Consider the following 57,671-nt stretch of genomic DNA (forward strand, 5'->3'; position numbering starts at 1 on the left):
AGATTTTATCTATCTGTTTATTAAAGTTAATGCAGCAGATGGAGCTTTTTGCCTAAGTTAAAAATCACGTTTGACTCCTAATTGGTTTTCTCATATTTAGGTATTCCACAAACTAACGATCTGTTTAAATTTATTTTCATTTGCCAGATGGAACTCCCAAATAAATCCAATCAATGCCTTGTGTGCAAATTAATTAAATTTACATGGTCGTTTCATGTTTTTTATCGTTTATCAAGCTTTATAACTTGTTTCTTACACGTTACTTACGCCTGCATCTTCAAAACTACTCATCTCATTCATAAAAGCCACAGCTGATTGTACAAGCGGGTAGGCAACTGCTGAGCCTGTGCCTTCGCCAAGTCGCATACCTAAATTTAATATGGCATCTGCTTTTAGGTGTTTTAACATCAATTGATGACCTTGTTCGTCAGACTGATGAGCAAATAAACAATAATCGGTTACATGGGGGGCAATGGCGTGGGCAGCAATAAGTGCCGAGGTAGCAATAAAGCCATCGGATAAAATTGTCATTTTTAGTTCGGCAGCTTTTAAAATGGCACCACAAATGGTTGCAATCTCGTAACCACCAAAAGTAGCCAGTATGTCCAGTGGATCTTTAATGGTTTGATGTTTTTCAAGCGCTTGGTTAATAACATTGGCTTTGTGTTCAATACCTTTTGAATCAAGTCCTGTACCTGCACCTGATGCTTCCTGCGCTGTGTACCCGGCATATTTACAAAGTAAAGCGGTTGCTGAGGTGGTGTTGCCGATGCCCATTTCACCAAATCCCACAATGTTACTTCCCTTGGCATGTAGTTCTGTAATAATTTTAGCACCGTTTTTAATCGCCTGCTGACATTCAGCACTGGTCATGGCTGGTTCAATGGCAAAGTTGCGTGTGCCTTTTCTAATTTTATAGTCCAGTAAATTGTTGGATGACTCAAAATCGTAGTTAACACCCGTGTCGGCCACCAAAAGCTCGATGTTATGTTGTCGACAAAAGACATTGATTGCAGCTCCGCCTCCTAAAAAGTTCATGACCATTTGAAAGGTAACCTCTTGTGGAAACGGACTTACCTTTTCTTCCGTTATGCCATGGTCACCTGCACAAACTAAAATGGCTGGTTTTGAAAGACTTGGTGTTAAGGTGTTTTGAATTTGAGAGATTTTAAAAGCTATTTTTTCCAGAGTACCCAAAGATCCCAAAGGTTTGGTTTTTAGGTCGATTTTACGTTTGATTTGCTCATTCAAATCATTGTTAATAGCATTAATTGTAAACTCCTGCATACTTAAATTATTAAAAGATAAATAATTCTTCAGGAGGATAGATGAAAGCCATAGCCTAAAGCTATTCGTTTTCACTTTACCCCGAAGTATAATGTTAAGGCAGGTCTTCTGGCTCACCTCAGCTTTGATTCCTTCCCATTCGCCTGGCAAATAGTGGATTGTAACAAAGCTTAATTAACAGAGGTTTACAGCTACGGGGATAGCTCCGGAATTTATATTGCTATAGCACCGGATTCCCATTTTAAGCATAAGCACCTTAACGCCTGCAAAAGTAGAAATATTACTTGAGTATGTTTAATTGTGGAAATAAAAATTACTTTTGTGTGCAAATAACTCAAAAACAAAGTGCCGGAAATCCAACCCATACGTTTTTAACGGCTTGGGAGAGAATGATCTAATTACATAAAACCAACGTTTGTACAGCCTTGTGCAAAGCATATTGGTTACAATTTATCTTAAGTTATTATAATTTGAGGCATGTTGTTGTAATTTGATTATACAAACAATACTTCTTACGGCTATTCCAAAATAATCATTATTTCATAGTGCCTCGTGATCATTTAATTCGTCACGAAAATGTTAGTTAATAAAATAAACAGAGAAGAATTATACGACCTTTTTCAGGTTGTTAAATTACAATCTCGTAATGCCTTTATTTCAAAGGATAATGAGGTTAAAATAGAACAAATTATCGCCTATTTAGAGATTATTCACTCTGAACTTAGGAGAGTATCAAAGAAACGTCCGCTTGTGTTAATTGATAGTGGAGCGGGTAATTGTTACCTCAGCTATTTAGTTTACTATTTCTATCGTCATATTGAAAATAGGCCAATTCAGATCTTTTGCATTGATAACAATGAACGCTTAATGCAGTTAAACCGTGATTTGGCAAAACGGATGAACTTCGAGGGTATGAGTTTTTATGCGAGTGACATTGAGGATTTTGCAATGGACGGCCCTGTAGATGTAGTTTATTCGCTTCATGCTTGCGACACAGCTACCGACAAAAGCATATATCTTGGTTTGCGTACTAAAGCTAAAGTGATACTGTCAGTATCCTGTTGTCAACACTCCTTAAGTTTAAAGTCACAAAAATTAAAAGCCGTTATTCGTCATAAAGCTTTTCGCGATAAGGCATTGATGATGATTTCTGATTCCTTGCGTGCTTTATTGCTAGAGCAAATGGGTTATAAGGTTGGAATTTTTGATTTTGTGTCGTCCCGATATACAGAGAAGAATACAATGATTAGGGCTAAACGTACAGAGTTTAAGAAGCAGATTGATTTTGAACAAGAGTATCGCCAATTGAGCGACGAATTTGGTATGCAACCCTTTTTGGAGACTTTAATTGCTGAAAAAAAAAACCATTTGAAATAGGGGTAAAGGGGCAGGATGACTGTCCCTTTAGTAGACGGCAATCGCATTTATAAGTTGAATCCCTTTAGGATTCAATAATTGATAATTTTAATTTGCCCCAGATTTTATCTGGGGTTATTTTTATTCAACCACGCTGTGGTTGTTGGTGATAAATCCTGAAAAGATTTAATATTAATAACCCTGCATGGAATGCAGGGGGTATGATATATACCTTTTTTAGAACAACCACAAAGTGGTTGAATTTTAAATCCGATTGACGTGCCTTTAGTACTTTAACTTTGTGTAATATAAATGAGATAATGTATTCTTAAAAATGAGTTTTACATTGTTCCATTATCTTAATACCTAAATTAAACTATGAAAACCACATTTTCTGTATTGCTATTTTTGAGCGTGATGAATGTTATTAATGTACAAGCGGATTGTCATTGGACATTCAAAGCTGATTCGTCCATTTACTCTTCTCCTTTGGTGCTTGATGATGTACTTTTTACAGGTGATTTAGCATCGAACTTTTACGCCATTAATAAGTTCAATGGAGATGTTTTGTGGAAAAGAAAACTGGCTGGCTCAGTACGTTCAAAGCCTACGCATTATCAGCAATTAATTATTGTAAATGATGGCAGTGGAAAAGTACATGCCTTAAATCGTGTAACAGGTAAAATAGTTTGGCAGTATGCTATGGCGCACGAAAAACAAGTTGATATGTGGGATTATTACTTATCATCTCCACTTGTTGATAATGCCTTTGTTTATGTTGGTGGTGGTGATGGGCATGTTTATGCCTTAAATGCAGATACTGGCTTGCTCAAGTGGAAATTTGAAACTAAAGGTGTTGTGCATGCGTCGCCTGTGATAAAAGATGAGCGATTATTGATTGGTAGTTTTGATGGTTGTTTTTATGCTATTAATAAACATACAGGTGAGAAGCTTTGGCAATTTAAAACAGTTGGCGACCAATATTTTCCAATAGGTGGCATACAAAAGGGAGCTTGTGTAGGCGATGGTAAGGTGTTTTTTGGAAGCCGTGATTTTAATATTTATGCCCTGGATATCAATACTGGTCGTGGATGTTGGAATTACAAAGAGCGGGGGAGTTGGGTAATTGCAACTCCAATTGTTTATAATAACCAATTACTGTTTGGTACTTCCGATACTCATCGCTTTTTATCTATGAATGCATCCAATGGTGAGATAAATTGGACTCTTCCGTTGAATATGCGTGTTTATGCTTCGGCGGTGGTGTATGAAAATGATGTGTATTTTGGATGTTTTAATGGTAAGGTTTACAGAGCTAATGCCCATACTGGCGAATCTGAACTTGTTTTTCAAACATCGGCAAGTAAACAGAATTATATGAATCTATTTAGGTCAGAAACTGAGTTCGTGGATGGCATAGAACTTTATGGAAATAATTCAAAGCAAATAGAGCGTCGGATTCTGGACTTGGGTGCAATTTTGTCTACTCCTGTAGTTGAAGATAGAGTGATGTATTTTGGTGATGCCAATGGGTATTTGTATGCTTTACCGCTTAATTAGTCTCTGCAAGAAAACTCCATTTTTTTCGTTATGCTCGTTCTTAAAATGGTCATTTACACTAGTAAACTCACATTTTTCGAACTTCACGAGCCTCAAAAATGAAGCTTTCTTATCAAAGACGGGGTTCTCTTGCAGGTACTAATTAATAATGCCTTACTTAACCATTTGTACCAGTGAGAACCATTGTTTTTGATCGGTGAAGATATTTTTGATGTTTAAGCGAATGCTATCAGCCAGTTCTTCAATCATTGGAATGGTATATTTATGTGAGTTTTCAGTATGAATGGTTTCACCTTTTTGAATCATTATCTGTCCATTCAGGTATGGAGATTTAACAAATAGATCGGATAGGGCTTTCAAGTGCATTTCTATTCTACTTTTTTCATGGTTGAAAAAAGCAAGGTGTTCAAACGCTGGCGGATGAAAGTTTGAATGTAATATATTATTGCACGAGCGTAATATGTTTTTGTTAAAGGCTTCCGTTATGCGCTGACTGTCGTTGTAGGCGCTTTCTAGTGTTTCAGTGTCTTTAACCAAATCTAAGCCAATTATCAGTTGATCGCCTGTATTCATTATATCGGCAATTTGTTGCAGTAGTAATTGGCTTTCGTGCAAGTCAAAATTACCTATGGTACTGCCAAGGAAACAGATAACACGCGGTTGCCCATTGGGCAAAGCTTGCAGTTTAGTAAAATCAGCAACCAGTGGTTCAACTTTTAACTCAGGAAGCACCTTTAGTAATTGTAATTGCGATTGATCAAGTGCTGATTGGCTAAAGTCTATCGGTCGATAAATAATCGTTTCTCTTTGTTTGCTTGGAATGGCAGATAGTATTAACGAAATCTTAGAGCAATCGCCACTACCTAGCTCAACAAGGTCAATATGTGATAGGTGCCCAAATAGTTGTTGTCCGTACTGTTTTAGTATTGATTTCTCAGTTCTTGTCGGATAGTACTCAGGTAATTTGGTAATCCACTCAAACAGCTTTGATCCATTGGTGTCGTAAAAGAATTTACTCGACATCTTCATCTGTTCCATCATAAGCCCCTCAAGTAGTTCGTGCCTTAAAAACTCTTTTTTGCGTTCGGCTCTTGTACTTGGTTTAATTAAGCGGCTAGTCCACTCTTGCTTCCGAATGGTTTTATGACTGGATAATGATGTTGGCATATTTTCTTTTTCCTATTGAAGTATTTTGAGAATACAAATACGGAGAAAAAATATCCAAAGTCAATATGCATAAATTATTCAGCAATAAGTATGTGTTCTTTTTTAGCATTGCTTTTATCTAACACAGAGATGTGCAAGTGTTTGTTTGGTAAGCTTCTTTTTAGTTGCTTTTGTATCATTTTAAATGGCATGGCATCGGTAGAAAAATCATTTAAATAATGATAAACAGCCCTGATGTAAAGCGAGTCGTTGCTGGTATTAACAATGTAATAGTCAACAATAGATCCTCTATTAAAGTGGATGTTATCAATGGCTCTTTCTACAGCATTTTGCACATGTGTTTCTTCATTTTGTTTAATCAATAGGGTATTCTTTCGAGGCGTTATGTGTTGGATGTGTTTACTTGCCTCGTAGTCACTGAACTGTTCGATGTAGGCATTGTATTCTACCATAAAACCATCTTTTGCATCGTAGTTGATGGTTTTTGAATCATCCCTATAAACCTTGTGTACCATGTGTTTTTGTGGGTAGGGTTTTAATACCCTAACCTTTATGGAGTCGCCTAGTTGTAAATCCTGAGCCATGACGTAATCTATTTTGTCAAAATAATAAACGTCTTTATGCTGGTAGAAATATTTAAGCGTGTAAATCTCGTAGCGACCGCCATTAAAGGTGCTTTCTCCATATACCTTTCCTGTTTCGATGCTGTTAAAAACGAGTACATAGTAATACAGGTAGATGCCAACAACATTAAGTATTAAAAGCGATGAGATAATAATGGTTCGTTTGATGAACCACATACGCTCATTGCGTGTGTTTTCGTTATTAGTCATGGGTTTAGGTTTGGAATGTATTTATTTGTGCTGTTGAAAAAGAGGGTGTTTACTTAATTCATTCTCGTCGATTGGCTCTCCGTTGTTGTGGGCAATTAGCAAGCCTTCTTCCATTAGGTATTCGTTATTCACTAGTTGAGCTTTACCAATGCCTTCAGTAAAACCTTCATTCATCATTTGTCCAGCTCTTAGGGGAAACTCAAGTAAGGCGGGGTAGTTCTCTTTGTTATCTGGTTGCTCATAATACTTTTTACAACTCGCTTCCGACATGGATAAATAAATTCGGCAAGCCATAGGGCGAGCGGCATAGGCACTGCACGATCCATCTTTTAACAAAGGACATGGTAATTTACTTTTCTCTAGTTCATTTTGCGAGAGGCGGCCTCGTTTTTGGTAATTATCAAATGCACGCTGTAGTATGGCTTTGCGTTCCTCTTCGCTCATGTTAAGCTTTATAAATTGCCATAAATAATAAAACTCATGTGCTACACCAAAAATAGCTTGATTACAACACCAGTTACAACCTTTTTTGCAATCAATTTTCACATTGTGACGTTGTGCTTCGGCAGAAAGTGCCTCAATTAACCCTTCCATGGCATCTTGTTCCTGACGTGTTACTTGCCATAGTGTTCTGTTGCTTAATTTGTTTTTGATGGCATCTTCGGCTAATCGCAATCCATCGGCAAAAAAAGCTTTATCGGTATCTGAAAGTTCCTGCTTATTCATGGTAAGAAAATGTATGGAGAGTAAAAGTAAGAAAATAATAAAAAGCAAAAAGGGTGATTATTTTTTTATCAAATAACCACCCTTATATTATAGTTGTTGTCGTTTACTTTTTCGGAGCTAGAGGATAAGTGCTAAACATATTCTTAATCAACTTATCAATGGCTTCAGCTTTGTTCTTCTTTTTGTTTTTAATGGCACCCGATGCGCGTCCTTGCCAAATTAGCTGTTTCTTCTCTCTGTCAATTATGTCAATAATAACAGTTCCTTCGGTATGTGTGTCGTAATTAACCTTGCTAACACCCGTGTTAACGCCCCAGCCATATGGGTAATAGGTGCTTCCCCAGTAGAAATTGTCATTACGCTGTAATGATGTTGTTTCTTTTGTTTCTGCTTTAATCATCACTTTAACCAAAAGATCAGGACTTTTATTTTCGCTATAACCTCGCTGTGTCATTTGCTTATTAATAGAAGAGTGAAGTGATTTAAGCGTACTTTCTTTTAATGGTACAGATTTCATGTGCTGCAAAACCATAAAGTTACTGTAGCTATCAAACTTGGCACTAGGGTCAAAGTCAGAGTAGATATCAGTTGATTTGCAGGCTGATAATGAAATGATTAATATGATTAAAAATGATAAGCTTTTAAAATTCATGTGTTTGAGTTTATGGTTTAAATCAAATAATGATGATCAATATGGTTGTTAGTCTCTCCAATTATCGTGTAAAAGTAACATTATTATACAAAAAATGGCAGTACTTAAACAAGCACTGCCAATATATGTTTTGTTGCAATTTTCTAATTCCTACATATTAAAGAATGTTTCAAATACCTTGGTGATGTATGTGTGATCAATTGTTCCGCCAAGCTCTCTAACAGAGTGCATACCTAACATTGGGTTGCCAATATCTACCGTGCGAATATCAATTTTACCAGTTGAAACATTGCCAAGTGTTGATCCACCAACCATATCGGAGCGATTAACGAACTTTTGAACTGGTACATCGGCCTGTTTACAAATCGATGCAAAGATAGCTCCACTTTCCCCATCCGTGGTGTATTTCTGATTGGCATGAATTTTAATAACAGGACCGCCATTCATAACTGGGTGCAGTATTGGGTCATGTTTCTCAGGATGATTCGGGTGCACTGAATGAGCCATGTCGGCCGAAATCATAAATGATTTGTATATGGTTCTCTGGTAGTCTTCTTTTGACTTGCCCAGTTTCTCCATTATGCGTTCAATAATATTACGTAACACAGGAGATCCGGCTCCTTGTTTAGTAACACTACCTACTTCTTCGTTATCAAAAACACACAAAATATTGGTGTTGTTGGTATTGTTGCTGGCAATCAAAGATTTTAAACCAGCATGCACCATGGCTAAGTCATCTAATTTAGGCGATGAAATAAATTCTTGCTGAGGCCCAACTAAGCAACCTTTCTCATATTCATATACGAATAAATCAAAATCTAAAATTTCAGAACTGTCAATTTTTAATTCGGTGGCAATCAGCTTTAGTAGATAATTGTCTTTTTCTAAAGTGTCATTAACAGTAGTCATAAGCGGCAACATATCAACCTGCTTGTTGAGCTCAATTCCGTCGTTTACACTTCTGTTCAAATGGATGGCCACACTTGGGATAATCAATAGAGGTTTTCTAAAATCAACAAGTGTATGCTTTGGTGTTAAGGCATTATCGCCTTTAAGTAAAACTCTACCAGCTAAAGATAAAGGGCGATCTAGCCACGACATTAATATTGGACCACCATAGACTTCAGTATTTAGTTTAAGGTATTTACCATCGACAAGCATCTCTGGCTGAGGCTTAATTTTAAAACCCGGTGAGTCGCTATGTGCACTTACTAGTTTTAGTCCGTTGATATCTGGCTCATCGGTTCCCAACTGAAAGGCGAATAAGGCTGATCCGCTTTTTGTCGTATAATATTTGCCTCCTTTTTCAATATCCCAAGGTTTTGTAATGTCAAGATATTGGTAGCCATTTGATTCAAGTTCGGCAGCAGTGTTTTCAACCACATGAAAAGCGGTTGGACTTTGATGAATAAAATCGATTAATTCTTCTGCCAGCTTTATCTCTTTTGTCATTATTGTATAATTTGTGATTTATCAAAAATGCCAAGATAAGTAAAAAGGCAGGGATAGCATGTGATCAATGATAATGTTGTATAACATGCAAAAAAAAAGCTGTCTCGAGAGAAACAGCCTTTAATAATGTCTTCAAATATAAATCTAAACTATGCTAGTTTTACATTTATTGCGTTTAAACCCTTACGGCCTTCCTGAAGCTCGTAAGTTACTTCATCGTTTTCTTTGATTTCGTCGATAAGACCTGTAACGTGTACAAAATACTCTTTGCTTGTTTCGTCGTCTTTGATGAATCCATAACCTTTAGAGTCATTAAAGAACTTTACTGTACCTTTATTCATTGTAAAAAAATTAATTAAAGACTGATATTAGGAATTATCAGCCCATGTCTAAAATAAATTGTTCGTAACAAATGTAAAAACATTTTTGAAAAATGTTAATCTTTTTTGATGTTTTGCACAATAATTTGGACAAAACCACAAAAACCTGATATTAGTTAGCTTTTTGTGATGATAAATGAAAGTTTTTCTATTGGCTTTCAATCGTTTAATGGTGTTTGTTGAAAACTCTTCTGCATGTTAAAAATGAAATTATTTGTGGAAATAGTATATTCGCTATCAATTCTTTTAAAAACGATACTTAATGATAGTTTGTATTGCCGAGAAACCCAGTGTAGCTAAAGAAATAGCATTAATTGTAGGTGCTAAATCTAAACGTGATGGATATTTTGAGGGCAATAATTACCAAGTGACCTGGACCTTTGGTCATTTGTGCACCCTTAAAGAGCCTCATGAATATCTGCCTGAGTGGAAACGGTGGAGTATGGGATGGTTGCCCATGATACCGTCTCGCTTTGGTATAAAGTTAATTGGCGATGGAGGAATTGAAAAGCAATTTAAAACCATTGAAAAATTAGTTCAAGGAGCCGAGGAGGTAGTGAACTGTGGTGATGCCGGGCAAGAGGGAGAATTGATTCAGCGCTGGGTTCTACATAAGGCTGGTACTAAGTGTCCCGTAAAACGACTTTGGATTTCTTCTCTAACAGAGGAAGCTATTCGTGAGGGTTTTGAAAAATTAAGGGCGGCTGAAGAGTTTAATAATTTGTATGCTGCAGGAAGTTCACGCGCTATTGGTGATTGGTTATTGGGCATTAATGCCACCCGTTTATATACTCTTAAGTACGGGCAGCAAGGACAGGTCTTATCCATTGGTAGAGTACAAACGCCCACCCTGGCATTGATTGTAGAACGTCAAAAGGCCATTGATAACTTTGTGACAGAACCATTTTGGGAATTAAAAACAAAGTATCGCGATGTTGTGTTTGCTGCAACTAAAGGGCGCTTTACAAAAAAAGAAGAGGGAGATGCTTACCTGGAAACGATTAAAACCAGTGAGTTTGTAATCAAGGATTTTTCCAAAAAGAAAGGGAAAGAAGCTCCTCCGCGTTTGTTTGACTTGACTTCCTTACAAGTGGAGTGTAATAAAAAGTTTGGTTTCTCTGCTGAAGAGACACTAAAAACGATACAATCACTTTATGAGAAAAAGTTAACCACCTATCCACGTGTGGATACCACTTTTTTGAGTAACGATATATATCCTAAAGTACCTGGTATTTTAAAGGGGATGAAGGATCATCAGCATCTTACAGAACCTTTGTTAAAGGCGAAGTTGAAGAAGTCAAAAAAAGTATTTGACGATAAGAAAGTGACCGATCACCACGCAATAATTCCAACAGGTGTTTATGCTAATAACATGGGGCGCGATGAGAAATTAGTTTATGAGTTGGTTGCTCGCCGATTTATCGCGGCATTTTATCCCGATGCCACTATTTCTAATACCCAGGTTTTAGGCGATGTAAATGGTGTGGAGTTTAAGGCTACCGGAAAACAGTTGTTAGAGCCTGGTTGGCGTACCGTTTTTATGGACGGTAAGGAGACTGAGAAAAAGCAAGACGATATAATGCCCGAATTTACAGTGGGTGAGAAAGGTGCACATGAACCATTGTTGATTGAAAAAGAAACACAGCCACCTAAACCATATACTGAAGCGACGCTTTTAAGGGCGATGGAGACAGCAGGCAAACACGTTGACGATGAGGAGTTGCGTGATGCCATGAAAGAAAATGGAATCGGTCGTCCGTCTACCCGAGCAGCTATTATTGAAACCATTACCCGGCGCAAGTACATTGCCAAGGTTCGGAAAAATTTGCACCCTACCGTTACAGGTATGCAGCTAATAGATACCATTACCAACGAGTTACTTAAGTCGGCTGAGCTAACTGGTATTTGGGAAAAGAAGTTGCGCGAAATAGAGAAAGGACAATATGATGCTGGAGAATTCATGGATGAATTGAAGCAGATGGTATCGGATATTGTTTTTCATGTGAAGCACGACCGAAGTGATAAAAAGATTGAAATAGTTTCAGAGGAAGAAAAGCTAAGCAAACCAGCGAAAAAAGAAAAACCAGTTAAAAAGGTAGAGTTGTTATGTCCGCAATGTAAAAAGGGAAGCATGTTAAAGGGTAAAACGGCTTGGGGATGTTCGGCCTATAAAGATGGATGCAAAACACTGCTGCCTTTTGATTTTCTGAATAAAAAGCTGAGTGATAAACAGATTGAGCAGCTGATATTAAAAGGTAAAACAAGCAAGATAAAAGGTTTTGTTGATGGAGGAGAAAAGGTAGATGGCGTCATTCTATTGGATGGGACTTCGAAAATGGTATTTGAAAAAGTGGAAGCTGAAGCATGGCACTGCCCTGTTTGTAAGGTGGGAACAGTTGTTAAAGGCAAAACAGCATATGGTTGTAATAATTTTAAAAATGGTTGTCGCTTAAGGTTGCCTTTTGAGTTTATGGGTAAAAAATTAACTGAGAAGCAGATTGAAGCTTTGGTTTTTAAGCAAAAAACGCCTCAGATAAAGGGTTTGAAGAATCCTGAAACACAGGAGCTAATAAATGGGCGCATCATTTTGGATGCCAACGGTGGATTGAGTGTTGAGTAATCTACAATAACCTAAAATAACACTCGGCTTTTGCAAAGGGGAGCAATGAGTGAATTAAAATACAGATGTGCTATTAATTGCGGTGTTACCATTGTTTGGTGTCACCGCTTTTTTTGTACTTTTGGGCTTTTATAAGAAATGTCAGATTTAGTTTGGTGTTACAACTTGATATTTACTTGTTAAACAGACTAGTTATGAGAATGAAACATTATACAATTGTCTTTTTAAGCTCTTTTTTGCTTTTGATGTTGGTTCATATAAACCTGCATGCACAAAGTAGTATTCCCGAAGGAACAGAAAAGATAATTATTGAAGGTAAGGAGTATTATTTGCACAAAGTAAGGAAGAGTGAAGGACTTTTCAGAATCAGTGTATCGTATGGTGTTTCGCAAAAAGAAATATTGGAAGTAAACCCTGAAGCTGCCAGTGGTTTGTTGTTGGGACAGATAATTAAAGTGCCAGTAATAAAAGGCCGTAACAGCACCGAGGAACAGCTTAATAAAGAAAAATATATTTATCACACCGTAGAAACTGGACAAACGGCTTTTTATATAGCTAAGCGTTACCATGTAGACCTGCAGGATGTTTATGACAACAATCCAGGGAGTGAAGAGAAATTGTTGCTTGGTGCAATTATTAAAGTGCCTAAAAAAGAAGTTCGACCAACAGATTATAAAATTAGTGATGATGGGTATTATGTGCATAAGGTTGAACCGAAGGAAACAGTGTTTGGAATTGCTAAGCGCTACCGAATCGAAATAAGCGATATATTAGAATCTAATGAAGGCTTGGAATCAGGGATTTTGGCTACGGGTTCATATATCCGTATTCCTGTTGAAGTAATAAACAACCGAGAAAAGCGAGCAAAAGAAGAGTTAGATGGAACGGAAGATGCACTTTATATTTATCACAAAATAAAAGAAGGAGAGACTTTATTTAGCATTGCTGAAGCATTTAATGCTAAGCCAGTTGAAGTTCAGGATGCCAATAGTTCTGTTAATGCCAATGATCTTGAAGTAGGTTACCTTGTTCGTATTCCTAAATCGAGTATTAAAAAACCAAAGCAAAAAGATTTATTTGAAACAGCCGAACTGAAAAATCATAAGATTAAGCGCCGCGAACAGTTGGTAGATGTTGCTGATAAGTATGATGTGCCAGCCGATATTATTGAAAAGGCAAATGCTGCGGCCAATATTGATTTACGAAAATGGGAAAAGGGCATGATTATTAAAGTGCCAAACAAGCGTTGGGTTGAAGAGTATTATGAATCTAAATTAGATGTTGATTTGGGTGATGTAGCAGTTGATCCGAAAACCCTTATTCCTTTTGAAAAGATAGAGTGCGATGTGTATGATTATAGCCTGACAAAACCATCGATTAAAGTTGCCCTCTTGTTACCATTTAATGTGGAGGCTACAAAGGCTTTAAACTATAAAAAGGAGTTGGTCGATGGTCAGGAGATTGAAATTGCTAATGCCAAGCGACGTTTATCCATGCGTTCAAAGGTGTTTGTGGAGTTTTATCAAGGTGCCTTATTAGCATTGGAAGAGCTGAAGAAAGAAGGTGTTAATGTTGATTTGTTTGTATATGATACGGCACCCGATAGTCTTAAGGTGAAAGAAATTTTGAGGAAGCCTGAAATGGAATATGCCGATTTAATCATCGGGCCAGCTTATTCGTCTAATCTGAAAATAGTGTCGGAGTTCTCAAAGCAATTTGATATACCTATGGTTTATCCATTATCAACCATCAATAATCAAATGGATAAAAACCCATTATTATTTCAGGCGAACCCAACGGATTCGTTGATGTTTGACGTAATGGTGAAACGGGTAATTGAAAGTTCGAAAGGGAATCGCTTAGTCATGATTCGAACCGAAAATAAAGATAATAAATTTGAGCAGCGCCTGAGTCAGATGATACGTGATAAAGTGTATTGGGAGAGCTTTAAGAATGGTGAAGTGCCTGATTTTGTTGAGTATTACTTTAAGCAAGACGACCTGGCTAGTCTGGAGCGTATGTTCGATAGAAATAAGGAAAATACAGTTGTAATTCCATCGATGGAAGAATCGCAGGTAAGTCGTATTGTTACTACTGTAAAAGGTGCCAAGCTTAAAGCCAAGGCTAATGTAACTTTATGGGGATTTCCTGATTGGACACGCTTTAATACCATTAATCCAGAAACAGTTCACATCCTTAATGGACGTATATTTAGTTATTATGCCGTTAATTATAGTAATGAAATTAATGATGAGCGGATAAGAGCCTATCGCCAATGGTTCAAAACTGAACCTATCGCCATTTCGCCTTTATTTCAGGCAGCATCTATACAGGCCAATATGAGTCGTTACAGTTTATGGGGACACGATATTACCTATTTCTTTATTACGGCTCTAAGGGATTATGGAACAGATTTTCCACACTGTATTCATCACCACCGACCACACACCATTCAGTCCGAGTTAAAGTTTTCGCGTGTGTCAAATTGGGGTGGATTTTATAATCACGGCTTTTTTGTATTGAAGTTTAGTCCTGATTTTGAATTTGAAATAGAAGAAGTACAGTAGTAGTTTATAACAACATTTGTAGTAAGCTGATGGCTCAAGCTATCAGCTTTTTTATGCTATCTTTGCACAAATTTTAATGCATGGTTTCAATTAATCAGTTAACAGTAGATTTCGGTGGCTTTAAGCTTTTCGAAGAGATTTCTTTTTTGATCAACAATAAAGATCGAATTGGATTGATTGGTAAAAATGGAGCTGGAAAATCTACTCTTTTAAAAATAATCGCTGGTTATCAAGAGCCAACCAGTGGAATGGTTACCATGCCCAAGGGTGTTAAGGTGGGGTATTTGCCTCAGCACATGAAATATAACGATACCCGCAGTGTTGTTGAAGAAGTAGAGTTGGCATTTTCAGAGCTGAAAGGTCTTGAGCAACAAATAGCTGATATTAATGTTGAAATTGCCGAACGTAGCGACTACGAGTCGGAATCGTATATGGCTTTGCTCGATAAGCTGAATGAAAAGAACGATCGTTTTAATTTGTTGGGAGGCGCTAACCACGAGGCTTTAATTGAAACCACCTTAAAAGGGTTGGGTTTCGAAAGAAGTGACTTTACGCGCAATACAGGCGAGTTTAGTGGAGGATGGCGCATGCGTATTGAGTTGGCTAAGATATTGCTGGAGCAGCCCGATATATTTCTACTGGATGAGCCAACTAATCACTTAGATATTGATTCGATTCAATGGTTGGAGGATTTTTTAAAGACCTACAGCGGTGCCGTGGTATTAATTTCTCACGATAAAGCGTTTTTAGATAATATAACCAAGCGTAGTGTTGAGATATCCTTAGGAAGGATATATGATTATAAAGCCAGCTATTCGAAGTTTATTGAGCTGCGTCAGGAGCGAAGGGAACAGCAATTAAATGCTTTTACCAACCAAAAGAAAAAGATAGAAGATACCGAGAAGTTCATCGAACGCTTTCGTTATAAAGCCACCAAATCGGTTCAGGTTCAATCGCGCATAAAGCAATTGGAGAAGCTGGATCGTATTGAAGTTGACGAGTTTGATAATTCGGCCTTGAATATAAAATTCCCCCCAGCACCAAGGTCGGGAACCGTTGTTGTTAAGGGCGATGGAGTAAGCAAAGCCTATGGCGATTTACTGGTGCTTGATGAGGTGGATATTACCATTGAACGAGGAGAGAAGATAGCTTTTGTTGGGCGTAATGGTGAAGGAAAAACCACCATGGCTCGTATTATTATGAGTGAGCTGGTGCATCAGGGTAAACTCGATTTAGGGCATAATGTGAAGATTGGCTATTTTGCCCAGGATCAGGCTGAACGATTGGATGAGAGTCATACTGTTTTTGAGACCATTGACTTGGTTGCTGTTGGCGATATTCGCACCAAAGTAAGGGATTTGCTAGGAGCATTTATGTTTTCGGGCGAGGAAGTGGATAAAAAGGTGTCGGTTTTATCTGGAGGTGAGCGTACGCGCTTGGCCATGGTTAAGTTGTTGCTCGAACCTGTTAATTTATTAATACTGGATGAGCCAACGAACCATTTGGATATGCGCTCTAAAGACATCTTAAAACAGGCATTGCGCGATTTTGACGGTACTGTCATATTGGTTTCTCACGATCGTGAATTTCTCGATGGTTTGGTGGATAAGGTGTATGAGTTTAGACATCGTAAAATAAAAGAGCATTTGGGAGGTATCTATAGTTTTCTAGAAAAGAAAAAGATGGATAGCCTTAACGAGCTTAATGCTAATATTGCTGCGAAAAAGAACGAATCAGTAAAGAAAGAAGATTCAAGCGCCAAGCTATCTTACGCAGAACGAAAAGAGCTTAGTAAAAAAGTAAAAAAGGCAGAACGCGAAGTTGAGAGTTGTGAAAAGAATATTGCCTCGCTGGAGCAAACCATAGAAGACTTGAATGAAAAAATAAGCTTACCCGAAAACGCTTCCGACGGAAGTTTATTCGCGCAATATAAGGAAACAGAAAACGCACTAGAGAAAGAGATGGAGTTGTGGGAGAGTGCACAGGAAACCTTAGAAGAATTACAGCAACAAAAAACGGATTTAGACTAAATAGTATGGCAAAGGAAGAAAACGATCAAAAGGCGCAAAAGGACCAACAAATGGTATTCGGTATTCGTGCCGTTCAAGAGGCAATTAATGCGGGTAAAGAAATTGAAAAAGTAATGATTAAGAAAGGCCTGCAAGGACCGCTTTTTCAGAACTTCTTAGATTTGGTTCGTGAGCATAATGTTCCGTTTCAATTTGTGCCGATAGAAAAGTTAAACCGGGTAACACGTCAGAACCACCAAGGCGTTATTGCCATGATTTCACCGGTAACTTATCAGGATGCTGAGCAATTGATTCCTACACTATTTGAAGATGGGAAAGAACCGTTTATATTGGTATTAGATCATATTACCGATGTGCGTAACTTTGGTGCCATTGCTCGTACAGCTGAATGTGCCGGCGTTGATGCGATTATTATTCCTGATACAGGAGCCGCCGCTGTTACCTCTGATGCCATGAAAACATCGGCAGGAGCTCTGCATACCATTCCTGTTTGTAGGGTGCGTAGTCTAATATCTACCATTGAATTTTTACAAATGAGTGGAATTAAAATAGTAGCTGCAACAGAAAAGGGAGCTGTTGATTATGATAAGGCTAATTATCGTGGTCCAATTGCTTTGGTAATGGGGGCTGAGGATAAGGGTGTTAATCCTAAAATATTAGCTGCTGCCGAAATAAAAAGCAAGATTCCAATTATGGGAGAGATCGAATCGTTAAATGTATCTGTTGCTGCAGGCATTTTAATGTATGAGATTGTAAAAGTTCGAATGAATTAGAAGTTCACTTGTTTATGTGAATAAAAATAGCTGTATGTGCAGTTGTTTTGTTGTAAATATATAGGCTGTTTGTACCATGTGCAAGCAGCCTTCTTTTTATGTTCACTGAGGTAAGAGCGAGCGCTTGAGTCTATGTTTGTCTTTTTTGTAGAACATAATCTATTAGCCTTAAAAGAAGTTAATTTTTTTTCATTTTGCCTTGTGTTAACTGTAAACACTGGTTAAGTGTCAAATATTCAGGTTGTTTTTCGTCAGGTAAAAACATCGTTTCATCCCGAAAAATTTGATTTTTGTCATATCTTTTCTAAATTCGGTGAGTTTTGCGATGACGAAAATCATATTTTTTAATCAAAAGCAACGCTTATGATTCATAAGGAAAGAGTCCTAAAGGCACTGAACCACGAACAACCGGATAGAGTGCCATTTTTTTATTGGGACGTACCCGAATTTGGTGTTAAGTTGATGAAACACCTGGGATTTCAGAATCGTGATGAGTTATTGGAATATCTGGATGTCGACTTTCGTTGGGTGGAACCAGATTATGTAGGTAAGAATCTAATTGGGGATGATGGTCTGACAAAGACCGATATATGGGGAGTTGGTTATTCAAGAGTGAAAAATGGGGACTTTGAGTATTGGGAGGCCACAAATTTTCCTTTGGAAGGATTAACAGAACCAACCGCATTGGACGATTTTGAGTGGCCTACAACTAATTTATTCGATTTTGAATCGCTACCAAACAAGATTGAGAAGTATAAGGATTACGCTGTTATGACTGCTCCTGGCTACTCATCGCCGGGTTTGTTTCGTATTATTCAGCGTTTATTAGGGCGCGAAGCCTTCTTGGATGTGATGCTGTATCACCCAAAATTCTTCGATGCTTTAGTAAACAAAGTAAGAACATTCTATCTCGATTTTATTCAAAAGTTTTTCGACAACGCCAATGGTGGTGTTGATTTTATCAGAATTGCTGACGACTTCGGTAGTCAGTCTGGTTTGGCTATAAGTAACGATATCTGGGAGCAGTATTGTAAGCCAACCATTGATGCTTTCACAAGTGTGCCAAAATCACAAGGAGTGAAATTTTATATGCACTCGTGTGGAGGTGTTCGTAAGTTATTGCCTGAGTTTATCAGTTTGGGAGCTGATGTGCTTGACCCTATTCAAACCCGAGCCGACGGTATGGAACCCAACGGTTTGAAAGAGGATTTTGGTAATTACATTACATTTAGTGGTGCTCTTGACGAAGAGTTATTGCTTAGGCAAGGAACCCCACAACAGGTAAAAGATGGTGTAAAGCAATTGCTTGATTCGATGGCGCCTAAAGGAGGATTTATATTAGGACCATCGCACAAGTTAAAAGTTGAAACACCTGTTGAAAATGTGGTAGCTATGTATGAAGCTGCCAAAGAATGGAAATATTAGTCATTGAACAATCGCATTACAACGAACCTTGCTTATTTAATAAGCAAGGTTTTTTTATGTCTTGGAATTTCCTTGTTATACCAAATGTATAACAAAATGATTGATAAAGCATTTTGCTTATTACATAGGTTAATGCCGAAACAGAATCACAGATTGATTTTTTATCAATCGTTTTGATTCGATATCGGTATTAACAAGAGAATGTTTATCTTTGCGCCCGCTAATTTAAAATCCTTAACGATCGCCGAATGGCGATTAAATCCCTTTTAATATTCAATTTATATGTGCAACCCTTTGTGCTTGTACGTTGGTGTTGTATAATTTTTAAAATAATAATACATGGTGTTTCTTAAAGAACTAACACAAGGTTCTAGCCTTAAAAATGAATTACTTTCCGGTATTACTGTGGCCATTGCTCTTGTTCCTGAAGCGATTGCTTTCTCTTTTATAGCAGGTGTCGATCCGCTTATTGGGCTTTATGCCGCTTGTATCATGGGCTTCTTTACTTCCCTATTGGGTGGTCGTCCTGGAATGATATCTGGTGCTACCGGAGCCATTGCTGTTGTAGTTGCAGCTACCGTACATGAGTATGGTGAGGCTTATTTATATCCAACAATAATTTTAGGTGGTATTATGCAATTGGCTGTAGGTGCCTTGCGCCTTGGTAAGTTCATTCGTTTAGTACCTCATTCAGTAATGCTTGGATTCGTTAATGGTTTAGCCATTGTTATCTTCGCATCTCAGTTTCCAATGTTTGGTAGCGAGGCCAGTGGCGTATTTGCTTATTATAATGGATCACAGCTTTATGTTTTGTCAGGCTTGGTTGCCCTAACTATTGGCATCATGGTATTTTTGCCTCGTTTTACCAAAGCTATTCCTTCCGCATTGGTAGCTATACTTGTTGTTGCAGCTATTTCCTTTCTGCCAAGTGTTGATACACCCACGGTTATGAATCTTTTGAAAGGTAAATCAATGCAAGGAGGATTACCGTCTATATTTACCGACTATCCGGCTGATTTGTTTAGCATGGCTACATTGAAAATTATCTTTTTGCCTGCTTTAAGTGTGGCAGGAGTAGGGCTAATCGAGAGTCTTTTAACCTTGACTATTATTGATGAGCGTACCGATACACGAGGAAGTGGCAACCGTGAGAGTATGGCCCAGGGTGTTGCTAACTGTATTTCGGGTGTGTTTGGTAGTATGGGCGGTTGTGCCATGATTGGTCAGAGTATGATTAACATTAACTCTGGTGCTCGTGGTCGTTTGTCTGGTTTGGTAGCTGCGCTTACCTTGTTGGCTTTCATCATGTTTTTATCTCCTGTTATTGAGCAAATACCTGTTGCAGCCTTAATTGGTGTGATGTTTATGGTGGCATATGGTACGTTTGAATGGTCGAGTATTAAGAATTTTAAGAAAACGCCGCTGGCTGATTTCCTTATTATGGTTATTGTTGCTGTGGTAACTGTTGTTTTTCACAACCTGGCATTGGCTGTGGCAATTGGAGTTGTTTTATCAGCTCTTTCGTTTGCCTGGGATCACGCTATTGGTATTCATGCCCGTATTCGCACCGATGAGAATGGCGTTAAGCACTATGATATTCATGGTCCTCTTTTCTTTGGCTCAACAGCAACATTTGCTGAATTATTTAACCCTAAGGAGGATGAGGATAAAATCATCGTTGACTTTGAAAGTAGCCGTGTAGTTGATCAAAGTGGTATTGAGGCAATTCGTAAGCTGAATGATAAGTATCAGGAGTTAAATAAACAAATTGCCTTTGTTAATTTATCACAAGGTTGTAGAGACATTTTGGCGACTGCTAAAATTGATATCTCCATTAATCCTGATAAACGTAAGTTTATGGTGGTTTACGATGCTTAGGCATCATCACTATTTCAAATAATAGCACACAAAAAGAGCTAGTGGAATAATTCTTCACTAGCTCTTTTGGCATTTATATCTAATAGATGACTAAGGCAATGTTATGGTCGCGGTCTATTGGGGGTTTGTTCCATTTGCGACAAGATGGTAACTGGTGTCATGTAAACATCCGATTTAAAGCTTTTGTATTCTTCGCAAGCATCTGAATCGTGTAAAACATACGATGCCCAGTGGTATAGCTGGTGGCCAAAGCCTGCTGCTATGGTTAAACTATCGGTGTAATGCTCAACTTTCTTCTTACCCTTATACGATAAATACTGAAAGCCGCGTTCCATTACACCGGTCATGCGTCTACTCTCGTAGTCGCGTATGTGCATCAGCTCATGTGCAAATAAACCTACTCTGGCTTCTGTAGGTACATCTTTTAAATGTACACCTTTAAACGTTTCGTTTTTATTAACCAAAATTACGTAGCGCCTATTTTTCTTACCCATTAGTAGGGACAGAAAATGAGGGCGAGCTGCCATGGTGGTTTTAAGCTTTTTGTTTTTTATTTTGATGCGGCAGTTGTGTAAATCGGCAAATTCCTGATACGGAATCATAAAGTCATTAAGATACTCTGCGTTGAACGTGGTATCAACCTTTAAGCTTCCAATTTTATTATACCTTTTAACTTTACTGCCAACAGTATTTTGTGCAGTTACTATCGATGAAATAACGATACCTGTTACTAATCCAACCCAATCTTTCAACACCATACGAACAAGCTTTTGATTACTATTTATGTAATTCGATGCCGAAATGTTACAAAATTGATGTTAAAAATTGTAAAGCATATGGTCGATGATATTATTGTATTTAACTATAATGTAGATTGGGCGATGGTAAATACAGGATTAACCCGATTAGCACTTTGCTTATAGAAGTGCAAAAGTTAATTGGGACAAGTATCTCTAATGTTCTTATTATTAGCGTAGTGTGATGTTGGGTGTGTATTTGTGTTTTGTCAACTGTGAAAAGTGGATTTATCACAGGTGATAAAATGAAAAGTGACCTGTTACAAATTGATTTTACACCTGTGACAAATCGGTTTGTTATTCATGACAAAATAAAAAGACCCGTATGAAATAATACGAGTCTTGATTTATGATAAGTATTGCGATGCCTGTTAAGTAGATATCTAACTCATTTGCATCGAGTGTAATTTGTTGTAAATACCATTTTTAGCCACTAGCTCATCGTGTGTACCTGTTTCTACAATTTCACCTTCGTTAAACACGCAAATCATATCGGCATTACGCACCGTTGATAAGCGGTGAGCAATAACAAGGGAGGTGCGGTTTTTCATTAGGTTTTCTAAAGCATCCTGCACCAATCGCTCCGATTCGGTATCCAAGGCCGATGTAGCTTCATCTAATATTAATATTGGAGGGTTTTTAAGAATGGCTCGAGCAATGCTTAAGCGTTGACGCTGACCACCCGAAAGCTTACTGCCTCGGTCACCAATGGCGGTTTGATAACCATCTTCGGTAGCTGTAATAAAGTCATGTGCATTGGCTACTTTAGCAGCATGTAATACCTCTTCTTCAGTGGCATTATCCACACCAAAAGTAATGTTGTTGTATATGGTATCGTTAAATAGAATGGCTTCCTGATTAACATTACCCATTAACTCACGTAAATCGTATAGTTTAAGGTCTTTAATATTCACATCATCAATGTAAATGCCACCCTCTTGAACATCGTAAAAACGGGGTAGGAGGTCAACAAAAGTTGTTTTTCCACTACCTGATTGACCTACCAGTGCTATGGTTTTACCTTGCGGAATGGTCAGGCTCACATTGTTTAATACCTTTTTATCCTCGTAAGCAAAGCTAATGTTGCGGTACTCAACCTTGTTATTAAAGGTTTTCATTGCTTGCGAGCCATCGTGTTCCTTAATGTCCAGATTGGCACTTAATACTTCATCGATGCGTTCGTAAGCTGCCATACCTTTTTGTATGCTGTAGGCTGCTTGGGAAAATGCTTTTGCCGGGTTGATAATTTGGTAGAACATACCCAGATACATCAGGAATGTCGCCATATCAAGCGAGCTATCTTTATTCAGAATAAGAGAGCCACCATACCAAACGATAATTACAAATACGATGGTTCCTAAAAACTCACTGGTTGGGTGGGCAAGGTGTCTTCGCCTTTGCAGCTTATTCATTGTGCGGCGGTAGCTTTCTACTTCGTTGTTGAAGCGATTGTCCATGCGTTTCTCAGCATTAAAGGCTTTAATTATTCTAAGGCCTGATAAAGATTCTTCAATAATGCCCAGGATATGCCCTAGTTTGGTTTGCCCCTCGCGCGATGTCTTTTTTAAGCTTTTGCCAATTCTACCGATGATGAAACCAGCTATTGGTAACACAACTAAAACAAATAGGGTGAGTTCAAAACTAACCACAAACATCGACGATAATACAACGATTATAATGATTGGATTCTTTAAAAACATATCGAGCGATGACATAACTGAAGCCTCAACTTCCTGAACATCGGCAGTGGAGCGTGCCATCATATCGCCTTTACGTTCGTTACTGTAAAAGCCCAATGGTAGCTCAATCATTTTATTGTAAATGGTTGTACGTATGTCGCGTGTAACACCATTGCGAATGCCAACCATGGTGTAGGAGGCTAAGTATGCAAATCCTGTTTTAAGCATGGTGGCAACTATGCCAAAGAAACCAAGATAAAGTAAAGTTGCTCCGGGCCCGTATTGCTGCTTTACAAGAGTGATGTAGTAATAGATGTTATTAAATATGGTGTCTTTATCGAAAGCCCACGCCATTAAGCTGGTTACTTCTTTGTCATCTTCCAATATAACTTGCAACATGGGAATCATTGCTGCCATTGAAAAGACAATAAACAATGCTCCTAATAAGTTGAATAGAAAAGTTAATACAAGTTTGGTTTTATAAGGGGGGAGATAGATGCGTAATACCTTGAAAAAATCTTTCATTCGTGAGTTTTTGTGTTGTGTGTAATACGACAGTTATCTGCTTGCTTACACGTATGACCAATCGTTTTGCTTGAATACAAAACGGGCAGTAAAAGTATGCTTTTACTGCCCGAATCACAAATAGGACTTGTGTTATTATATCTTAAAAACGCCCGTGTATGAGTGCGGAGTTAAGGCTCTCATCTCTTCTTTTACTTCTTCTGAAACGTTTAGTGTTTCAATAAAAGCAGCCATTGTTTTGGCATTAATTTCGTCGTTGGTACGTGTTAACTCTTTTAGCGCTTCGTAAGGATTTGGATAACCCTCGCGACGCAAGATGGTTTGAACACCTTCAGCAACAACAGCCCAGTTATCTTCCAAATCTCTTACAATTGCTTTTTCGTTCAATAGCAATTTACCTAATCCTTTTGCCAATGAGCGGATAGAAATAACAGAGTGAGCAATAGGTACACCAATGTTACGCAATACTGTTGAATCTGTTAAGTCGCGTTGTAAACGAGATACTGGTAGTTTCTCGGCCAAGTGTGAGAAAATAGCGTTTGCAACACCCAGGTTACCTTCTGCATTTTCAAAATCAATTGGGTTTACTTTGTGAGGCATGGCGCTTGATCCTACTTCACCCTTCTTAATCTTCTGCTTAAAGTACTCCATCATAATGTACGTCCAGAAATCGCGAGATAAATCCAATAGGATAACGTTGATTCGCTTGAAGTTATCAAACGAAGCAGCCATGTTATCGTAGTTAGAAATTTGTGTGGTTACTTGTTCGCGATCTAACTTTAGTGTGTTGTTCACAAAGTTATTGCCAAAGTCAACCCAGTCGATTGATGGGTAAGCAGCATTGTGAGCATTAAAGTTACCGGTTGCACCACCAAACTTAGCTGAACATGGTATGCCCTTTAATAAGGCCAATTGCTTGTTTAAGCGCTCAACGAATACCTTCATCTCTTTCCCTAAACGGGTTGGAGAGGCTGGCTGTCCGTGAGTTTTCGCAAGCATTGGAATGTCTTTCCACTCTTCAGAAAGTCTGTTTAAGGTTTGAATCAGCTCTTCTAAAAGTGGGTAATAAATATCGTGCACCGCATCGCGTAAGGAATAAGGTACAGCTGTGTTGTTAATATCTTGTGATGTTAAGCCAAAGTGAATAAACTCTTTGTACTCTTCCAGCTTAAGTGCATCAAATTTTTCTTTAATAAAATACTCAACAGCTTTTACATCATGGTTGGTTACCGACTCAATTTCTTTAATTCGGTCAGCATCTTCCAACTCAAAGTTTTTATAAACTTTGCGTAGGTCTTCATAAAGTGCTTTGTCAAAGTTGGCCAATTGTGGTAAAGGCTGCTCACAAAGAGCTATAAAATACTCTATTTCAACAAGGACACGATAGCGGATTAAAGCGTACTCCGAAAAATACAAAGCTAGTCCATCTACTTTGTTTCTATATCTTCCGTCAATCGGAGATATGGCAGTCAATAATTGAATATCCATCATTTTTAAAATTTGATTTTTTGGCAGTGCAAAAGTAGTAATTTTTAAGCGAAAAGATTAGTTTTAAGCATCTAGTATTTAATTCAACGTTTAAACTACATCATGCGTACTTTACTGCAGTAGTTCAATTAATGAATTTTGCCTAAAGTCAGAAAATAAACACAGAAATGCCAATGAATAATCGTCAAGGGTTCCAATTGGGACTTAAAACCTATGCTCAATCCACCTCTTTTATATTCAGAAATAAGTTGGCCTGGTATTTCCTATTCCCAGTATTGTTTAATGTTGTTTTATTTGTGGCCGGCTTTTATTCTGTTTCATCCCTTAGTAACGAATTAATTGTTTCGCTTAGTGAGTGGGTTAATATCGATTCGTGGGATTTTTGGGGATCGGGCTTTGTTGTAACACTTATTAAAGGCTTTGTATGGGTGGTGCTTCGCATTATGTTTTTTATCATCTATGCCTACATTGGAGGATATGTTATTTTAATTTTAATGTCACCTGTATTCGCATTTCTTTCTGAGGCTACAGAGCGTATTTTAACCGGTAAAGATCAGGCTTTTAGTTTTAGTCAGCTTTTTAAAGATGTTGTGAGGGGCATGCTATTGGCTATTCGGAACTTGAGCATGGAGCTGTTTTTTACGCTGGGGCTGTTTATACTTAGTTTTGTGCCATTAATTGGCTACCTCACGCCCCTAGCATTGTTTATTGTATCAGCCTATTTTTACGGATTTTCATTTTTGGATTACACCTTCGAGCGTCGTCGTTTTAAAATAGATGTGAGTATCAATTTTATGAGGCGTAACAGGGGACTTGCCATAGGTAATGGATTTGTTTTTTCGCTGGTGCTATTGATTCCTTATGTTGGCGTGATGATTGCAGGATTTGTTTCCATTGTTTCGGTAGTAGCAGCAACTATGGCCGCATGTGCATGTATTGATAAAGATAATACCTGATAAAAAACGTCTGAATCAATGATATAATTCACTATTTGTAGTGATTTCTTTATCATTTATCCTGTCTAGCTTTGTAGCATCAATTAGTTTCTTTAACCACAATTTATACAAAGTAAGGATGATATCTAAAAAGATGGCAATTCTTGGAGGCGGTAACCTAGGGTCTTCAATTGCAAAAGGGCTTGTTAAAAGCGGCTTAATGATGCCAGATCAAATTACGATTACAAATCTTGAGTTGGAGCTTATTCAGCACCTGAAAGACGAGGATGGTTTTAATATTACAACAGATAATAACAGTGCTATTAGTGGTGCTGATATTGTAATTATTGCTGTTAAGCCTACTGTAGCTCGTGGCTTGCTAAACCAAGTAAAGGATGCACTTACATCAGGTAATCATGTTGTAATATCGGTGATATCGGGTATTAAAATATTTGATTTAGAGGAGATTTTGGGTGATATGCCTGTTATTCGTGCCATGCCAAATACGGCCATTGCCATTCAGGAATCTATGACCGCTTTATCGTTTAACGAAAAAGGGCTAGCATACAAAGAGGAAGTGGTGAACATCTTTGACCAACTGGGTTCAACGATGGTAATTCCGGAAGCTCAAATGCCAGCGGCAACCGTTTTGGCATCTTGCGGAATTGCTTTTGCTCTGCGTTTTTTAAGAGCTGCTTCACAAGGGGGGATAGAGATTGGTTTTTCATCAAAAGTATCATTAGATGTGGCTGCACAAATAATGAAAGGGGCTTCCAAGTTAATTATTGAAAATGAGTCGCACCCTGAGCCGGAGATTGATAAGGTGACCACACCTTTGGGTGTAACCATTAAGTCTTTGAATAAAATGGAGCACGAGGGTTTTAGCTCATCATTGATTCAAGGTGTAGTAGCCGGATATAACAAAATTCTTGAGACAGAATCATAATTCTGCAATAGCAAGTTGTATGGTGGTGTATTCAATTACAGATTCTATGCTTCAGCAGAATAAAAGCAAAAAAATAAGCCTCCTCAGAAATGGGGAGGCTTATTCAAACCAAAACTATCTCAAACTAATACAAAACTATTTCATTACTGGTTCCCTTCTTGGGCATGCTGGTAGTTTAACCTCCTTGTTATCGTCTTCGTAGCATGCTTCCATGCAGTCCTTAGGATCGCAACAGGTATGGCATACTCTCTTGTAAGCTGCATAACTGCTTAACTCAACACCCATTGATAAGAAATCGTCTTTAACAGGCTCTTCGTTCATTAAGTCAGTACTTAAGTATTTTTTGTTATCGTCGGCAAAAATAGTTACTACCACTGCATCAGGGCCTAACTCTTCTTGAATTTTCAGAGCGCCTAAAAAGTTGGCTCCACTTGAAATGCCAACACCTAAGCCTAATTCAGCACTTAGTTTTTGTGCCATTATAATAGAGTCGCCATCATCAACACTTATGATGTCATCTAGCTCACCTAATTTTACAATCGATGGAATAAATTCATCAGAAATACCCTGAATACGATGTTTACCAACTTTGTAACCAGTGGTCATTGTTGGTGAATTCGACGGTTCCAATGGGTGAATCTTAATGCCGGGTACTTGTTCTTGTAGATATTTGCCAACACCCATTACGGTTCCACCTGTTCCTACACCTGCTACAAAAGCATCGGGTTGCAGGTTTCTGAATTTTAATTGCCAATATAATTCAGGGCCTGTAGTTGTATAATGTGCTTCGCAATTGTCATAATTCGAAAACTGGCGAGGTAAAAAAGTGGCATCTCCATCAGCAGCCAATTGATTGGCCATTTCAATACTTCCTAAAAAACCGCCTTCCTCGGGAGTTACTAATCGAATGTTAGCACCAAAACTCTTAATAAGGTTTTTACGCTCCTGGCTCATCCAGTTAGGCATAAATATCGTTACGGGATGACCCATGGCACGTCCAACACCAGAGAATGCAATACCTGTGTTGCCACTGGTTGCTTCAATAATACGATCACCTTCTTTTAAATTGCCATTTTCGTAGGCTTTATTTAAAATATGATACGCCATACGATCCTTAATGCTGCCTGTTAAGTTTAAAAACTCAGCTTTTGCATATATTTTTCGGATGCTTCCCTTGTACTTAAACTCAATGGCCAAAAGAGGCGTGTTGCCAATTAAGGTTGATAAACCTTGCATGCGCTTGTTTTGCTTTTCATTCATGGTGTAAGTGCTTTAATCGAGTATATGCTTTTGATTTGTAACTCTCCTTTAAGACACTTATACAGCGGATTAGGGTGACATGGTTACGATAAATTTTAATTTTATTCTTATGATTTGTTATATGTGCTTGATATATAAGTATGTAAACATATGCATGTGTGCGCTCCGATATTGATGACGAAAGAAAAAAAGCACCCATTTTAATCGTTAACGACTAAAGATGAGTGCTTTTAATTCAACAAGTTTCCCGAATTACATTCTACGCTGGTGATGTTTGTTTATTTTGTGTTTGTCAAATATGAGTTTTTGCTCATCGCTTAGTTCGCTTCTCAATTCCTGCTGGTGCTCATTTTTTAGTTTTGCAATTTTTAGCTTTAATTCTGCTTGTTGGTCAATGTTTTTATCAACCTTTTTCAAATCAATAGACTTTCCGCTTGTGAGTGTTTTAAGCTGAGCTTTTAATTCATTTAGTTGGTTATTTAGTGGCTGTTGTTCTTTCATCAGCTCAAAATGGGCTGTTTTAAATTGTTCTTTTAGCGCATCGGAAAGCATTGCTCTTTCGTTATTTCCCCTGCCGCCATGGTAGCCTTGTCCTTTTTGGCCTTGTCCTTTGCGTTTCATTTGTCTTATACCCGGGTGTTGTGCTTGACCTTTCATTCCCTGGTTTCCTTTGTGTCCCTTGCGCTTGTTAATTTTGTTGTCGAAAGCAAGTACCTGCTCATCGTTTAACTGCGCTTTTATTGCCTGTTGGTGACGAACGTGTTTTTTATCAAGCGATGTTTTTATTTTATTTATTTCTTCTATTACTTTTGATAAGGCCTTGTTATCAATGGGCTCACTTGTTTCAAGGGTTGTTTTTTTTGCAAATAACTCACCAAGCTTGTTCTTGTCGCCTTGTATGTCCATCAAGTAATTAGTCCTTTCGGCTTTTAAGGTTTCCTTTTGTTCGTCACTCATGTTGTCAAACCAAGGGGCAGATGTTCTGCACTTGTCTGTGTTGTTGTATTTATTCCTTGATTGATGTCTTTGGGCTGTTATACTGATAGTTGCTATCAATAGTACTGCCATTGTTAAATAATATCTGTTTTTCATTGTTCTGTTTTTTTTATTCACAATAGGGTATACGTTTCCCAATTTAGCAAGCGCGCATTTGCTAAGTGAAAGATTATTAATAATATGAATATTTTATTTGTGTCTGTTGCCTCTGAAGCGTTTTGATTTTGTAGAGGGCATCATACGCGAGCGAAACATCTTATCAAACATTTGGCGTTGCTCATCGGTGTTGCATTTGCCTCTAACGTTTTTAAAGTGATAATAATTAGCCTGGTCAATATCCCTTTGCTTCAGGGATATCAAGTCAAGAATATTATTGACTTCAATGCTGTCATTATTATTGCTAAACGTTTGATCCATTAATAAATGGCGTAAGCTGTCAATTTCTTGTTGTGCTATGTGCATGCCTTCGAAATGGACTTTCATCAGTTTGTATATATCTTCAAACTGATCGTTGTTAATACCCGCATCTTCCATAAGGTGTTTGCGAATGCGTTCTTTATGGTTCTGACTACCTTGGCTTTTGGAGGTTCTTGACCTATTTCGTTCTCTGCCATTGTCATTCAGAAACCATACACCAACTACAACAATATTGCCAAGTAGGAAGAGTCCTAGTATAATCCAGCATAATTTACAATTATTCTTCATCTTGTATACTTGTTTGATTGTTGGCTAAAAAGGTGTTACTGTCATCATATTCATACCAATTGCTTTTTGAGTTCGACTCATACATTGTTGTCCACTCTGTGTTATTTGTTGTACTTGTTTGAGATGACAACAGTATAAATACGTTGGTGCTGAATATTAATAGGGCAATTGCTGCTGCTACCTGAAATGTCAATTTTAAATAGCGCAATTGAGGTTTGTTATTTTCAATTTCGTTAACCTGCATCATCACTTTGTCAACAAAGCCATTTGATGGTTCGTAACTGATCGGCATTGATTCTTTAATCAATTGGTCGATATCTCTTATGTGTTTTATTTCTTTTTTCATCTGTATTGTTTTTGTCAGATGGATATATCTTAACAGGCTTTTGTTCAATTTGTTTGACGATGTTTAAAATATTTTCCTGCGTTAAAAAACTGTTTCTTTTTTAGTTTGTAGCAGATCCCTTAATTTGCGTTTAGCTCTCACTAGTAATGATTCAATGGAGCCAATGCTTGTGTTCATAGTATCTGCTACTTCTTGCTGGCTTAGTTCTTTTATTTGAGAAAGAATTAAGGCCTCTTTTTGTCTTTTGGGTAAGGTGTCAATTGCACTGTATAGCAATTGCATTCTCTCGTTTTCTTCAATTTGATCACTGGCCAACTGACTATTGCTTACCTGCAATTGTTCTATGTTCGCCTGGTCAATGGAGGTAACTTTACCGCTTCCTCTTTTAAGTCGCTTTTGTTGTCTTATGTAATCGAGCGACTTATTAACCGACAAGCGATATAGCCAGGTGCTTAAAGATGCTTCTTTTCTAAATCCATGCAGTGAACGGTACATTTCAATAAACACTTCCTGGGCTATGTCTTCAGCATCATGACTGTTGTTGACAAATGATAAGCAAATATGGATGACTTTTTTGTGATGCATCTCCACCAATTGGCGATAAGCACTTGTCTCTCCATTATTAATTTTATCTATTAATTCTTTTTCGCTAATCATTTATCTTGCTCTTCAACTTAATAGACGACACTTAAAGTTTGTTCCTGTGAAAAACGGAAAGTTTTTTATTTAATTATGTGTTTTTGATTGGCTAATTGTTAGTAAGATAGGTAGATGGTCGCTTATGCCACCAACGTAACGAGGTCCTGCATAGGTGCGTTTGGGTTTGTATCCGCTGTGTGTTGCATCCTTTTCAAGCAAATGAGGTAAAGAGCATACTTGATAAGTGAATTCGTTATCTTGATTTTCGAGCCAGTGCTTTGAAATAACTATGTGATCAATTAATGTCCATACGCCTTTATACTTGTATGATCCGCCTACTTTATCTGTTAATTTTATATTTGGTTTTGAACTTGATTCGAGCTGAGCTTGCTTGATTAATAATTGGAGAGAAGGAGAGTTGTATTCATTGTTAAAATCGCCCATGGCTATTATTTTGGGCTGGTGTTCTGTTTGTTTGATTGAGTCTATTTTTGCGATGATTAGATGGGCCACAGCTTTGCGTTTTTCTTCAGATGCCAAACTGCCACCTCGCTTGGATGGCCAGTGGTTAATTATTAAATGTATAGTGTCTTTGGCAATAATTCCTTTAAGATATAGAGCATCACGTGTGAAAAAGCCCTGTTTGTTGTTTGATAAATGAATAGGGGAGGATTCTATCAAATCAAATCGACCTTTTCTGTAGAGAAAAGCTACGTCAATGCCTCTTTTATCAGGAGAATCGAAATGAACGTATCGGTAATTAAGGCTAGCTAACCCTGTTTGATAGACTAGCTGTTTTAGTACATATTCGTTTTCAATTTCGCAGAGGCCTATTAAATCAGGTGCTTCCCATTGGTTACATGTTAGTATTGTTTTGCTGATGCCTTTAATCTTTTGGTGCATCCTGTAAGGTGTCCAATTCTTTTCTCCATCGGGCAAAAACTCCTCATCTCTAGTGAGTGAATCGTTTTGACAATCAAACAGGTTTTCCACATTGTAAAATAATACGGAGTAAGCATTATTTGATTGACAGCATGGTTTTAATAAAGGAATATAGATTAAAAAAGAAAGTGCAAAAAGAAGTTTCATTACTCTTTTTCAAGTCGTTCGTACGCACCTAAGTCAGGACCTTCGTCTTGTAAGCGATTATTGCCTAGTAGGTCAAAAGGGAATGGTTCTGCTAATTCGAAACTGCCAATGTCTTTAGCTACAGATAAGGTATCTAACTGATAATTGTAATCTTGATAACTTATAAATGATGGATCTTCATTTTTAATCACATTAATGAATTTGGATGGATCGGAAATGTCAAAATCATCAGAGACTTTTATTATGGCATTATTAAATAGGTAATTAGCATCAATTTCAGGTGTTTCAGGATTAGTGAATTTAAAATCGAATCCAACCTCAGAATAGGCGCTGCCGTATATAATACAATTGTTAAAATCTGCCTTTTTCAACGGGACGATTTGTTCTTTGTCATTTTTATCAACGTAGTAGTTATTTAGGAAAACTGCAGGTTTACTCCTAAATGTCCAATCAAAATAATTGGCAAAGGTACAATGCGAAAAGGTATAGCTTCCTCCGACAGTAAGTGCGACTGAGCTATTGCCACAATCGCCAAATACACTGTTGTTAACACTAATGTTTGATGTTTGAGCCAAGAGGCCAAAAGTACTGATGTGTTCTATTTTAGTATTTTGTATTTTAACAGTTTCTTCTTTTAATCCAACTGAATCGGCCAGTATTCCCATCATGCCGTTTTTGATAATACAGTGGTTAAACGATGACGCTCCAGAACCGGGAAGTAAATGAATGTATCCCCACTGGCCAGGTTTGTCTTGATACCATTCCTCTTGTCTGTGCCCCGCGAAAACAACTGGTTCTTCAGCACTGCCATTAACATTTAAAGTGCCGAGTACCAACATGCTGGCATCTTTGTAAAAATATAATTTAGCCCCTGCATCGATGTTGACTGTTTCGGTCGAATCAACCACTATGTAGTCATAAATCAAATATGGTTTTTCGTTGGTTAATGTTTGACTTTTTAACCATTCCTTACGCATTAGAACAACGTCCTGACCATAGGCAATTAACTGAACGGTTTGTTGCCTGTCTTTGGTTCTAAAAAATATGGAATCGGTTACAACAAAAGGCTTGTTAGTACCACTAGGGTCAACAGTTACTTCAACAAAAATATATAAACTGTCTTTGGCTCTTACATGTATTTCTTGCGCTTGACTTTCTGAGTAACCATTAATGTTTAAGCGGAAATCGGAATTATCGCCTCCAGCCAATTCAATTGACTCAATCGACATGTCTTCATCGTAGGGATTGTATACTCTAAAGTTTTTGGTTGTTGAGCCTATCGAGCTAAAAATGGTGTCGAACATTATGGTGTCTGTTGAAAAGGACAAACCTTCTTCACCTCCTCTGTACATGAACTCTCGTTCACATGCCAGTAGAGATAAAGTGCAAGCAATTAATAATATGCAGCGATTAATCCAATTCATTCTACACTTTCAATTAAATAAAAACCTAATCAGAGCCAAGAGATCTAGCCGTTTTGTAAGTAAATTAGATTGCAAAGTAACGAAACTTAGACGAAAAATCAATACATTTTTTTACAAATGAAGCATCTAATTTCACAAAAATTAACCTTTAAAGTTGGTAAATCTCTTGCTGTAATTAACGAACTAAACTATTATTTATTTTCCTGTTGCGAACAATTAAATATCGAATTTTACTAATTTGCCGAAAAAAATATTTTATGGAAAACCCACAATCTCGCCCATATACCTTCGATCGTGTTGTTCGAATGATTTTATCAGCTGTTGTGTTTGGAGCTATTTTATATTTGGTTCATACTTTACGTAATGTCTTAGGCCCGTTTATAATAGCTGTTTTTATTGCTTATTTATTAGATCCGGTAGTTAGTTTTGTACAACACAAACTCTATGTTAAACATAGAGGTGCTTCTGTATTAATTACTGTATTGTTTGTAGGTTTTATTATTACCCTGATATTAGTGTATTTGGTACCCACATTTATACAGGAGATGAATAGAATGGTGCAGTTGATTAGAGCGTATATGAATTCGGTTGACGTTAGGGGCGCCTTACCTTTTGAGTTAGAGAAATCTATAAAGGAAGTGATTCGTGAAACTGAGTTAGATTCATATTTGAACTTAGAGAACATATATGAAACCATGAAAAAGCTCCTGCCAGGATTTTGGAATTTGTTTTCAGGATCTATGCGCGTGTTGGGTGGTTTTGTTGGTGTGTTGGTTGTAGTTTTGTATACCATATTTATTTTAATGGATTTTCGTAAAATGGGGCGTTTGTGGTTAGGGATTATACCTGTACAATACCGCGATATGTCATCTGAAGTATTAGATGATTTAGGGCATTCGATGGATTTGTATTTTAGGTCTCAAGGGTTAATTGCATTGATAGTTGGTGTTTTGTTGGCAATAGGCTTTAAGATTATAGGTTTGCCAATGGCAATTATAATAGGCTTATTTATTGGAGCCCTTAATATAGTGCCATATCTTCAGTTGGTAGGTATTTTACCTGCTATGTTGCTGGCCTTGCTGAAGGCTATGGAATCGCAACAAAGTTTTTGGCATGTTGCTCTTTTAGTTTTGGTTGTGTTAGCTGTAGTTCAGTTAATACAAGAAACAATTTTAGTGCCACGAATTATGGGAAAAGCTTACGGTATGAACCCGGCTATCGTCTTATTGGCTTTATCGATATGGGGAAGCTTAATGGGGATAATTGGTATGTTACTTGCCTTGCCTTTTACATCTGTTCTAGCGTCGTATTACAAACGATTTGTATTGCATGAGAGTGTTGATGACTCAGAAGAATCGTCAAATTCGGAAGAAGTTGATATTTGATAAAAAAGACTAATCGAAAGGAAAAGAAAGAAGAAAGCTGTATTTAAATGTTATTTAATAGGAATATAAAATCAAAATGATAAATTTGTGAAAGATTTTTAAAACACAAAGTTATGGCAATAAATATTGAAAATGTTGTTGGGCAATTTAAAATAGAAGGCACTTTTAGTGAGGCTAATATTTTTGGTGACGGCTTAATTAATACAACCTATAAGGTAAAAACCGCTGAGGATAATCAAGCTAATTACTTACTACAAATAATTAATCATCACATTTTTAAAAATGTACCTGAATTAACAAAAAACATTCAGCGAGTTACTGATCATTTGCGTGAAAAACTTAATGCCATTCCAGGAAGTGATTTAGAGCGTCAGGTATTAACTCCTATTGATACTTTGGATGGAAGTGGTTTTGTACTTGATCAGGATGGTAATTACTGGCGTATGTTTTTGTTTATTGAAAATGCACGTTCATATAATCAGTTGTCAAATGCCAATCAAGCCTACGTAGGCGGAAAAGCTTTTGGTCAATTTCAAAGTCGTTTAGCTGACTTGCCAGGCGAACCTTTGTATCCTGTATTGCCCGATTTTCATAACACCGAAATGCGTATTTTAAATTTTATTGAACGTGTAAAGCAAAATCCGGTTGGAAGATTGGAGTCGGTTCAAGAAGAGGTTGACTTCTTAATGGAGCGTTCGGAGGAGTTTAAAAAAGTTGTTCAAATGGGTCGCGAAGGAATAATACCAGAGCGCATTGTGCATCAGGATACTAAATTCAATAATGTTTTGCTTGATGAGAAGGATGATATCTTGTGTGTGATTGATTTAGATACTGTGATGCCAGGTTTTGTTTGTTATGATATTGGTGATGCAATACGTAATGGTGCTAATACAGGCCTTGAAGATGATCGTGATCTTGATAATGTAAGCATGAATATTGAATTATTCGAAGGGTTTATCAAAGGTTTTCTTGAAGAAACAAAGGAGGTATTAACACCTGCCGAAATTAACACTTTGGCTTTTGGTGCTAAGTTATTGACTTATGAGCAAGCTGTTCGTTTCTTGGATGATTATATTGATGGAGATAACTACTATAAAGTCAATGCTCCTGATCACAACTTAGTGCGTACGCGTGCTCAGATTAAATTGTTAAAAAGCATGGAAGAGCAATTTGACCAAATGGAAGCGATTGTGAAAAAATATGCTGCGAACTAAAAAATAAGAGGCAGTAACAAATACAAAAGCCGAATAAGATTTTCTTATTCGGCTTTTGTATTTCGTTTAACTGTTAATGAATAATAGTGTTGTAATAAACAGTTTTTTATAAATTAATATTTAAACCTACCAGGTATAGTCCTCCCATTTGATCGGCAAAGCCAAACTGTCGGTTATTTGAATTAAACAAATTACGAGCATTGACAAAGATTGAATTGTCCTTGTAAATTTTGTAGGACACTTTTGCATTCACAGTAGTGTTGGCTTTTATGTCAGCAACTCCACTTCCTGTATAGTTAGGATCAAGCTGTGAGCTGAAATAGTCGTACTGTGAGTGTGCATAATCATGCTCATATACCTGACTTGAGTAATAGTTTAAGCTAGCAAATACGGTTAGTTTTTTAGTTGGTACATAGTTGGCTATAAAACCACCATAAAAGCTTGGCGTTTGTTCGTGCTTTTGATCAATAGTTTCGTATACTGGGTTTTCAAATATTGGCCCTCCAGGGAATGAATCATCTGGCACTAGTAGCATTGGTGTTACTTTCTTTTGCAGATTTTTCAGTTCGGTGCTTTGAACAGTCGCGAATGCTTTGAAATATATTTTTGAACTAGGCTGGTACAAAATATTAGCTGTGGCACCTAATTGATAGGCTTCAACTGAAGCATTATCATATTGATAAATCACATGTACGTATGGTTGCTCAGCAGATGGAGCTGTTACCGTAGGTTCAAATGTTGGAAAATCTTTTGTTATCGAGTAGAATGTCTCAATGTCGATTTGAACCTTTTTAGATAGCTGTCCTCGGTAGCCAATTTCAAAAACATTACTTGTTGGTAATTTCATGTTGTCTTTTCCTAAGTACTGAAGGTAGGCAGAACCTGGGTTTGTATTTCCTTCACTGTAATTGGCATATGAATCAACCATTACCGGGCCTCTGTTAGCTTTAGAGAATGAAGCACGTATTAGATTTGCCTCGTTGGGTTTGTAGGTTCCAATTAATTGGTATGTAAAATACGAGTCGTCTGGTTTGTTATAATGATCCATTCTGGCAGCAGCAATTAGTCTCAGCTTTTCGCTGGCTTTAAAGTCTCCGCGTAGAAAGTAAGCAAAATTGGATAGAACCGATTCCCCATTTAAATAGCCAGATCCTGATTTGTCAACTGGAACGTAGGGGGTATCATCGTACACAATGTGCTGATAGCTAACTCCTGGTCGTAGCGTTAAATTTTTATATGTGTAATCATACTCCGTAACGATATCGATGTTTTGATGATCGTATTTTGAAGCAGTTCCACTTCCTGTATATATATCCTGTGTGCCAAATGCACCAGAAACCTGAATGCTCAAATCGTGAATGTTTGAAATAGTATTAAAATACATTGATTCAGACTCGCGTGTAGTTAATGGTGTTTTTGACCCTTCCATAAACACGGTTTGAGCAGTTGAATTTTGAACACCGGCAGATAAGTTGAAATTTACTTTTTTAGATGCTTGGTAATCTATCCAAGCGTTAACGCCATATCTGTCTTTGGCTAATGAGGTGTTAGAGAAAGTTGGATCGTTCGGATTCGTTGGGTTACCGTTTACGTAATCAACTAGTCCTGTATAAGGAACGTATTGTCCAGATGTCCAGTTGTAATAGTCTTCGGTAAAACGATCTCGCTGTTCAAAGTTAGCACTAACCCTAGTTTTTAGTTTGTTGTCAGCCAGTGAATTGCTGATAGCAATATCGCCAATTTTTGTAGATGCATTGCCGAATTGCAGATTACCATCTACACTAATGGTTTTATCGCCAGCCTTTTTTGTGATGATGTTGACTACTCCATTAACAGCATTAGGTCCATAGAGTGCCGTTGAAGCACCACGAATAACTTCAATACGCTCCACATCTGTGATGCTAACTGGTAGTGCTTCCCAAAAAGTTCCTCCATTCATATTGTTAAAAACCTTGCGGCCATCAACCATAATCAGTGACATGGAATTTTCAGAAAAGAAAGTGAAGTTACCTGACGGCAAGTTGTCATTACCACGTATGTGAATGTCGTAGTTGCCGTTTGACTCTTCGCGTACGATGAAGCCTGGTACCAAACGAAATGCTTCTTCGATGGTGGTTGCTCCTGAATTAATAATTTCTTCTTTCGTAATAATAGATGATGAAAGTGGCGCATCAAAGCTGCTCTCGGCTTTCTTTGAAACTGCCACAATTTCAATGTTCATTAAGTCATCAAGTGACATGTTAAAATAGTCAATGGTATCCCCATCCACCGACTGAGCGTTTGCGTTTGACACACCAAACACTATTGCTATAAGCATAGCAATCCCGATTCTACAATTCATAAATATAGTTTGATAGATTAATTACTTTCCTTTAGCGATCGCTAAAGCATTCCCAATGTTTTATTTGTTTTAGCTTGATTTAAGCTCAATGAAGTCTTTGTTCTTACAATCCTCTCGTTTTTACACACGCTCAGGTGTGCCAGCACAGATCTCTTTCGCATCATTCCCACTTCTTGTTTTTACTATCCCCTTTTTTGATTTTCATTGGTTTATGAAATCATGGTGTGTTACGGTATGTCTTTGTAATAGTTACAATATTTTATAAAAAAGAGTTGTACATCTTATTCAAATATTCAATTGCTGTTTTTTGTGGGATTAATTTAATAATGCCTTGGGAATGGGGCTTGTGTGTTAACTTATTGCGTATTTTTGTATGTTAAAATTAGTCGATGGCAAATATTTTACTTGTTACCCCTCCATTTACCCAGCTAAATACGCCTTACCCAGCTACGGCCTATCTTAAAGGGTTCTTTAATACGCTTAACGTTTCATCCGCACAAGCAGATATCGGGATTGAAGTAATAAATAAACTATTCTCAAAAAATGTGCTTCTTCAGATGTTTAACGAGGTAGCATCTTTGGATGAGTTAAGTGAAAATGCAAAACGTATTTATCAGTTAAAGCAAGAGTACATTGATTGTGTTGATCGGGTTGTTGCCTTTTTGCAACACCCTAGCATGATTGAAGCACATTGTATTTGTGATGGAATGTTGTTACCTGAAGCTTCACGCTTTAATAGTCTGTCTGAGGGCGAAGACGCATTTGGAACTATGGGTTTGATGGATAAGGCCAAGCATTATTGTACACTTTTCCTAGAGGATTTATCAGACTTTATAATAGAAGCTGTAGACGAAGATTTTGGTTTTAGTCGCTATGCCGAAAGGTTAGGGCGTTCGGCATCGAGTTTTGATGGTATTGATAGTAAACTCAAGCAGCCACTTTCATTCATTGAAAAACTATTGGTGGATGAATTGTCTGCTTTAATGAAAATTCATCAGTCAAAACTACTTTGCTTGTCCATTCCTTTCCCTGGAAACCTATTGGGCGCATTGCGTATTGGCCAATGGATAAAATGTCATTACCCATCTGTTTTTGTGTCCATGGGAGGTGGCTTTGTTAATACGGAATTGCGTAGCTTAAAAGATGTTCGCTTATTCAATTATTGTGACTTTCTTACCTTGGATGATGGGGAGAGGCCTCTACAGTGTCTATGGGAGTTTATTAATGGATCTCGACCACTTGATAGGCTAAAGCGCACATTGCTGAAAAAGGATAATGCTGTGGAGTATATTGATAATGCTCAAGAAGAAGATGTGAGGCAAGATGATTTGGGAGTTCCAGATTATTCAGACGTCAATTGGGATAAATACTTATCGGTATTGGAAATGGCCAATCCTATGTTTCGCTTGTGGTCAGATGGTCGTTGGGTAAAATTAACCTTGGCTCACGGGTGTTATTGGGGTAAGTGTACTTTTTGCGATGGGTCTCTTGATTATATTCAGCGCTACGAGCCAGCAAAAATATCTAAAGTTGTTGATCGAATTGAATCCATTATCGATCAAACTGGCTTGCATGGTTTTCACTTTGTTGATGAGGCAGCACCACCAGCCCTATTAAAAGCATTAGCGATAGAAATTATTCGACGTCGCTTATCAATTGTTTGGTGGACTAACATCCGTTTTGAAAAGAGTTTTACACCAGATTTGTGTCATTTGTTAAAACTGAGTGGTTGTATTGCTATTGCTGGTGGTTTAGAAGTTGCATCTCCTCGTGTTTTAAAATTAATTAATAAAGGGGTTGATATCGAGCAGGTAAGTAATACGGCCGCCAACCTGAGTAGTGCTGGTATAATGGTGCATGCCTACCTCATGTATGGTTTTCCATCTCAAACCATGCAAGAAACAGTGGATTCGCTGGAGGTCGTAAGGCAATTATTTGAGTTGGGCATTGTCAATTCAGGTTTCTGGCACCAGTTTGCTTTAACTGCTCATAGTCCTGTGGGTTTAAATCCAAAGGATTATGGCGTGAGTATTACGGGTGGTTTAGATGGAGATTTTGCGAATAATGATTTAGAATTTACCGATTCAGAAACAACTAAGCAATACAAATTTAGCGATGGTTTAAAAAAGGCTGTTTATAACTACATGCATGGTTTAGGCTTTGAATATCCTCTTTCTTTTTGGTTTGACTTTAAACTCCCTGCTACCACTATTGACAAGCACCATATTGAGGATCTTTTATCAGAATCGACCGTATTGAAAGGAAATAGCAGTTTACTGTTTATGGCAAAGCTGCCGACTTTAATTAAGTATGAGAAAAGAAAAGGCAAGAAACTAGTCTGCATGCTAGAGCTTCAGTTTAATAGTGTAAAGTCTCAGGTAATAATAAGAGTGAAGCCTGCTTTGGGGCGGTGGTTGGATACGATTCTGAAAAAAATGACTATTGAAAATGAGCACTTTTTAACTTTGGATGAGTTTCAGGATGAATATGAAAAACAGCAATTGGGAGATTTCTCGAAGTTTATAAATAGCTACACTTTTTCGCAGCTTAAAGAAGCTGGTTTGTTAGTATTGTAATTGCTAGCTTATTTTTTTTAGGATGGTTAGACTAGTTTAAAAAATGATTTTACCCCTAAAGGCTGGTTTGTTTTGTTGTTTGTTAAGGCCTTCGAAATAATGCTCATTAGATATATCTTTATGACAAAGCAAAAGCTCATCGCTTAGCATTGTTTCCTTTAAAAAGTTAATTGACAAATGTTTGGGGTAGTTGTTTTTGTGGTGTTCAAAAGAAAAATGATCCATCATCCAATCAATGTATCTGGTTGAGGTAACATGTTTATTTAAGTCAATGTCAAAATACGTTGGAGCAATGGTCTTTATTGCCTGACCATCAGAAGCATCTAGTTTTAAGGGTGAATAATCCAAAGCGTATAATTCTTTTAATTTGGTAAAATACTTTGCTTTGTCGGCACTAAAAGTGCTTGGGCGTTTGCTTTCCAAATCAATGGCTAGCCATGCAGAATTAGCTTTGGCGATGATTCTGTTGTTCTTATCGCGTACAATAAAATCGCGCATAAAAAAGATACGTTCAATACTCTTGGGCCATGTTTCAACTTCAATAGTGTCGTTCCACTTTGGGTGGTGATACACTTCAATGGTTAGGCGGTTTAAAACCCAAAATAAATGATCCTTTCTTAAATGACTTAATCCAAACCCTAGGCTTTCGGCCGACTCAATGGCGGCTTGGATCAGGTAGTTTGCTAATGCGCTTATTTTTAGTCTGGCAAACATATCCGTGTCCGCCGAGCTTACTTTAAATTTTGTCTTAAGTTGAAGTTGAGTATCCATTTGCAAGGCATTAAAAGTCAAATAAGAATCAAAAATATGGTTTTCTTAAATTATTTCGCGTAGAAACGTGTGAATTTATAGTTTCTGCAAACCTTTTCGGAACGTATATAAATGATAGTTTATTAAGGTGTATTGTGCTTTAATTATCTTTATATTAATGATTTGTGGTAGTGTGGTTGTGTTGTTTTGTTTAATTAAATGTGTCTTTCTTAAAAGCCTTTCTTACTTTTACATACAAACTAATTGTTACGTTTATGAAAAACTCATTTCCACTTTTAATATTTATGGTATTGCTGCTTTCTGCTTGCGCTGTTAAGCAAAGCGAAAAAGTAGATACAAAACCAGATGTTCCATTTATATGGGAGAATGCTAACGTTTATTTTTTATTGACCGACCGTTTTAATAACGGAAATGCCAATAATGATGTGAATTTTAACCGTACCAAAAAATCAGGTAAGTTACGTGGTTTTATGGGAGGTGATATTAAGGGAATAACTGAAAAAATAAAAGAGGGTTATTTTACTGATTTAGGAATTAATGCTATTTGGTTTAGTCCGGTAGTGGAGCAAATTCATGGTTCAGTGGATGAGGGGACCGGAAGTACGTATGGATTTCATGGCTATTGGACGCGTGATTGGACGGCCTTAGAGCCTAATTTTGGTTCTGAAGAAGAGTTGAGTGAACTTGTACAAACGGCTCATAAACATGGTATCCGTATTGTTATGGATGTGGTAATAAATCATACCGGGCCGGTAACTGATATGGATCCATTTTGGGGAGATGAGTGGGCTCGAACAGAGCCGCAGTGCACCTATGAAGGGTATGAATCAACGGTAACTTGCACCTTAGTGAAGAATTTACCAGATATTTTAACTGAAAAAACAGAGGAAGTAGAATTGCCAAAGGCTTTGTTGGAGAAATGGGCTGATGAGGGACGCTTAGAAAAGGAGATGGATGAGTTAGATGCTTTTTTCATCGCAACAGGATATCCGCGTACACCGCGATACTATATTATAAAGTGGTTAACCGATTATATACGAAAATACGGGGTTGATGCCTTTCGCTTAGATACAGTGAAGCATACAGAAGCATCGGTATGGGCTGATTTGTGGAAAGAAGCATCCAAGGCTTTTGAGGAATGGAAAGCAGTGAACCCTGATTTAGTGGTTGATGATAATCCATTTTTTATGGTAGGAGAGGTGTATAACTATGGTGTTAGTGGTGGACGTTGGTTCGATTTTGGTGACAAGAAAGTTGACTATTTTGCCAACGGTATGCAAAGTTTGATCAATTTTGAATTTAAGTACGATGCAACAAAATCTTACGAAGAAATATTTTCAAAATATAGTGATGCTCTGAACGGACCTTTAAAAGGATATAGTGTTATTAACTATGCATCTTCGCACGACGATGGTGGTCCATTTGATAAGCAGCGAACCAAAACGATTGAGGCAGGAACAAAGTTGTTATTGTGTCCTGGTTCTTCGCAGGTGTATTACGGAGATGAAACGGGGCGTAGTCTTGATATAGAAGGTACGGTTGGTGATGCCACTTTGCGTTCATTTATGAATTGGGATGAGCTGGAAGCTAATAGTGATATTAATGGAGTTGCAGTACAAGGTATTCTAAGTCATTGGCAGAAGCTAGGGCAATTTAGAGCTGCTCATCCAGCTGTGGGAGCAGGTGTTCATTTGCAATTGAGTGCTGAACCTTATTATTTTAAACGGACTTATAAATCATCTGATTATAACGATCAAGTGATTGTGGGACTTGATTTGGATAATGGGGTGAAGACAGTAGATGTAAAGGGTGTTTTTAAAGGTGGGGAAGTTCTGAAAGACTATTATTCAGGAACTAAAGTGGAAGTTAAGAATGGAAAAGTAGAGCTTGATACTGATTTTGAAATTGTGCTCCTAGGCTCTTAATCGCGGCCTGGTCTTATAATATGCAGGGTGATGGATTTAATTTCTATCACCCTTTTTAATGCTTGTTATTTGATGGCAACTTTAATAACTATCTTCTCAACTTTTGTAGGCGCATCAATACTAATGCATGGAGCATGCAGGTCTTCGGGGTATAAGATACAAGCCATTCCAGTATTCATCCTAAAGTTTGAATAATCTGCCACTTTTGAAAAATGGAGGTCTTTATCTTTATCGTATTCACCTTCCTTTATAATTCGACTATTAGGAGCCACTAGTATCTGTTCAACGCCACTGTGGATGTATTGAATGTCAATGTACTTTTTATGACCTTCCATGTTCGCTTCTGCAATGGGCTTGGTTTCGTATGTTTGAAAAATTGCAAAGCTATCTCTTCCGTCTATTTCAACCTCAACCGTTTTGTTGGTGCTCACTTTCTCAAATATAGAATCGAGATCAGTAGTTGAAAGATAATTGATTGCTTTCTGAAATAGAGTGTTGTTTGCTTGATCTTTTATAGTTGATAAAGTGCCAATTATTGCCATTGCTAAATATTTTAAGGTAACTTCAAATATAAGGTATTTTCTTTACTATTGATTGGCTTATATAAAAGGCTAAGGGCCGGATAATTATTATCCGACCCTAGCAGGTTTAGTTGTGCAAATTCAAAGCTTAATCGTCTAAAAGCAATAGACGTGGAGTATATAAAATAATTTGGTTTGAGTTCCTTTTATTTATAGGATTTATTGACAATGAATAAACTCCATAACCAATTCTCTAATGGCTTCATTTTTACCATAAAGACGTTCGCTCAAGTCTTTATCTTCAAAGGCTTTAAGTTTGTTAATGGTATGGGTAATTACGCGCTCAGGAAATATGTTGTTTTGTTCAAAAATTGCACGTTTGTTGTCAAGGCAAATGCCAGATTCATAGCATGAGGTTGGAAGTTGTTCCAAGCCACCTTCGGGCATTTTGTCAAAAATATTACCGCTTACATAAAGTTTTTCCGCGCGTTCCAAGCTGTCATCCATCATTAGTCCATGGCCTGCTGCAGTTATAAGCCCGGCTATTGTTAAATGAATATTGGCAGAGCCATCTGGAGCTCGAAACTCTACAGTTTGCTTGCTATCGGTGCTTGCAGGATTAACTTCTACGTTAGGGTTGGCATCGAAAATCATGTTTTCCACTCCGCCAGTCCAACCTAAAGGTACACGAACCAAGGCTGAGCGGTTACGGTCGCCCCAGCAAATATTAGTAGGGGCTTCTTGGTGGGGTACAAGGCGTAGGTATGAAGTAGGAATGGTATTGCCGAAAGCAGTTAAGGCATCTGCTACATCTAATATGCCAGCAATTACTCTTTTGGCAACGTCGCTTAACTTACTGTCGTTAAGCATAATGTTTTTGCCATCTTTTTCAACTAGCATGTGAAAGTGTAAGCCACTGCCAGCTTTTCCAACCGTAATTTTTGGCGCAAAACTTATTTCTACATCAAGTTTTTCGGCAAGCATGCGTAATACCCATTTGGCTAAAAGCATTTGATCCGCTGCAAATTCAGGATCTGTCGGTAAAAACTCTATTTCGTGTTGTTCGTATGCTTCATTTCCGGCTGTAAAAGTGCCAACTTCGGCATGTCCATATTTTATCTGTCCACCACACTGGGCAATTAGCTTAAGAGCTTCTTTGCGCATGCCTTCAAATTTGGCAAATGGTTCTGATTCGTGGTATCCTTTTTGGTCAGAGCCAGGGAAAATGCTGCGACGTTCGCTATTGACATAGTATTCCAATTCGCCTAAAAACTTCATGCTCATGCCTGTGTTGGCCATAAAGTTGTTGTGCGCTTTTCTCAGAATGTTTTCAGGTGCAGATTCCAATGCCTGTCCTTTGTGATCGTAGAATGAACAAAGGATTTCAATTGATGGGTTTTCGGAGAATGGGTTTAAAAATGCAGTGCGATAGCGAGGTACAACATATAAGTCACTACTACCTGCTTCCATAAATGAAAAAAGACTAGATCCGTCTACTCGTTCGCCTGCAGAAAGAATTGCATCTAAATGTTCTCTGCCTGAAACAACGAAATTTAAACTCTTTAAACGTCCATCTTCAGCAACATATCTGAAGTTGAGCATTTGTATTTCGTTTGCTTCCATGTATTTTATGATGTCCTCTTTAGTAAATTCAGATGATTTTTTCTGAAGAAATCTTACAAGAGGATTCGGATTTAATGATAATGATAAGTTCATGGTTGTACTATTAATGAATTGATGTGTGCAAGATTGTAATAGTATTGTGTGTTTTTGATGATGAATGTCAGTATTTGTAAAAATTGAACATGTTTTAAAGCATTGAAACGGGGTGTGAGAGTGAGAAATTAAAAAATAACTAACAAAAATTTAAAAATAGCAGGGTAGCGTGAGTAATAGTAGGGATTGATTACTCAATGTGTGAAATGAGTATTGTAATTAAAGAAGATGGATTGATTTTTGTATGTTTACAGGCTCATAAATAATGCTCGATATGCGGACTGGTATTCTAATTTGTGCTTTATTATTGACGATATTTTCATCAATGGCTCAGGATAAGGAGTTGATTGATCCGATAGTTGTGTCTTCAATAGACAATAACGGACTTGCTATGGATACAAGTCGAATTGCTGATTTCCATGTGCAAGTAGGTTTAAGTGCTTTTAGCGATTTTGATGGGATGTATGGGTTTAATACCTATGTTGCTCCCCAATGGTCGGTAATGCCATTTTCAAGATTTCAAGTAGATGTGATGCCATTTATAAGCAGAACTAATTATTATAATATACCTGCATATGGCCACATGGATGCCACTAAGCTTAAGTTTGATGATAATATGTTGCAATTTGGCTTGTATACTCAGGCCACCTACATGCTAACTAGTCGCTTATATGCGGGAGCGTCCTTCTTTTTGAATACGAACATGCCCGAAAGTTCACAGTCAAGTTTGCAAGGTTTTAATAATTACGGAGCATCAACTTTTGTTGGGTATCGATTTACTGAATATTTTAGTGCTGAGGTATCGTTTGGTATCAGTAAATACCCTTCAATTAATACGCCAACTTCTGGTTTCTCTCCTATGATCCATCCTCGTAACCCCTACAATCGATTTTAGCAGGAGCAATGTATTGAATTGCTATTGTGCACTCTCCGAAATAATTTGTCCGTTTCATCAATAATTGATATATTCAAGTGTCTCAATTATAATCACGTACATCCTAATTTTTGTGCTATGCTAAACATTGCTCTTTTTGGACCCCCAGGTGCTGGTAAAGGCACTCAATCTGAATTCCTAATTAAAAAGTACAATCTATTTTACATTTCAACAGGAGATATTCTTCGTCAGGAACTGGCTGCAGAAACTAAGTTAGGTATGCAGGCAAAAAGTATTATTGCGCAAGGAGGATTGGTGTCTGACGAAATAATTGTTCAGATTATTGAGAAGACAATAAAGAATAACCCAGATGCCAATGGCTTTTTGTTTGATGGATTTCCGCGTACTTATGTGCAGGCATATATTTTAGAGGGCTTAATGATAAAGTTAAGAACCAAGTTAGATCTGTTGATTAGCATAGAGGTTCCTGAAGAAGAATCGGTCAATCGTTTGCTTTTGAGAGGAGAAACTTCTGGTCGTTTGGATGATAATGAAGAGGTAATTCGTAATCGCTTGCGCGAGTATGATGAAAAGACAAAACCGGTACTTGATTTTTACAAGGAGCAAGGCACGTATGTTGCTGTTAATGGCGTTCAAAAGATAAAAAAAGTTACTTCTGAAATTAAAAAAACAGTTAATAAGGTATTAGAAAAGAAACAGGTGAATATTGTATTATTTGGTTCGCCAGGTTCGGGAAGAGGTTCTTTGGGAAGAGCAATTGCTGAAAAATACCAACTTGAGTTTGTTTCTACTGGAGATATGATTGATGAAGAGATTAGTAAAGAAACGCCATTGGGGATGAAAGCAAAGAAATTATATGAAAACGGCCAGTTAGTTCCCGATGAAATGGTGATTCAATTAATCGAGAAGAAGATAGAGCAATCGAAAAAAGCGAAAGGTTTTATTTTTAAAGGCTATCCGCGTACTTTAGTGCAGTCTTATATATTAGATGGTATTTTGCAAAAACACGATGCAATTATAAATAAAATTATAGACCTACAGGTTGATACCTTAGAGTTGATTAGGCGTTTGGATAATCGGAGTAAAACAGATGCTTGCATGCCTTACGATACCAGTACAGAGAAAATTGTAAAGCGTCTTCAGGAGCACCAGGATAAAACAGTTCCCGTGATTGATAAATACCGTGAGATTCATGATGTGGCCAAGGTAAATGGCTCGGTTTGTTTTGAAGAGGTTATGGCGCAGGTGTCTTGTGAGATAGAAAGTAGTTTTAAGGTTTAAAAACAAGCTACATCGCAATAGTATAAAAATGCCCATTAAAACATTCTATCGTTTTAATGGGCATTTAAGCTTTAGTACAATGTCTACAATTCTATAATTTTATCTTTTTTAGTTTGCGCATCAACAACCGTAATAGCTGCCATGTCAACAATTTCGCGAACCGAGCATTGTTGCTGTAATACGTGTATTGGTTTTCTAATGCCAAGTAATATAGGGCCAATAATTTCAACCTGACCTAGTTCGTGCATCATCTTGTAGGCTATGTTACCCGAGCTAAGACTTGGGAAAATTACTGTGTTAACCTCTTTGTTGCCTAATTTTGAAAATGGAAAGCGCTTGCTTCTTAATTCTGCATTAAAGGCATAATTAGCTTGCATTTCGCCATCCACAACTAAATCGGGGTAGTTTTCGTGCAAATACTCAACAGCACTTCTTACGCGCTTCGGGCTGCCATTTTTTGTTGATCCGAAATTAGAATAAGACACCATAGCAACAACAGGATCGATATTGTACTTTTTTACTTCGTTTATGGTTAGTAAAGTAGTGTCAGCTAATGTGCGACCCGAAGGTTGGTAATTGACCGTTGTATCTGCAAAGAAATAGGGCCCCTTTTTGGTCATAACAATGTACATGCCAGCAATATGGTTAAGGGTATTGTTGGTGCCTGCGATTTGCAGTGCTGGTCGTATTGTGTCGGCATACTTGTTTGAAAAACCTCCAATAAATCCATCTGCTTCGCCTGCCTCAACCATCATAATGCCAAAGTAATTACGATCTAGCATTTGGTATCTGGCTTCTTCAATGTTTAGGCCTTTTCGTTGGCGCTTTTGGTAGAGTAAATCAGCATATTCTACACGTTTTTCAGCCTGTTCAGGTGCTTTGTTGTCAATAATCTGGAGATCTGAAATATTGAGATTGTTTTCCGAAGCAATGGCCTTAATTTTGGCTGTATCGCCTAGTAAAATAGGATCTGCTATCTTTTGCGAACGTACAACTTCAACAGCTTTCAGTACTTTAAAATTATCGGCATCAGAGAAAATAATGCGTTTTTTATCAGACTTGGCTCTTGTTCTAATGTCACGAACAAGCTTGTTGTAAATGCCCATTCGTTTCATTAAATCGACTTTGTATTGTTCCCAATTGACAATGTCTAATCTGGCCACGCCTGATGCCATCGCTGCTTTGGCTACTGCTGGAGCTACTTCGGTAATGAGTCGTGGATCAAGGGGTTTAGGAATAATGTATTCTTTACCAAAAATTAAATTCTGACTTTTATAGGCTGAGTTAACCTGGTCGGGCACATCCTTTTTTGCTAATTCGGCTAAGGCATATACTGCTGCCTTTTTCATTTCTTCATTAATGGCTTTGGCTCTAACGTCCAAAGCGCCTCTAAAAATAAATGGAAAGCCAAGTACGTTATTCACCTGGTTAGGGTAGTCAGAACGCCCGGTGGCAACAATAATATCGGGTCTAGCAGATATCGCATCTTCATAAGCTATTTCGGGTACGGGATTGGCAAGTGCAAAAACAATTGGCTTGATTGCCATGCTTTTAACCATTTGCTTACTTAATATGTTACCTTTTGAAAGCCCTAAAAACATATCAGCTCCTTCAATCACCTCGCTAAGAGTCGAAAGCGTACTGTCCTGAGCAAATTCTATTTTGTATTTGTTTAAATCATTTCTGTGTGTTGTCATCAGGCCCTTGCTGTCCAACATCCAAACGTTTTTTTGTTGAACGCCAAGGCTAATGTATAGTTTAGAGCACATGATGGCTGAAGCACCAGCTCCATTTACCACAACTTTAATGTCTTCTAATTTTTTGCCTGCTACTTCAACAGCGTTAAGTAGGCCTGCAGCAGAAATTATGGCAGTACCATGTTGATCATCATGAAAAACAGGGATGTCTAACTCTTTTTGTAGGCGAGTTTCAATCTCAAAGCATTCGGGCGCCTTTAAATCCTCCAGGTTAATACCTCCAAATGTTGGTGCTATGGCTTTTACAACTTTAACCATGTCATCAACATTTTTTTCGTCTACCTCAATGTCAAATACATCAACATCGGCAAAAACCTTAAATAGCAAGCCTTTTCCTTCCATTACGGGTTTGCCTGCTAGGGCACCAATGTCTCCAAGGCCTAAAACAGCTGTTCCATTAGATATTACACCCACCAAATTACCTTTGGCAGTGTAGCGGTAGGCGTCATCTGGATTTTTCTCAATCTCTTTACATGGTTCGGCTACTCCTGGTGAGTATGCTAGAGATAGATCTAATTGAGAACTGTATGGTTTGGTAGGGATAACTTCTATTTTCCCTGGCCTTCCATTCTCATGATACTGTAATGCATCTTGTTTGGTTGTTGACATCTTATGGCTAATTTAAATTTACGCAAATGTGATCATTTTTTAACTAGTAGATATTGATAAATATCCACCAAAAGACCTAACATTTCTCATCTATACACAATAAAAGGATGTTTTTATCTTTTGAAATAGATGTACAGCTAAATGTTTACATCATTTGTGAGTTATTGTGTAAATATTTAATGTTTCAATCAGTGTTTTGGTGCGAATCAAATTAAAAGGTCATTTGGTAATTGTACTATTATTTATTAGTCTTTAAATATTAGGCTATTATGTGTTAATTGGTATGCGAAGTTTGCTCCTTTAGTGGTATTAAATTTACGCAATTGAATTGATATATGTAAAATGTAATAATGGATTATTATTCAAATGACTACAATGTTTATTTTGGCTAAAGAAAAATAGCCATTGGGTCGTAACAAATTATTAACTTTGCGGGCTATCGTTTATAAATAATGTAAGCAACAATAAGTTGCTAGCTTATAAAATATAATTCTCCATTGGAGTAAAAACAAAGTTAACTATGTCAGTTGCACAGGAAAGACGCAAGAAAGTTACTACTCATGTATTGAGTGAGATGAAAATGCGTGACGAAAAGATCGCCATGCTTACAGCTTACGATTATTCACTGGCAAAAATTGTTGATAGTGCTGGTGTGGATGTTATTTTAGTCGGTGATTCTGCATCAAATGTTATGGCAGGTTGGGAAACCACTTTGCCAATAACTTTAGATCAGATGATATATCATGGAGCTTCGGTTGTTAGGGCAGTGCATCGATCGTTGGTTGTTGTGGATATGCCTTTTGGAACCTATCAGGGAAACTCAAAGGAAGCATTGACCTCAGCTATTCGTATTATGAAAGAGACGGCTGCTGATGCTGTTAAGTTGGAAGGTGGGCGTGAGATATTAGAATCGGTTGAAAGAATATTGTCCGCTGGTATACCTGTAATGGGGCATTTGGGTTTAACGCCACAAAGTATCCATAAATTTGGTACCTATACTGTACGAGCTAAGCAGGATGAAGAGGCTAAGAAGCTAATTGAAGATGCTCATTTGTTGGAAGAAGCAGGTTGTTTTGGCATTGTGTTGGAGAAAATTCCGGCAACATTGGCTGGTCAGGTAGCTAAAGAAGTGAAGATACCAATTATAGGTATTGGAGCAGGTAATCAAGTTGACGGCCAAGTTTTGGTTTTACATGATATGTTAGGGATTAACCAAGAGTTTTCGCCTCGTTTTTTAAGACGCTATCATAATTTATTCGCTGAGATCAGTGGTGCTGTAGGTAACTATATTGATGATGTGAAAGGCTTAGAATTTCCGAATGAAAGAGAGCAATACTAAATAAATTTGACGAGAGAGTGTAGGGCTCTAATAAATAGAAGATGAAGAAATTAGATATATTATACGAGGATAACCATATTATTGCGATCAATAAGTTGTCATCCGATATTGTGCAAGGTGATAAAACTGGAGATGAAACCCTGAGCGATCGAGTAAAAGCTTATATCAAGAAGAAGTACAATAAGCCTGGTGATGTTTTTCTAGGTGTTGTGCATCGCTTGGATAGGCCGGTTAGTGGAGTTGTATTGTTTGCTCGTACCAGTAAGGCTTTAAGTCGATTGAATAAGATGTTTCAGGAAAAGACAATCAAAAAAACTTATTGGGCAATAGTAGGAGAGTTACCTAAAGAAGATAGTGGTCGTTTGGTGCATCACATACTTAAAAATTCAGAAAAGAATAAAGCTTATGCTTTTCCAAAGCCGCGCCATGGAAGCAAGGAAGCAATTCTGAATTACCGATTGGTTTCGGGCTTGAAGAATTATTATATGCTTGAGGTTGATTTGGAAACAGGACGCCACCATCAAATACGTTGTCAGTTGGCTAAAATTGGCTGCTCTATAAAGGGGGATTTAAAGTATGGATTTCCTCGTTCGAATAAGGATGGTAGTATCTCATTGCACGCAAGGAAAATTGAATTTGAACATCCTGTTAAAAAAGAACCCATCACAATTATTGCTTCAACACCTGAGAGCGATAATTTATGGAAAGAGTTCAGGAATGTAAATAACTAATAGGGAAAAGGGGTATTAGTTACTTTTTACCCTTTAATAACCCTTCTCCAATAAATGATAGAGGCAGCAAATCTTTGCTGCTTTTTATTTTTTGTATACTTGAGTTTCCTACTAATAGAATGTCGTAAGCCTTTTTAAACCTTAGCTCGGTTTGGAGCATTACCTGACGACAAGCGCCACAGGGTGCCACAGGGGTTTCAATAACCCCATTTTTATTCATCGCTATGATGGCCATTGAAACAACTGCAGTGTTGGGGTACTGAGCATTGGCATAGAACAAAGTCACTCGTTCTGCACATAAACCAGATGGATAAGCGGCATTTTCCTGATTGCTACCACTTATAATTTCGCCATTGTCCAAAAGAGCTGCTGCACCAACCTTAAATTCTGAATAGGGAGCATAGGCTTTTTGGCATGCTTCGCTTGCTGCTGTTAGTAGCTTTTGTTCATTATTGGTAAGTTCACTTTGCTTATCGTAAACTTCTATCTGAATGGATATGGTCGTGTTTTTCATAATTCTTTCATCAGATAGGTAAGATAGTAAAATTGTAATTAGCAGAATCGACTATAAACGAAAAAAGGAGACCATTTGGTCTCCTTTGTATTTTAGCAAGCTTAATAAATTAAGCGTTAGTCGCTTTTTTTACGATTGCTTTGAAAGCTTCCGGGTGGTTCATTGCTAAGTCAGCAAGAACTTTACGGTTGATTTCAATGTTTTGAGCGTGTAACATACCCATTAACTTACTGTACGATACACCTTCGATGCGAGCTGCTGCGTTAATACGCTGAATCCATAATGCTCTGAAGTTGCTCTTTTTCTTTTTTCTATCGCGGTAAGCGTAAGATAAACCTTTTTCGTATGCGTTTTTAGCAACAGTCCATACGTTTTTTCTACGTCCAAAGTAACCTTTGGTTTGCTTTAAAAGCTTTCTGCGTCTCTCTCTTGACGCTACATGATTTACTGATCTTGGCATTTTAAAATCATTTTAGAATGGTTAGCGCCCCCTTCGGGAATCTTTGCAGCTAATTCACTCTGGTTTTTTAATAAAAAAATCTTTCTCTCTTCGTGAGAAATTAGTCTACTTCATTGTTAACAATAGCTTGATGTTTGATTCATCAGCTTTGTGAACAGTGCCAGCATATGTCAAATTTCTCTTCTGCTTCTTAGTCTTCTTAGTTAAGATGTGACTTTTGAAGGCATGCTTCCTCTTGATTTTTCCGCTTCCAGTGATTGTAAAACGCTTTTTAGCACTGGAATTTGTCTTCATTTTTGGCATTATTCCTATATATTTAGTTATAAAAAATGCTATTTGTTTTTAGCACTTGCCTTTGGTGCAATAAACATAGTCATACGTTTACCCTCCAATTTAGGCAGCTGCTCTACTTTTCCGATTTCTTCAAGATCCTGAGCGAAACGTAATAATAAGATTTCACCTTTATCTTTAAACAAAATAGAACGACCTTTAAAGAATACAAAGGCTTTTACTTTTGCACCCTCACCAAGGAATTTCTCAGCATGTTTTAATTTAAATTTATAATCATGGTCATCAGTGTTGGGTCCGAAACGAATTTCTTTCACAACCACTTTAACCGCTTTTTGCTTAAGCTCTTTTTGCTTGCGCTTTTGCTGGTAAAGAAATTTCTGATAATCAGTGATTTTACACACAGGCGGATCAGCGTTTGGCGAAATCTCCACCAAGTCTAAGTCCAAATCATCAGCAAATTTAATGGCTTCCATAGTTGGGTAAACACCTGGATTTTCGATGTTATCTCCAACCAATCTTACCTGTGGAACCCTAATATTCCTATTAATTCTGTGAGCAGGCTCCTGTTTGACTGGGCGTACCTGCCTTCTGTTTGGTCTAGCTATAGTTAAACCCTCCTTTGATTAATTAATACTTATTGTTCGATTTCAGAAAGCATTTTTTCAACTTCCTGATTTATAAAATCAACAAAATCTTGCTGTAACATTGTTCCTTTATCACCATCTCCTTGCTTTCGAACGGCAACTTTCCCTTCTTCAGCTTCCTTTTCTCCTACAATTAACAGGTATGGAATACGCTTTAACTCGTTGTCCCTTATCTTCTTACCTATTTTCTCGTTACGGTCGTCTAGAACGGCACGAATATCGGAATTATTTAGGAAATTAAAAACTTTTTGAGCGTAATCATTATATTTTTCGCTGATAGGTAAAATTACCACTTGTTCAGGCGTTAACCACAATGGAAATTTACCTGCAGTATGTTCGATAAGAACGGCTACAAAACGCTCCATACTTCCGAATGGTGCGCGGTGGATCATTACTGGTCGGTGCTTTTGGTTATCGCTACCGATATACTCCAATTCAAAGCGTTCAGGCAAGTTGTAGTCAACCTGTATGGTTCCAAGTTGCCATTTACGACCAAGGGCATCTTTAACCATAAAGTCTAGCTTAGGGCCGTAGAATGCAGCTTCGCCATACTCAACAATGGTGTTCATGCCTTTTTCTTCACAAGCCTCAATAATTGCTTGTTCAGCTTTGTCCCAGTTATCTTCGCTACCAATGTATTTCGAATGGTCGTTTTGGTCGCGTAGTGAAACCTGAGTAACATAGTCTTTAAAGTCAAGAGCCTTAAAGATGTATAATATAATGTCAATTACTTTTTTGAACTCATCCTTTAATTGGTCTGGGCGACAGAATAAGTGGGCATCATCTTGTGTAAAACCACGTACCCTTGTTAATCCATGCAATTCGCCACTCTGCTCGTATCTGTATACGGTACCGAACTCAGCAAAGCGAATAGGAAGATCTTTATAAGAACGAGGTTTAACCTTGTAAATTTCGCAGTGGTGCGGGCAATTCATCGGCTTAAGTAAGAACTCTTCTCCCTCAGCAGGTGTGTTGATCGGTTGGAAAGAATCTTTACCATATTTGGCATAGTGACCAGACGTAACGTAAAGTTCTTTGTTGCCAATATGAGGTGTGATTACTGGTTCGTAACCATATTTCATTTGAACGCGCTTAAGGAAGTTCTCAAGGCGCTCACGTAATTTAGCTCCTTTTGGAAGCCATAATGGTAGTCCTTGGCCTACTTTCTGTGAAAAAGCGAATAGCTCCAGCTCTTTACCAATTTTACGGTGGTCACGCTTTTGGGCTTCCTCTAATAAATGCATGTGTTCCTCAAGCATTTTTGCTTTTGGGAATGAAATAGCATAGATACGAGTCAGCTGCTTGCGCGTTTCGTCGCCTCTCCAATAAGCACCTGCTATACTTAATAGTTTAATTGCTTTTATTGGTGCTGTTGAAGGCAAGTGAGGTCCGCGACATAAGTCGGTAAAGTTTCCTTGTTTATAAAAGGAAATGGTGCCATCTTCAAGTTCACTAATAAGCTCTAGCTTATAATCATCATTTTTTTGAGTGAAATAATCTAGTGCTTCGGCTTTTGATACTTCGCTACGTGTATACGCTAGTTTTTGACTTGCTAAATCTTTGAATTTCTTTTCAATTTTAGTTAAATCAGAATCTTTAATAATTGTATCGCCTGTATCTATATCGTAATAAAAACCATTTTCAATGGTTGGTCCAATGCCAAATTTAGTGCCTGGGTATAACGCTTCAATCGCTTCGGCCATCAAGTGAGCTGATGAATGCCAAAATGCGTGCTTACCCTCTTCATCTTCCCATTTGTGTAGCTTAATGCTGGCATCATTGGTTATTGGGCGCGTTAAATCCATTAGGGTATCATTTACCGTAATTGATAAAACTTCTTTAGCCAAACGGTGACTAATGCTTTGCGCAATTTCTAAACCCGTTACGCCTGCTTCAAACTCTCTGACACTCTGGTCTGGAAAGGTAATATTTATCATGCTTCTATCGCTTAGATTTTAAAAACATGCAAAGATAACTAAAACCCTTTAAAGCTAGGGGTGGAAGCCTCTTTTTTTGTTTTATTTTCATAATTATTCCAAAATGCTGTCAAATTCCATTGTTTTATACTTGTGTTATTTATTAGCTTTGACTCTTAGTTAATTAGAAATAGTGTTATTACATAAATAAATTACAAATGAAGCATTTAAGCGTTTTTTTGACATTAGCATTGATGTCGATTGTAGTGTTTGCACAAAAGCAAACTGTTTCGTTAGAGGACATAACAGCGAAAGGCACTTTTGGGGCTAAGTCTGTTCGAGGGCTTCGCTCAATGGGTGATGGCATCCATTACACGACTTTAGAAGAAGGAAAGCGAATTGTTAAATATCAGTATGCCACAGGTAAACAGGTTGAAGTGGTTTTTAACCTGGATGATCAGGGTGATGATTGCGAGGTAAAACGCATTGAAGGGTATGAATTTAATGGTGGCGAAAGCAAACTGTTAATTTATACCAATGCCGAATATATTTACCGACACTCGTTTAAAGCTGATTATTTCGTTTACGATATCCAGTATAAGGAGTTAAAACCATTGTCGGAGGGTGGGAAGCAGCAAATCGCATCATTCTCCCCGAATGGAGAAATGGTTGCTTTTGTTCGCGATAACGATTTGCACTTATCTAAATTGAAGTTTGGAACAGAAAGTGCCATAACGGAAGATGGTGAGTATAATAAGATAATTAATGGTATGCCTGACTGGGTGTACGAGGAGGAGTTTGGTTTTAATAAAGCCTACGATTGGTCGCCAGATAGCAAAGAAATTGCTTTTATTCGCTTTGATGAGTCTCAGGTAAAGGAATTTGCTTTTCCAGTTTATCAGGCATCTCACCCTAATAACGAAGAAAATAGTTTATACCCTGGTCAATATAAGTTCAAGTATCCAAAAGCAGGTCAGGATAATTCGGTGGTGACTGTACATGTATTCAATATTAAGAATCGTACCACCAAAGCGATGGAAATTGGGGAAGAGACAGATATCTATATTCCGCGTGTACGCTTTACTCAGGAAGGTGGAAAGCTGGGTATTATAAAACTAAACCGTCATCAGAACTATTTACAATTGATGATCGCCAATACCAATTCAGGTGTTTGTAATACGGTGTTTACCGATAGGAATGAGCGTTACATTGAACAAGATGTATTGGATAATTTGCAATTTTTAGAAGAT

At 37.6% G+C, this 57,671-nt stretch carries 46 protein-coding genes, 1 pseudogene and 1 riboswitch (1 of these 48 running past the window's edge); of the genes and pseudogenes, 19 read left to right on the plus strand and 28 right to left on the minus strand.

Translation table 11 applies throughout. The features are described 5' to 3' along the window. Positions 1 to 252 precede the first annotated feature (252 nt). The gene (gene cobT, locus FNN09_RS15500) at positions 253 to 1,287 is read right to left on the minus strand and encodes a nicotinate-nucleotide--dimethylbenzimidazole phosphoribosyltransferase (RefSeq protein ID WP_143303286.1); all 1,035 of its coding nucleotides are present in this window, start codon (positions 1,285 to 1,287) and stop codon (positions 253 to 255) included. Positions 1,288 to 1,367: 80 nt separating this feature from the next. Beyond that, positions 1,368 to 1,561, minus strand: a riboswitch (cobalamin riboswitch). 302 nt (positions 1,562 to 1,863) lie between these two features. On the opposite strand from cobT, the gene FNN09_RS15505 reads away from it, so the two are divergent. Both FNN09_RS15505 and FNN09_RS15510 read left to right on the plus strand, forming a co-directional pair. Next, positions 1,864 to 2,664, plus strand: a complete 801-nt coding sequence (locus FNN09_RS15505; protein WP_143303287.1) for an SAM-dependent methyltransferase — start codon at positions 1,864 to 1,866, stop codon at positions 2,662 to 2,664. A 357-nt stretch (positions 2,665 to 3,021) separates the two neighbouring features. Next, a complete protein-coding gene (locus FNN09_RS15510) occupies positions 3,022 to 4,203 on the plus strand; it encodes a PQQ-binding-like beta-propeller repeat protein (RefSeq protein ID WP_143303288.1) in 1,182 nt (393 codons plus the stop codon). Positions 4,204 to 4,356: 153 nt separating this feature from the next. Here the strand turns inward: FNN09_RS15510 and egtD are convergent, their stop codons facing one another. The 6 genes from egtD to FNN09_RS15540 all read right to left on the minus strand — a co-directional run bounded on the left by egtD (position 4,357) and on the right by FNN09_RS15540 (position 9,374). Next, complete coding sequence (egtD, locus tag FNN09_RS15515) at positions 4,357 to 5,370, minus strand: L-histidine N(alpha)-methyltransferase (RefSeq protein ID WP_143303289.1); 1,014 nt, start codon at positions 5,368 to 5,370, stop codon at positions 4,357 to 4,359. Positions 5,371 to 5,444: 74 nt separating this feature from the next. Beyond that, positions 5,445 to 6,203, minus strand: coding sequence for a hypothetical protein (locus tag FNN09_RS15520; RefSeq protein WP_143303290.1), 759 nt, complete (start codon positions 6,201 to 6,203; stop codon positions 5,445 to 5,447). A gap of 21 nt (positions 6,204 to 6,224) precedes the next feature. Continuing rightward, positions 6,225 to 6,929, minus strand: a complete 705-nt coding sequence (locus FNN09_RS15525; protein ID WP_143303291.1) for a YkgJ family cysteine cluster protein — start codon at positions 6,927 to 6,929, stop codon at positions 6,225 to 6,227. A 103-nt stretch (positions 6,930 to 7,032) separates the two neighbouring features. After that, the gene (locus FNN09_RS15530) at positions 7,033 to 7,581 is read right to left on the minus strand and encodes a DUF4136 domain-containing protein (protein WP_143303292.1); all 549 of its coding nucleotides are present in this window, start codon (positions 7,579 to 7,581) and stop codon (positions 7,033 to 7,035) included. A gap of 150 nt (positions 7,582 to 7,731) precedes the next feature. Further along, a complete protein-coding gene (locus FNN09_RS15535) occupies positions 7,732 to 9,033 on the minus strand; it encodes a M18 family aminopeptidase (RefSeq protein WP_143303293.1) in 1,302 nt (433 codons plus the stop codon). 149 nt (positions 9,034 to 9,182) lie between these two features. Then, positions 9,183 to 9,374, minus strand: a complete 192-nt coding sequence (locus tag FNN09_RS15540; protein WP_143303294.1) for a cold-shock protein — start codon at positions 9,372 to 9,374, stop codon at positions 9,183 to 9,185. 301 nt (positions 9,375 to 9,675) lie between these two features. Here FNN09_RS15540 and FNN09_RS15545 point away from each other — a divergent pair, with 301 nt between their 5' ends. From FNN09_RS15545 to FNN09_RS15570, 6 genes are all read left to right on the plus strand, one after another. Continuing rightward, positions 9,676 to 12,033 (plus strand): type IA DNA topoisomerase, encoded by a 2,358-nt coding sequence (locus FNN09_RS15545; RefSeq protein WP_143303295.1) that lies wholly within the window; start codon positions 9,676 to 9,678, stop codon positions 12,031 to 12,033. 194 nt (positions 12,034 to 12,227) lie between these two features. Continuing rightward, positions 12,228 to 14,600 carry a LysM peptidoglycan-binding domain-containing protein gene (locus FNN09_RS15550; protein ID WP_143303296.1) on the plus strand — a complete coding sequence of 791 codons (2,373 nt, stop codon included), beginning with the start codon at positions 12,228 to 12,230 and terminating at the stop codon, positions 14,598 to 14,600. 80 nt (positions 14,601 to 14,680) lie between these two features. Then, positions 14,681 to 16,630 carry an ABC-F family ATP-binding cassette domain-containing protein gene (locus tag FNN09_RS15555; RefSeq protein ID WP_143303297.1) on the plus strand — a complete coding sequence of 650 codons (1,950 nt, stop codon included), beginning with the start codon at positions 14,681 to 14,683 and terminating at the stop codon, positions 16,628 to 16,630. A 5-nt stretch (positions 16,631 to 16,635) separates the two neighbouring features. Next, positions 16,636 to 17,403 carry a 23S rRNA (guanosine(2251)-2'-O)-methyltransferase RlmB gene (rlmB, locus tag FNN09_RS15560; RefSeq protein WP_143303298.1) on the plus strand — a complete coding sequence of 256 codons (768 nt, stop codon included), beginning with the start codon at positions 16,636 to 16,638 and terminating at the stop codon, positions 17,401 to 17,403. A gap of 363 nt (positions 17,404 to 17,766) precedes the next feature. After that, entirely contained in the window at positions 17,767 to 18,828 is a 1,062-nt protein-coding gene (locus FNN09_RS15565) for a uroporphyrinogen decarboxylase family protein (RefSeq protein WP_143303299.1), read from the plus strand. Positions 18,829 to 19,167: 339 nt separating this feature from the next. After that, a complete protein-coding gene (locus FNN09_RS15570) occupies positions 19,168 to 20,706 on the plus strand; it encodes a SulP family inorganic anion transporter (protein ID WP_143303300.1) in 1,539 nt (512 codons plus the stop codon). A 101-nt stretch (positions 20,707 to 20,807) separates the two neighbouring features. On the opposite strand, the gene FNN09_RS15575 is transcribed toward FNN09_RS15570, so the two are convergent. The 3 genes from FNN09_RS15575 to purB form a co-directional block, all read right to left on the minus strand. Then, a complete protein-coding gene (locus FNN09_RS15575; RefSeq protein WP_143303301.1) occupies positions 20,808 to 21,464 on the minus strand; it encodes a hypothetical protein in 657 nt (218 codons plus the stop codon). A 422-nt stretch (positions 21,465 to 21,886) separates the two neighbouring features. Further along, complete coding sequence (locus FNN09_RS15580; protein WP_143303302.1) at positions 21,887 to 23,707, minus strand: ABC transporter ATP-binding protein; 1,821 nt, start codon at positions 23,705 to 23,707, stop codon at positions 21,887 to 21,889. A gap of 135 nt (positions 23,708 to 23,842) precedes the next feature. Next, entirely contained in the window at positions 23,843 to 25,195 is a 1,353-nt protein-coding gene (purB, locus tag FNN09_RS15585; RefSeq protein ID WP_255434141.1) for an adenylosuccinate lyase, read from the minus strand. A 173-nt stretch (positions 25,196 to 25,368) separates the two neighbouring features. Here purB and FNN09_RS15590 point away from each other — a divergent pair, with 173 nt between their 5' ends. Next, positions 25,369 to 26,151 (plus strand): EI24 domain-containing protein, encoded by a 783-nt coding sequence (locus tag FNN09_RS15590; protein WP_185969037.1) that lies wholly within the window; start codon positions 25,369 to 25,371, stop codon positions 26,149 to 26,151. 133 nt (positions 26,152 to 26,284) lie between these two features. After that, positions 26,285 to 27,076 carry a pyrroline-5-carboxylate reductase gene (proC, locus tag FNN09_RS15595; protein ID WP_221932517.1) on the plus strand — a complete coding sequence of 264 codons (792 nt, stop codon included), beginning with the start codon at positions 26,285 to 26,287 and terminating at the stop codon, positions 27,074 to 27,076. Between the two features lie 135 nt (positions 27,077 to 27,211). On the opposite strand, the gene FNN09_RS15600 is transcribed toward proC, so the two are convergent. From FNN09_RS15600 to FNN09_RS15630, 7 genes are all read right to left on the minus strand, one after another. Beyond that, complete coding sequence (locus FNN09_RS15600; RefSeq protein ID WP_143303306.1) at positions 27,212 to 28,336, minus strand: PLP-dependent cysteine synthase family protein; 1,125 nt, start codon at positions 28,334 to 28,336, stop codon at positions 27,212 to 27,214. Between the two features lie 252 nt (positions 28,337 to 28,588). Further along, positions 28,589 to 29,428 (minus strand): Spy/CpxP family protein refolding chaperone, encoded by an 840-nt coding sequence (locus tag FNN09_RS15605; protein WP_143303307.1) that lies wholly within the window; start codon positions 29,426 to 29,428, stop codon positions 28,589 to 28,591. A gap of 93 nt (positions 29,429 to 29,521) precedes the next feature. Further along, positions 29,522 to 30,037, minus strand: a complete 516-nt coding sequence (locus tag FNN09_RS15610; RefSeq protein WP_143303308.1) for a hypothetical protein — start codon at positions 30,035 to 30,037, stop codon at positions 29,522 to 29,524. Next, complete coding sequence (locus tag FNN09_RS15615; RefSeq protein WP_143303309.1) at positions 30,027 to 30,383, minus strand: hypothetical protein; 357 nt, start codon at positions 30,381 to 30,383, stop codon at positions 30,027 to 30,029. The genes FNN09_RS15610 and FNN09_RS15615 overlap by 11 nt, the downstream gene beginning before the upstream one ends. Before the next feature lie 81 nt (positions 30,384 to 30,464). Further along, positions 30,465 to 31,040, minus strand: a complete 576-nt coding sequence (locus FNN09_RS15620; RefSeq protein ID WP_143303310.1) for an RNA polymerase sigma factor — start codon at positions 31,038 to 31,040, stop codon at positions 30,465 to 30,467. Between the two features lie 69 nt (positions 31,041 to 31,109). Further along, positions 31,110 to 32,111 carry an endonuclease/exonuclease/phosphatase family protein gene (locus FNN09_RS15625; RefSeq protein ID WP_143303311.1) on the minus strand — a complete coding sequence of 334 codons (1,002 nt, stop codon included), beginning with the start codon at positions 32,109 to 32,111 and terminating at the stop codon, positions 31,110 to 31,112. Beyond that, positions 32,111 to 33,535: a hypothetical protein gene (locus tag FNN09_RS15630; RefSeq protein WP_143303312.1), complete on the minus strand. Its 1,425-nt coding sequence runs from the start codon at positions 33,533 to 33,535 to the stop codon at positions 32,111 to 32,113. The genes FNN09_RS15625 and FNN09_RS15630 overlap by 1 nt, the downstream gene beginning before the upstream one ends. Before the next feature lie 257 nt (positions 33,536 to 33,792). Here FNN09_RS15630 and FNN09_RS15635 point away from each other — a divergent pair, with 257 nt between their 5' ends. Further along, positions 33,793 to 34,920, plus strand: coding sequence for an AI-2E family transporter (locus tag FNN09_RS15635; RefSeq protein WP_143303313.1), 1,128 nt, complete (start codon positions 33,793 to 33,795; stop codon positions 34,918 to 34,920). Positions 34,921 to 35,033: 113 nt separating this feature from the next. Next, complete coding sequence (locus tag FNN09_RS15640) at positions 35,034 to 36,134, plus strand: phosphotransferase enzyme family protein (protein ID WP_143303314.1); 1,101 nt, start codon at positions 35,034 to 35,036, stop codon at positions 36,132 to 36,134. A gap of 106 nt (positions 36,135 to 36,240) precedes the next feature. Here the strand turns inward: FNN09_RS15640 and FNN09_RS15645 are convergent, their stop codons facing one another. Then, positions 36,241 to 38,475, minus strand: coding sequence for a TonB-dependent siderophore receptor (locus FNN09_RS15645; protein WP_143303315.1), 2,235 nt, complete (start codon positions 38,473 to 38,475; stop codon positions 36,241 to 36,243). Positions 38,476 to 38,864: 389 nt separating this feature from the next. On the opposite strand from FNN09_RS15645, the gene FNN09_RS15650 reads away from it, so the two are divergent. After that, complete coding sequence (locus tag FNN09_RS15650) at positions 38,865 to 41,051, plus strand: radical SAM protein (protein WP_143303316.1); 2,187 nt, start codon at positions 38,865 to 38,867, stop codon at positions 41,049 to 41,051. 36 nt (positions 41,052 to 41,087) lie between these two features. Here FNN09_RS15650 and FNN09_RS15655 read toward each other — a convergent pair whose 3' ends face one another. Next, a complete protein-coding gene (locus tag FNN09_RS15655; RefSeq protein WP_143303317.1) occupies positions 41,088 to 41,822 on the minus strand; it encodes an acyl-[acyl-carrier-protein] thioesterase in 735 nt (244 codons plus the stop codon). A 254-nt stretch (positions 41,823 to 42,076) separates the two neighbouring features. Between FNN09_RS15655 and FNN09_RS15660 the strand changes: the two genes are divergently transcribed. Next, positions 42,077 to 43,747, plus strand: coding sequence for an alpha-amylase family glycosyl hydrolase (locus FNN09_RS15660; RefSeq protein ID WP_143303318.1), 1,671 nt, complete (start codon positions 42,077 to 42,079; stop codon positions 43,745 to 43,747). A 65-nt stretch (positions 43,748 to 43,812) separates the two neighbouring features. On the opposite strand, the gene FNN09_RS15665 is transcribed toward FNN09_RS15660, so the two are convergent. After that, positions 43,813 to 44,289, minus strand: a complete 477-nt coding sequence (locus FNN09_RS15665; RefSeq protein WP_143303319.1) for a YhcH/YjgK/YiaL family protein — start codon at positions 44,287 to 44,289, stop codon at positions 43,813 to 43,815. A 198-nt stretch (positions 44,290 to 44,487) separates the two neighbouring features. Further along, positions 44,488 to 45,984 (minus strand): glutamine synthetase family protein, encoded by a 1,497-nt coding sequence (locus tag FNN09_RS15670; RefSeq protein ID WP_143303320.1) that lies wholly within the window; start codon positions 45,982 to 45,984, stop codon positions 44,488 to 44,490. 274 nt (positions 45,985 to 46,258) lie between these two features. Between FNN09_RS15670 and FNN09_RS15675 the strand changes: the two genes are divergently transcribed. Next, on the plus strand, positions 46,259 to 46,879 hold the full coding sequence (locus tag FNN09_RS15675) for a hypothetical protein (protein ID WP_143303321.1): 621 nt from the start codon (positions 46,259 to 46,261) through the stop codon (positions 46,877 to 46,879). Positions 46,880 to 46,996: 117 nt separating this feature from the next. Then, a complete protein-coding gene (locus FNN09_RS15680) occupies positions 46,997 to 48,160 on the plus strand; it encodes an adenylate kinase (RefSeq protein WP_143303322.1) in 1,164 nt (387 codons plus the stop codon). An 83-nt stretch (positions 48,161 to 48,243) separates the two neighbouring features. Here the strand turns inward: FNN09_RS15680 and FNN09_RS21605 are convergent, their stop codons facing one another. Then, entirely contained in the window at positions 48,244 to 49,275 is a 1,032-nt protein-coding gene (locus FNN09_RS21605; RefSeq protein ID WP_370511665.1) for a phosphate acyltransferase, read from the minus strand. Positions 49,276 to 49,305: 30 nt separating this feature from the next. After that, positions 49,306 to 50,526 (minus strand): annotated as a pseudogene (locus FNN09_RS21610) (malic enzyme-like NAD(P)-binding protein); the annotation flags it as partial. A 520-nt stretch (positions 50,527 to 51,046) separates the two neighbouring features. On the opposite strand from FNN09_RS21610, the gene panB reads away from it, so the two are divergent. After that, positions 51,047 to 51,865, plus strand: a complete 819-nt coding sequence (gene panB, locus FNN09_RS15690) for a 3-methyl-2-oxobutanoate hydroxymethyltransferase (RefSeq protein ID WP_143303324.1) — start codon at positions 51,047 to 51,049, stop codon at positions 51,863 to 51,865. A 41-nt stretch (positions 51,866 to 51,906) separates the two neighbouring features. Next, positions 51,907 to 52,596 (plus strand): RluA family pseudouridine synthase, encoded by a 690-nt coding sequence (locus FNN09_RS15695; protein ID WP_143303325.1) that lies wholly within the window; start codon positions 51,907 to 51,909, stop codon positions 52,594 to 52,596. Between the two features lie 19 nt (positions 52,597 to 52,615). Here the strand turns inward: FNN09_RS15695 and cdd are convergent, their stop codons facing one another. From cdd to thrS, 5 genes are all read right to left on the minus strand, one after another. After that, positions 52,616 to 53,110 (minus strand): cytidine deaminase, encoded by a 495-nt coding sequence (cdd, locus tag FNN09_RS15700; protein WP_143303326.1) that lies wholly within the window; start codon positions 53,108 to 53,110, stop codon positions 52,616 to 52,618. Positions 53,111 to 53,219: 109 nt separating this feature from the next. Then, positions 53,220 to 53,570 carry a 50S ribosomal protein L20 gene (gene rplT, locus FNN09_RS15705; RefSeq protein WP_143303327.1) on the minus strand — a complete coding sequence of 117 codons (351 nt, stop codon included), beginning with the start codon at positions 53,568 to 53,570 and terminating at the stop codon, positions 53,220 to 53,222. Between the two features lie 105 nt (positions 53,571 to 53,675). After that, complete coding sequence (gene rpmI, locus FNN09_RS15710; protein ID WP_143303328.1) at positions 53,676 to 53,873, minus strand: 50S ribosomal protein L35; 198 nt, start codon at positions 53,871 to 53,873, stop codon at positions 53,676 to 53,678. A 29-nt stretch (positions 53,874 to 53,902) separates the two neighbouring features. Beyond that, positions 53,903 to 54,466 carry a translation initiation factor IF-3 gene (gene infC / locus FNN09_RS15715; protein ID WP_143303329.1) on the minus strand — a complete coding sequence of 188 codons (564 nt, stop codon included), beginning with the start codon at positions 54,464 to 54,466 and terminating at the stop codon, positions 53,903 to 53,905. 29 nt (positions 54,467 to 54,495) lie between these two features. Beyond that, positions 54,496 to 56,442: a threonine--tRNA ligase gene (gene thrS, locus FNN09_RS15720; protein ID WP_143303330.1), complete on the minus strand. Its 1,947-nt coding sequence runs from the start codon at positions 56,440 to 56,442 to the stop codon at positions 54,496 to 54,498. Positions 56,443 to 56,639: 197 nt separating this feature from the next. On the opposite strand from thrS, the gene FNN09_RS15725 reads away from it, so the two are divergent. Next, positions 56,640 to 57,671, plus strand: partial view of a S9 family peptidase gene (locus FNN09_RS15725; protein ID WP_143303331.1) — the 5' end (the start) only. 1,158 nt of this gene lie beyond the right edge of the window; the window shows 1,032 of its 2,190 coding nt (coding positions 1-1,032); it begins with the start codon at positions 56,640 to 56,642; its stop codon lies beyond the right edge, outside the window.

The sequence above is a fragment of the Carboxylicivirga sp. M1479 genome (assembly GCF_007097485.1).
In the GTDB taxonomy this organism is placed as follows: Bacteria; Bacteroidota; Bacteroidia; order Bacteroidales; family Marinilabiliaceae; genus Carboxylicivirga.

What these genes read in the sequence shown, in the direction of transcription:
- FNN09_RS15590 (WP_185969037.1), top strand. Translation starts at nt 25,369, where the DNA reads ATGAATAATCGTCAAGGGTTCCAATTGGGACTTAAAACCTATGCTCAA.
- FNN09_RS15625 (WP_143303311.1), bottom strand. Translation starts at nt 32,111, where the DNA reads ATGAAACTTCTTTTTGCACTTTCTTTTTTAATCTATATTCCTTTATTA.
- FNN09_RS15540 (WP_143303294.1), bottom strand. Translation starts at nt 9,374, where the DNA reads ATGAATAAAGGTACAGTAAAGTTCTTTAATGACTCTAAAGGTTATGGA.
- FNN09_RS15610 (WP_143303308.1), bottom strand. Translation starts at nt 30,037, where the DNA reads ATGAAGAATAATTGTAAATTATGCTGGATTATACTAGGACTCTTCCTA.
- FNN09_RS15510 (WP_143303288.1), top strand. Translation starts at nt 3,022, where the DNA reads ATGAAAACCACATTTTCTGTATTGCTATTTTTGAGCGTGATGAATGTT.
- FNN09_RS15505 (WP_143303287.1), top strand. Translation starts at nt 1,864, where the DNA reads ATGTTAGTTAATAAAATAAACAGAGAAGAATTATACGACCTTTTTCAG.
- rplT (WP_143303327.1), bottom strand. Translation starts at nt 53,570, where the DNA reads ATGCCAAGATCAGTAAATCATGTAGCGTCAAGAGAGAGACGCAGAAAG.
- rlmB (WP_143303298.1), top strand. Translation starts at nt 16,636, where the DNA reads ATGGCAAAGGAAGAAAACGATCAAAAGGCGCAAAAGGACCAACAAATG.
- FNN09_RS15545 (WP_143303295.1), top strand. Translation starts at nt 9,676, where the DNA reads ATGATAGTTTGTATTGCCGAGAAACCCAGTGTAGCTAAAGAAATAGCA.
- FNN09_RS15640 (WP_143303314.1), top strand. Translation starts at nt 35,034, where the DNA reads ATGGCAATAAATATTGAAAATGTTGTTGGGCAATTTAAAATAGAAGGC.
- proC (WP_221932517.1), top strand. Translation starts at nt 26,285, where the DNA reads ATGGCAATTCTTGGAGGCGGTAACCTAGGGTCTTCAATTGCAAAAGGG.
- FNN09_RS15580 (WP_143303302.1), bottom strand. Translation starts at nt 23,707, where the DNA reads ATGAAAGATTTTTTCAAGGTATTACGCATCTATCTCCCCCCTTATAAA.
- FNN09_RS15570 (WP_143303300.1), top strand. Translation starts at nt 19,168, where the DNA reads ATGGTGTTTCTTAAAGAACTAACACAAGGTTCTAGCCTTAAAAATGAA.
- FNN09_RS15665 (WP_143303319.1), bottom strand. Translation starts at nt 44,289, where the DNA reads ATGGCAATAATTGGCACTTTATCAACTATAAAAGATCAAGCAAACAAC.
- FNN09_RS15660 (WP_143303318.1), top strand. Translation starts at nt 42,077, where the DNA reads ATGAAAAACTCATTTCCACTTTTAATATTTATGGTATTGCTGCTTTCT.
- FNN09_RS15565 (WP_143303299.1), top strand. Translation starts at nt 17,767, where the DNA reads ATGATTCATAAGGAAAGAGTCCTAAAGGCACTGAACCACGAACAACCG.
- FNN09_RS15645 (WP_143303315.1), bottom strand. Translation starts at nt 38,475, where the DNA reads ATGAATTGTAGAATCGGGATTGCTATGCTTATAGCAATAGTGTTTGGT.
- FNN09_RS15575 (WP_143303301.1), bottom strand. Translation starts at nt 21,464, where the DNA reads ATGGTGTTGAAAGATTGGGTTGGATTAGTAACAGGTATCGTTATTTCA.
- FNN09_RS15520 (WP_143303290.1), bottom strand. Translation starts at nt 6,203, where the DNA reads ATGACTAATAACGAAAACACACGCAATGAGCGTATGTGGTTCATCAAA.
- FNN09_RS15530 (WP_143303292.1), bottom strand. Translation starts at nt 7,581, where the DNA reads ATGAATTTTAAAAGCTTATCATTTTTAATCATATTAATCATTTCATTA.
- FNN09_RS15620 (WP_143303310.1), bottom strand. Translation starts at nt 31,040, where the DNA reads ATGATTAGCGAAAAAGAATTAATAGATAAAATTAATAATGGAGAGACA.
- FNN09_RS15695 (WP_143303325.1), top strand. Translation starts at nt 51,907, where the DNA reads ATGAAGAAATTAGATATATTATACGAGGATAACCATATTATTGCGATC.
- FNN09_RS15630 (WP_143303312.1), bottom strand. Translation starts at nt 33,535, where the DNA reads ATGAATTGGATTAATCGCTGCATATTATTAATTGCTTGCACTTTATCT.
- FNN09_RS15670 (WP_143303320.1), bottom strand. Translation starts at nt 45,984, where the DNA reads ATGAACTTATCATTATCATTAAATCCGAATCCTCTTGTAAGATTTCTT.
- FNN09_RS15555 (WP_143303297.1), top strand. Translation starts at nt 14,681, where the DNA reads ATGGTTTCAATTAATCAGTTAACAGTAGATTTCGGTGGCTTTAAGCTT.
- cobT (WP_143303286.1), bottom strand. Translation starts at nt 1,287, where the DNA reads ATGCAGGAGTTTACAATTAATGCTATTAACAATGATTTGAATGAGCAA.
- FNN09_RS15525 (WP_143303291.1), bottom strand. Translation starts at nt 6,929, where the DNA reads ATGAATAAGCAGGAACTTTCAGATACCGATAAAGCTTTTTTTGCCGAT.
- FNN09_RS15615 (WP_143303309.1), bottom strand. Translation starts at nt 30,383, where the DNA reads ATGAAAAAAGAAATAAAACACATAAGAGATATCGACCAATTGATTAAA.
- rpmI (WP_143303328.1), bottom strand. Translation starts at nt 53,873, where the DNA reads ATGCCAAAAATGAAGACAAATTCCAGTGCTAAAAAGCGTTTTACAATC.
- egtD (WP_143303289.1), bottom strand. Translation starts at nt 5,370, where the DNA reads ATGCCAACATCATTATCCAGTCATAAAACCATTCGGAAGCAAGAGTGG.
- FNN09_RS15600 (WP_143303306.1), bottom strand. Translation starts at nt 28,336, where the DNA reads ATGAATGAAAAGCAAAACAAGCGCATGCAAGGTTTATCAACCTTAATT.
- FNN09_RS15650 (WP_143303316.1), top strand. Translation starts at nt 38,865, where the DNA reads ATGGCAAATATTTTACTTGTTACCCCTCCATTTACCCAGCTAAATACG.
- FNN09_RS21605 (WP_370511665.1), bottom strand. Translation starts at nt 49,275, where the DNA reads ATGAAACGAATGGGCATTTACAACAAGCTTGTTCGTGACATTAGAACA.
- panB (WP_143303324.1), top strand. Translation starts at nt 51,047, where the DNA reads ATGTCAGTTGCACAGGAAAGACGCAAGAAAGTTACTACTCATGTATTG.
- FNN09_RS15535 (WP_143303293.1), bottom strand. Translation starts at nt 9,033, where the DNA reads ATGACAAAAGAGATAAAGCTGGCAGAAGAATTAATCGATTTTATTCAT.
- FNN09_RS15680 (WP_143303322.1), top strand. Translation starts at nt 46,997, where the DNA reads ATGCTAAACATTGCTCTTTTTGGACCCCCAGGTGCTGGTAAAGGCACT.
- FNN09_RS15605 (WP_143303307.1), bottom strand. Translation starts at nt 29,428, where the DNA reads ATGAAAAACAGATATTATTTAACAATGGCAGTACTATTGATAGCAACT.
- FNN09_RS15635 (WP_143303313.1), top strand. Translation starts at nt 33,793, where the DNA reads ATGGAAAACCCACAATCTCGCCCATATACCTTCGATCGTGTTGTTCGA.
- cdd (WP_143303326.1), bottom strand. Translation starts at nt 53,110, where the DNA reads ATGAAAAACACGACCATATCCATTCAGATAGAAGTTTACGATAAGCAA.
- FNN09_RS15550 (WP_143303296.1), top strand. Translation starts at nt 12,228, where the DNA reads ATGAGAATGAAACATTATACAATTGTCTTTTTAAGCTCTTTTTTGCTT.
- FNN09_RS15655 (WP_143303317.1), bottom strand. Translation starts at nt 41,822, where the DNA reads ATGGATACTCAACTTCAACTTAAGACAAAATTTAAAGTAAGCTCGGCG.
- purB (WP_255434141.1), bottom strand. Translation starts at nt 25,195, where the DNA reads ATGGATATTCAATTATTGACTGCCATATCTCCGATTGACGGAAGATAT.
- thrS (WP_143303330.1), bottom strand. Translation starts at nt 56,442, where the DNA reads ATGATAAATATTACCTTTCCAGACCAGAGTGTCAGAGAGTTTGAAGCA.
- FNN09_RS15675 (WP_143303321.1), top strand. Translation starts at nt 46,259, where the DNA reads ATGCGGACTGGTATTCTAATTTGTGCTTTATTATTGACGATATTTTCA.